Origin of the sequence: Citrobacter sp. Cu096 (assembly GCF_030332285.1) — a bacterium.
In the GTDB taxonomy this organism is placed as follows: domain Bacteria; phylum Pseudomonadota; class Gammaproteobacteria; order Enterobacterales; family Enterobacteriaceae; genus Citrobacter; species Citrobacter meridianamericanus.
Window position 1 is genome coordinate 1840541 of sequence record NZ_JAOWID010000030.1, and the last position, 56484, is coordinate 1897024.

A 56484-nucleotide genomic window follows, 5' to 3' on the forward strand; every position below is an offset into this window, starting at 1 on the left:
CGGTGAAGCCGAAACGGAAAGCATCCGTGCTGCGTCGCAAGATTTCCGCCAACGCACCATGGAAGTGCTGCGCCTGGCGTTCCTGTCATCCGGTGTCCTTGAATTCTTTACCTCGCTTTCTATTGCGCTTGTCGCGGTTTACTTTGGTTTTTCCTACCTTGGAGAACTTGATTTCGGCCACTACGGGACGGGCGTCACGCTGGCGGCAGGCTTCCTCGCGCTCATTCTGGCTCCGGAGTTTTTCCAGCCCTTGCGCGATCTGGGCACGTTTTATCACGCTAAAGCGCAAGCGGTGGGGGCTGCGGACAGCCTGAAAACCTTTATGGAAACCCCGTTGGCTCATCCTGAACGTGGCGATATTGAGCTGGCGACAAAAGACGCCGTGTCAATTGAAGCACGAGATCTGGTCATCACCTCGCCGGAAGGCAAAGTGCTGGCCGGTCCGCTCAATTTTGCGTTGGCGGCTGGTCAACGCGCGGTGCTGGTTGGACGCAGCGGCTCCGGCAAAAGTTCTCTGCTCAATGTCCTGTCCGGTTTCCTCTCTTATCAAGGTTCGCTGCGAATTAACGGCTTTGAACTGCGCGACCTGTCGCCTGACTCCTGGCGCAAACAACTGTCATGGGTCGGGCAAAACCCTCAGCTTCCTGCCTCCACGTTACGTGAAAACGTGCTACTGGCTCGCCCAGATGCCAGCGAAGAACAGCTGCAAGCTGCACTCGACAGCGCCTGGGTCAGCGAGTTTTTACCGCTGCTGCCGCAGGGTGTGGATACGCCAGTGGGCGATCAGGCGGCTCGACTTTCCGTTGGACAAGCACAGCGCGTTGCCGTGGCTCGCGCCTTACTCAATCCGTGTCATTTACTGCTGCTGGACGAACCCGCTGCCAGCCTTGATGCACACAGCGAACAACGCGTAATGCAAGCGTTGAACGCGGCATCGCGCCGCCAGACCACGCTGATGGTGACGCATCAGTTGGAAGATCTTGCCGACTGGAACGTTATCTGGGTGATGCAGGATGGGCAGATCGTTGAACAAGGTACCTGGACCGAACTGGGCGCAGCCAACGGGGCGTTTGCGACATTACTGGCTCATCGTCAGGAGGACATCTGAATGCGCGCTTTGCTACCTTATCTGACGCTGTATAAACGTCACAAATGGATGTTAACGTTAGGGATCGTTCTGGCCATCGTCACGCTGCTGGCAAGCATTGGCTTGCTGACGCTTTCAGGTTGGTTCCTGTCCGCTTCGGCAGTGGTTGGCGTCACCGGGATTTACAGCTTTAACTATATGCTCCCTGCCGCAGGCGTACGCGGTGCGGCGATCACCCGTACCGCGGGTCGTTATTTCGAGCGTCTGGTCAGCCACGATGCGACATTCCGCGTGTTGCAACATTTGCGTATTTATACCTTCAGCAAACTACTGCCGCTCTCCCCTGCTGGCCTGTCCCGTTATGGACAGGGTGAATTGCTCAACCGCGTGGTGGCTGACGTCGACACGCTCGATCATCTGTACTTACGCGTGATCTCCCCACTGGTGGGCGCTTTTGTCGTCATCATGGTGGTTACGCTGGGGTTAAGCGTTCTCGATTTCACGCTGGCTGTCACCCTCGGTGGCATTATGCTGCTGACCTTATTTATCCTGCCACCGCTCTTTTATCAGGCAGGCAAAAGCACCGGACAAAGTCTGACGCATCTGCGTGGGCAATATCGTCAGCAGTTAACATCCTGGCTACAGGGTCAGGCTGAATTGACCATTTTTGGTGCCAGTGAACGTTATCGCGCGCAAATGGAAGCGACTGAGTTGCAGTGGCACGAAGCCCAGCGACGTCAGTCTGAATTAACGGCATTATCACAAGCGGTGATGCTGTTAGTCGGTGCGCTGGCGGTGATTATGATGCTATGGATGGCCTCCGGTGGCGTGGGCGGCAATACCCAGCCCGGCGCGCTGATCGCACTCTTTGTCTTCTGTGCGCTTGCTGCGTTCGAAGCGTTAGCACCAGTAACCGGCGCGTTTCAGCATCTCGGCCAAGTTATTGCCTCTGCGCTGCGCATCACCGAACTGACTGAACAGCAGCCGGAAGTCGCCTTCCCGGATACCGGCTCGACGATTTCCGGGCAGGTGACTCTTACGCTACGCGACGTATCATTCAGCTACCCGGGACAGGCGCAAAAAGCGCTCGATACCCTTTCCCTGCAGGCCTCGCCCGGTGAACACATTGCGATTCTCGGTCGTACCGGCTGTGGTAAATCAACGCTGCTACAATTGCTGACCCGCGCATGGGATCCGCAGTGCGGCGAAATCCTGATTAATGAACAGCCGATTGCAGCCCTCAGTGAAACCACGCTGCGCCAGAGCATCAGCGTCGTGCCACAGCGCGTACACCTGTTCAGCGCGACGCTTCGCGACAATCTGCTGCTGGCAGCACCACACGCCAGCGACGACGCATTGTCCGCAGTATTGCGCCGCGTCGGGCTGGAAAAACTGCTTGAAGGTGATGGCCTTAACGCCTGGCTGGGCGAAGGCGGTCGTCAACTTTCAGGCGGCGAGCTCCGTCGTCTGGCTATCGCCCGCGCCTTATTGCACGATGCTCCGCTGATGCTGCTGGATGAACCCACCGAAGGGCTTGATGCCACCACAGAGAGCCAAATGCTTGAATTAATTAGCGATGTGATGCGCGATAAAACCGTCCTGATGGTTACACACCGACTGCGCGGGCTGTCGCGTTTTGATCAAATAATAGTAATGGACAACGGACAAATTATTGAGCAAGGTAATCACGCAGATCTGTTAGCCAGGCAGGGGCGTTATTACCAGTTTAAGCAACGTCTGTAAGCTATTATTGAACGATCAAACTCGCGTAGTGGAGTTTCGCTGTCATGCGCCTGGTGCAACTGTCCCGACATTCTATAGCCTTCCCGTCACCGGAAGGCGCTTTACGCGAGCCTAATGGCTTGTTGGCGCTTGGCGGTGACCTTTGCCCTGCCCGTCTGCTGATGGCCTACCAGCGCGGTATTTTCCCGTGGTTTTCGCCTGGCGACCCTATCCTTTGGTGGTCGCCCGATCCGCGCGCTGTTCTTTGGCCCGACAAATTTCACCTCAGCCGCAGCATGAAGCGCTTTCATAAAAATTCGCCTTATCGCGTGACGCTCAATTACGCGTTTGGGCAGGTGATTGAAGGCTGTGCGAATGACCGGGAAGAAGGTACCTGGATTACGCATGATGTGGTGGACGCATACCACCGCCTGCACGAACTGGGGCATGCGCACTCAATTGAAGTGTGGCGACAAAATGAATTAGTGGGCGGTATGTATGGCGTGGCACAAGGTACGTTGTTTTGTGGCGAATCGATGTTCAGCCGTCAGGAAAATGCGTCCAAAACCGCACTGCTCGTTTTTTGCGCTGAATTTGTAAATCAGGGCGGAAAATTAATCGACTGCCAGGTATTAAATAGCCACACCGCCTCGCTGGGCGCCGTCGAAACGCCGCGTCGGGAGTACCTTGAACACCTGAGCAGACTGCGCCAGCAGCGGCTACCGAGCCATTTCTGGGTTCCCAGGACGTTATTTTCGCCTCAGAAGTGAATGTTTTCGGCACATTTTTTGTCGGGGTGTTATAATTGTCGCGCAGAGTTGGTTTAGCCCATTACCCCGCCGCCGTTAAGGAACAGTTCGCGTCAGGCAACGCCTATCGTTTATCTCCTCGTTCCCTTACACGTTGCGCTTTAAGTGCGGCTTTGCCGTGTGTGGTTAGAGTAATGCGCCAAACCCGATTTGCTGTGTTTTAAACGCACAAATCTTTACTTATTAAAAGAACTTCGGCATTATCTTGCCGGTTCAAATTACGGTAGTGATACCCCAGAGGATTAGATGGCCAAAGAAGACAATATTGAAATGCAGGGTACCGTTCTCGATACGTTACCTAATACCATGTTCCGCGTAGAGTTAGAAAACGGTCACGTGGTTACTGCACACATCTCCGGTAAAATGCGTAAAAACTATATCCGCATCCTGACGGGCGACAAAGTGACTGTTGAGCTGACCCCGTACGACCTGAGCAAAGGCCGCATTGTCTTCCGTAGTCGCTGATTGTTTTTAACGCCTGAACGGCGTCCAGATAATAAAAGGTCGGTTTAACCGGCCTTTTTTGTGGGCTGAGGCCAGGTATTTAATCCTCAATCATCCGCGCATATTCTTCCGTTAAGAAATCGACTAATGCGCGCACTGACGGCAATAATCCCCTGCGTGATGGAAAGACTGCGTGAATAATTTCTCGCTTCGGTTCCCAGCAGTCGAGTAATGCCACCAGCTCGCCTGCAGCTAATTGATCTTTTACCATCAACTGAGGAAGTTGCACAACCCCTACACCGGCAACAGCAGCTTCACGTAGCGCAAGCATATCGGTGGTGATCATTCGTGGCGTGAAGTGTACCTCCGCACGTGCTTCCTGCGGGCCAAATAACTCCCAACGATGCACATGTTTACCGGAGGCCAGGCTCAGACCCGGCCAGCGAGTCAATTCAGCCGGAGAATGTAGCGCTCCCATTTTCTCGATTAGCTGCGGACTGGCATACAAACGATGCCCCCTGTCCGCCAGAACTCGCATCACCAGATCGCTATCTTCAAATGGTCGAGGCCTGACGCGAATCGCCACGTCCAGACCTTCTCCAACCACATCAACACGGCGGTTCGTGGCCTCCAGTTGCACTGATACGTCAGGATAACGCGCCATAAAGCGGGCAAGCATTGGTCCGATATGCACATGCAGCAACGTAACCGGGCACGTCAGCTTCACAATCCCACGAGGTTCAACCTGCAGCGCGGCAATGGCATCCTGTGCCGCCTGCGCTTCCACCAGCATCGCCTTACAGTGTTCGTAAAAGGTTTGCCCAACTTCAGTCACGTTAAACTGCCGGGTGGTTCGCTGAATCAGTCGTACCCCCAACCGCTCTTCCAGTTGCGCTATCCGTCGGCTCAGTTTTGATTTCGGTTCATCAAGCGCCCGACCCGCCGCCGCGAATCCCCCTTCCTCTACAACATGTACAAACCATGCAAAATCATTGAGATCCGGCTTTGTCATCTTATTGTCCTATTTATGAGACAGTGAGGACTATTTTAGCGACTACTCAGCTCGCTGTCATGAATATAAGCTTATTAACATCAAGACAACGCCACCGAGGAGACACATATGAAACAAGTCACAGGCGTCTACACCGCACCTCGCCCGCACTGGGTGGGCGATGGATTTCCGGTTCGCTCGATGTTCTCTTACCAGTCTCATGCAGAACAGTTAAGTCCGTTCCTGCTGCTGGATTACGCCGGTCCACATACATTCGCGCCAGGTAATGAAAAACGCGGCGTAGGCGAGCACCCTCACCGTGGTTTTGAGACGGTGACCATCGTTTACAGCGGCGAAGTTGAACACCGTGATTCAACCGGTCGCGGCGGCATTATCGGCCCCGGCGACGTGCAGTGGATGACCGCGGGTGCAGGGATATTGCACGAAGAGTTCCACTCACCTGAATTTACCCGCCAGGGTGGCGAACTGGAAATGGTGCAGCTGTGGGTCAATCTTCCGGCAAAAGACAAAATGGCCGTGCCCGGCTATCAGGGCATCAGTAGCGATGTTATTCCCACAGTCGCCCTGCCAGATGACGCAGGCAGCGTGCGCGTGATTGCAGGTAACTATCAAGAGACAAAAGGCCCGGCACATACCTTTTCACCACTGAATGTATGGGATATGCGCCTGCAACGTAATCATCAACTTACGTTTTCCCAACCGGAAGGATGGAGTACCGCTCTGGTGGTACTGAAAGGGAATATCACTGTGAACGGCACCACGCCTGCCGGCGAAGCGCAACTGGTGGTGTTCAGCCAGCAGGGGAACACGCTACACATTGAAGCCACCAGCGATGCCTGCGTGTTGCTGCTGTCTGGCGAACCGTTGAACGAGCCGATTGTGGGTTACGGTCCATTTGTAATGAACACGAAGCAAGAAATCGCCGAAGCCGTACGCGATTTTAACTCAGGCCGCTTTGGCCAAATCTGAATCGAAGGAGAAGAATATGTCCAGTCCTGCAAACTTTAATGGCTCACGTCCGGTCATCGATGTGAATGATTCCGTCATGCTGCTTATTGATCATCAAAGCGGGCTGTTCCAGACCGTCGGCGATATGCCCATGCCAGAACTGCGTGCGCGTGCCGCCGCGCTGGCTAAAATGGCAACGCTGGCGAAGATGCCGGTGATTACCACGGCATCTGTACCACAGGGGCCTAACGGTCCGTTGATCCCAGAGATCCACGCCAATGCGCCACATGCCCAATACGTAGCGCGTAAAGGTGAAATCAACGCCTGGGATAACGAAGACTTCGTGAAAGCCGTCAAAGCAACGGGTCGTAAGACGCTGATCATCGCCGGTACGATCACCAGCGTGTGCATGGCTTTCCCGGCCATCAGCGCGGTTGCGGAAGGCTACAAAGTTTTCGCAGTGATCGACGCTTCCGGTACTTACAGCAAAATGGCGCAGGAAATCACCCTGGCTCGTGTTGTTCAGACTGGCGTCGTCCCGATGGATACCGCCGCCGTCGCGTCTGAAATTCAGGGGACATGGAACCGTGAAGACGCCGCTGAATGGGCGGAAGTGTATACCAAGATCTTCCCGGCTTATCAGTTGCTGATCGAGAGTTACAGCAAAGCCCAGGAAGTTGTGACTAACGGCGAAAAACTGGACTCTAAGCGCTAATCTTATCCTCCGCGCCTACCCGGGCGGAGGAATATGTACATTGCGTAACCAAACGAGAGTGAACACGTAAATTCTGCTTGACCGTTTTAGCGCAACTCCCTATAGTAGCGCCCCGTTGCCCCCCAAGCGGTCAGGCAGCAATACAATATGGTGAGGTGTCCGAGTGGCTGAAGGAGCACGCCTGGAAAGTGTGTATACGGCAACGTATCCGGGGTTCGAATCCCCGCCTCACCGCCATATTTAAAGAAGAGCTCGTACGCAAGTACGGGCTTTTTTTTTCGCATAATGCACAGCATGGCGGGGATGAGAAGCCCGGACCGGGGTTCGACTACTGGCGCAGCCAGTTGGACAGACTGCGAACGCGGCGCCCCTCACCGCCACATTCATTTCAAAATTAATCACTTAAGACGTAAAATTGGTTTTGCCTGCGTATATTCTTTTTCTGATGTGTTCTTTTCCCAGTTTATTGAGAACTTATTTCAACGGTGAAAAAAGTCCGGCTTTCATCCACTTCTGCAGCAAATTTGACTCTTTCCGGACGGACACAATGAGGGATCTGTGATCGCCCTGAGAAAGAGAATATAGCTAAGATGACCGCTCCAGCACAAAGCGCCATACATTTGCCGGCCAGAGCCATCCCTGACCATGAGTAAAACCAAGCATAATAGCCAGCATGCACTGCTCTGGTGTTTCGATGCCTTCTGCCACCAGACAAGTGGCTGAATCACTCGATGGATGAAGCCTCGGGTGAGAGAACGTATAGTTATCTATTTGAGACAGAAACTGTTGTCGTGAGACTTTCATACCCGACAGGGGTAATTTCCTCCCGGACAGTGTTTTCATCCATGCCGGGCTGACATCGTCAGCATAAACTTCAGCACCTGCAAACAGTAAGTGATTCAGGTTTTGACGCAAATAATCCTGTTCCTCAGAGCAGAGGTCTGTCAAATGTTCAGGATCCTGGATCTCCACGACAATACCATTCAGATTATTGCGACAAATAATCTCACACAAAGATCTCCTGACAAGCACCCTGACAGGGAGATTCAAAAAACGTTTTTTGGTAGTCAAACCTGAACTCAGGCGTAGCTGAAGTAAAAATAACTCTGCCAGTGAACCTGCAGACTGTTGGCGAAAAAAAGTCTCACTACAGATACCAGCAGAAAGCTGACTAAGAAATTCGTATCCCGTAATTTGACCAGAATGGAAACTGATCAGGGGCTCCGCTTTCATTCCTTCCAGGAAACGTAATGCTAAATGTTCTTCTCCCGCAATCATGGCACTTTCTGGTAAACGAATTCCCGATAATAGTTCATTACTAGGATACAATAATTCACACATCACGTTTTCCTGTTTTATTTTTGATTCAATTCGTTCTATAGCAATTAAGCTACCTCCCCTGAATCAATTAACATTTGACACTAAAATAAAGCCAGCTAATTTAAAACTAGTTTATACAGAAAAAGACTCTGTATTCTCTGACGCGAAAAAGACAATACTTTTAGTATAGACATACACATCAGACACTCACAGCTCCACACAACAATGAAAAAGGGATCTACCTGCTCAAAGATAAAAACCATAACTAATCACATTGATATTTTAATGAAAATTATCAATATACTGATGCCACGGTCATTAAAAAATATCTTCGCTCCCCAGTGACCAGACACGTGAAAAGCGCTTACAGTTAGCAGCGGTATAATGCACGGTATGACGAATATTCCGGTGCCCTAAATAGTCCTGAATCAGTCGGGTATCCAGGCCTTGATTAGCCAGGGCATAACCACATGAGTGCCTGAGTACATGAGGATGCAATTTAATAGGTAAACCAGCCAGCTCGCCATAGTATCTGACCAGCGAGTATACCTGCTGACGAGATATTCTGCTTCTTCTGGACGAAATAAAAAGCCAGGGCAAATCCTTACCATTCAGTTTCGTTTTTCGTATATCTAGCCATCGTAATAACCATATTTTCTCTTCTTTCTGAACAGGATGTGTTGTTGAGAACCCATTCTTTATTCTCCGGATATAGATCTCGCTACTTTCCAGAGAGAGACTTGAAAGCTGTATGTTTGCAAGTTCACTCACCCTGAGCCCATGGATATACATCATAATCAGTATACATCTGTCCCTGACATAATCATTGTATTCAGGAATAACACTCATTACTGCATTCCATTCTTCCTGTGTGATATAGCGCCTTGTTTTCATTGAAAAATCCAGAAGTTATTTTCGGAGTCAATATGGTAATTAAACAATTCCACAATTAACACATAATTCCGCAATAATGAAATATACAACATTTTTATCTTTTTTATTGCCGTAATTTATATTTTTATTCTGGTATAAATTTTTATCAGCAAGGGGTATACAAATTTTCACCTATAGCACATACTCATTTTTCAGAAAGCAAAACGGAACCTTTACAACCAATCCAGAACGGAATTGCATGTTAATGGCGACTACCGCTTCTGGCGGCAAGCTATGTTCCTGGTATTCCTTTACATCGTCAGGTTCTCTGGAAATATGTTCATTATTAATAAAGAAGTGACTTTTAATGAAGAAGACGGGTATCTGGAAAACCCGTCACTTAATGTTTCCGTTTTGATGGCGGCACCAGCTCGCAGATTACTTTTGGTTCTCATCACTGAACGCGGAAGCCCCGTGGAGCGAGACTATCTTTTCAGGACCGTCTGGGATGAACATGGACTGCGTTCTTCTCACAGTAATTTAAACCAGTACATCAGCATCTTAAGAAAAACTCTTGTACAGGCAGGATTACCCGATGATGCGATCATTACTATCCCAAAAATCGGTTTTATGTTTAACCCTGTTATCGACGTCAAGACATATGTCAGTTTTGCCGGAAAAAAAAACAGCAGAATAAAAAATTTATTTAATGATTTTTTTAACAGTCACTTATATTATCCGATATACATTTTATTTGTTATATCTCTTGGCTTAGCAACTTACCTCATTTACTTCAGCGATACCATTACAGCGTCTGCACCACTGATTAAAATTTCCGGATATCCGCCTGAATGTAATGTATATATGTTATCCGGAAATCCTTCAATAAAGGCTCCACCTATTGAGTTCGTTGCAAAAAGCTGCAATAAGAATCAGGATGTATTCATTTTTAACCATGCTGGGAAAAAAGAGGACAAACTTATTGTTTCGTGTGAAAAAGAAAAACCTGACTATTTTACTCATTGTCATAACAGAGTGGACGTGGCCGGATGAAAAAAATCATAATCAGTCTTGTCATTCTTTTTATGCTGGCAGGTCTAACCTGGTGGTTTATTCGTCATCAGTCTGGTACGGATCTACAGTGCCAGTCAACATTTGAAAAAAACACAGCATCAGGGAATCATGCTGCAGGTACCATTTCCGTACATTTTTTCAGTGATTATACGGGGGTGGCTAATATCACGGGAAAGATAGTAACTGAAAAAAAGTATTATATTATAAACAGGGAGATTGAATTTACTTACGACGTTATAGATATCCAAAAAGGTATGTTCAAAGTTAAGTCACAAAACATGAAGATACTTTTACGGGATGACATGAATGAGTTTCATAATGACGATATAAATCTGAATGCCGCCTCCAAAAGCAGTGATTATATCATTATAAAAAAATAAATAAGAATACTTGGTTATTTAACTCCCCAACATCACCGGTTATGATCTGTGTGTCTGAATAAGGACAGGGGTTTTGATTTTCAACAGATATAATAAACTCTCTCCCAAAGCAGTACTGTATAATCTGCTTATAGCTTAGCACCTGCTCTGTTCTGCATATTTGAATATGCCCACTCACCATAACTGGCGGGAGATGAGATACTCAGGCCAGGCTTTTCTGAACGAGCTGAAAACTTAGATATTGGTATCCAAAACATATGAATTACATTAAATGACACTCGAGTATGGCTAACGTCTCTTACAAACTGTAACAACGTTAAAGTAATAATTCTGGAGTAAAATATTCAGCACAAAATTAATAATATATTTAAAACAATGGCGTGCAGCTTTAAAAATTTCGATTCAGGCGTCATTTTGAATCATTACAATTTCAAATTCTGGACATTAAGATGTATTATATATAATAGAAGTATATGACAAATAGTTAATACCAACTATCTTACTATCTTTTAGAAAAGATCTTCAAATATAGTAGCTGTCATTGTGATAATGACAGCAGTATAGTAAGAGTACTTAAATGATTGAAAATAGGTAGTTTCACGATGTGATACCATTTTCGTATTCTCATCTGCAACATCAACCGATACTTGTCTGCTTCATACGTTTTACTCGATATACCTAACATATCCAAAGCCTGTCTCTGTTCCATATTGCCAAGGCATAATTGGGCCACTATGAGCTGTCTCATACTGTAAGAGGGCAACTCGTTGAATGTTCTGTTAACTTCTCGCATCAGCAGATCAATTACCTTTGAAGGGCTTGTATTTCTTGAAACAAAATAAACAGTAGATAATAATGGCAGGCAAGTAACTTTTAACATGGAGAAAAAAACAATACGTTGGAATTTTAATTTGCATAGTTTCTTTAAGCTATCCGGTGTAAAACTCCCGGTAAGAAAGGTATCAATAACAAGAACATCTCGAGGCAACTCTGTATCAGCTAAACATTCAATGCTATTTATGAGATTAATTTCTTCATCACCGATCACAGCTTGTATTCCTAAAAAAAAATAGTTATCCTTCGTAATAACATGAATCATTTATACCTCCTGTTAACTATTCAGTAAATTATAAACCAACAATAATTGACACCTTAATGAAAATTGATAGCAACAAGCTTATATCAATATAACACCATCATTCAGTCACAACATTTCGCTAAGTAATCTTAGAGATAAAAATCATTAACTCACGCATATCATTCACTACTACTTTTATCTCCCCTCTTAAGCACTTCACACTCAATACTTATTACCAATCAATCTAAAAAGGACAGCGATGTTCAAAATGCTGTTCCACATTAATCATATGCACAAAACAAAAATTTAATTACAATCCCACCCCAACTCCTTGATTAATAAAAACCATTATAGAATGGTGTTAATAATTATAATTAATAATATTTTAAATCCATCATCTTTAGTTGAGATGATCAATTTCTTTAGTATCCATACCATCATTAAAATTTTATTCAAATGCAGACATACTTCAATACTAGTCAGTGGTTAATATTAGCGTAGAAGCAACCTGACAAACTTCACCTGGCAGCGTATTTTGCGTTGGCTTTATTACATACTCGAGTTGTATCTTTTCAGTGCTTGCCGATTTGGTTTTGTACCCATCAGAAAATCCAACCGATATCTCCTGCCCACCACTTTTAGCCTGAACTGATACTGGATTTTCACCACATTTATCTGAGTCATTCTGGACACTAAACCTGGCCGGAACGGCGGTACTTATACTGAAATCGCCAGTTACAACACAGGATGAAGGCAATATTGCAGAACAGTTTAAAGATGTCGGCCCCGTAATTGACAATGATGCCTGAACCGGGACCAAAGGAGGAGCAACTATTTCCCCTCCGCCTAACGCCCCCCCGCTCACCGTATTACTTGCGCATGTTATCCCGCAAGGTGAACGCGCCAGGGTATTCATATCTGTCAGTGTCATGATGACATCAACACTTTTCTCACCGGGATTATCATCAGTCTCTATTGTCATATTTTTAGCTACCGTCCATTCAAAAAAAGGAGTAAGCGTATATGTGTCACCTGTTTTCAAACCTGGTGGGAAATTAACCCTTGGCAAAAGATAATCGTTATAATTTGTGATATGGTAAATTGACGAAATTTCAGAAGTACAACTACTTTCTATTGCCGCGCCATCACTACCAACATCACAGATAGCAAATGCTGCATTGGTATTGTTCCATAACAACCCAACCTTATCAGGAAAACCAGATATCATGCGAACATCCCTTCCACTTCCAATATTCATTGTGATAGTTGGCGTTCTCTTAACATAAGATAATATTGCATTCACATCATTAGGATATATTTTCTGCTGGGCTTTCGCAGTTATTGTAGGTCCCACCAGCCGTCCAACAGGTGAAAGATAGGTATAAGTAGCCGCATATGTTTTGAATCCAATAATTGATATCAGGCTCAGAAATGCCAATATTTTATTATTCATATCACACTCAACACGATTATTTTAAAAAACATAAAATTAATTTTATATAACAAACACAATATATAGATTAGTCATAATTTTTCTATGGAACAATAACATTGAATCTTAACATGGCGCTGGTTAGGCCACGTGGGGTATCTATTTCTACTTCCGTATTTGGCGTGATAGTACAGTTGCGACTTCCTGTGCCTGAGCAAAAGCGACCACTCTCTTCAGAGGAACCACTCCCGTCCAGCATGACTTCTTTCCCATCATTATCTGTCAACCACAGTTTTACGGGGGTTCCGGAACTTCCTGCTGGCCCGGTCATATCAACGCGATTATTGCTCCCCGCGCTCAGACTTCCCTGAACAATTTCAGCATATAACGCAGTTATAGCTGCTGGCAGTGGACAATCCAGCCGGATAATGAATGGGGGATAACTCTGCGCACCGGGTAAAATCGCCCCCAGGTTTACACGATCAGGCATTGTCAATGTACACGGAGGTGCGGTGAATCTTGCCGTAACAGTAACCCGGTTACTGGTAGTGACAGCGTTCGCGGAATTAAAGACCGAGAGCAGGATGATACACATAAATATGTTAAACAGTTGGTTATTTAATATCATATTTCACCGCGCCGCCCCAATCGTTAAGGGCTATAACACTTACGTCTTTAAGATTTGTGTGCCCGGTATTCACTTCTGAGTACGGGGCCAGTTGTGCAAGTGCACGCTGCACATTCGCATTTAGCTCGATCTCTTTCCCCTGGCTTTTCAGTTTCGTGACCGCAAAATAGTAGGGTGTCGGGTTCTTTATCCAGACCCTTCCATCCCGATTCGACAAAACCAGCTGTTTTTCTGCATTTTTACGTCCTTCAGCCAGAGCTTTTGGGCGGTAAATCAGCTTAACCTGGGTATTCATTGCTATGGCGATCACGCTACCATCAGTTTCTTTGGGTTTTGGCGGAATCTCTTGAACATTAAGACGAAATAAAGATTCCTTATCTGACGGCAAAGTCGGGTTTACATTCATTAATCGTACTATCTGTTTACCTCTCGGCCCAATCCTAAAAAATGGTGGAGACGGTACTATAAAAACATCCGCTTTACTCTGCGATATATTTTCAATCCACACCTGAGCTCCATAGATATCATCTGAGCTGCTACTTACTTCAAAGGAAATATTTTTCTTCCCTTCTTCATAAATAAAACGAGTTCCATTAAGAGTAAAAGCAGCTATGGCAGAACCAGCAAAAAATAATGTCATAGACGTCGTCATGACTGCTAACTTAAAAAACTTCTTAATACTATTCACAACGAATCTCCTGAACTGTTCCTATATTTTCCTTCAACCCTACCGCACTAAATCGACATATTTTTCCAGTACTTTGACTTACTGTAATAGTTTTCGGGGCGGAGAGCAGATTCATCAGCAAAACACCATTACGCGTGACAAAACCAGCATCCAGCCCCTGCTCCGTGGTTGCGTTTCCACCAGTAATTTCATTACCCTGCATATCACGTAACCGAACGATATAACGCCGCACTTTCTGGAAATCAAATTCGCGGTAGATAATTGCTTTTTCTGTTGGAACAACATTATAGGAAGTATTGAGCAACTCAGCGCTTTCCGGTACGTTTTCCGGATTAATGCTTATCGTTGTAGGGTTATATCCTGTCAGGTAAAGCACAGTATTTCCGCTGCTGTTAGTTGGAAGTGAACCATTGAATGTCACTCCTGGTGTATCTCTAATTCTGACAACTGCTACAGTGTCTGAAGATTCTCTTGTGAGCAGTAGACCCGTTTGCCTCGTGGCAATGGCTGTACCAGAGAGATTTCCGGATAAAGTGGTTGCATCTCGGCTTTGTGAAACTGCTAAGTTAGTCTGAATTCGGTCAAAGGCATAACTAGCCGATGCACCAACTGTATTATTACTGTGTTCATCCATTCCAGCATTAACACTGTAACTAAGGCGTTCATCCAGAGCGGCCGATATGTTGGTATTAAAAGAGGTACCATTGTATCGGCTGTAGCCGACTGAATTACTGCTGTTATGACGAATACCTCCCAGCGTAAACGGGATGCTTACACCCAGGGCACCTGAATACTCATCTGTAGTTGACCATGCATTACGTGAATAGTTTCCGTTAATGTAGAGCGATACCCCGTCAAGTATTGTGGTGCTGACGGACAATGATGCTCCAATAGCATCGGTGTTACGATTCCAGTAAGATTGCTGCCAGAACGCGCTGTTAATATAAATGTTATCTATCCGATGGGACAGTCGGGCTTCATATCGCGCCTTCTCTTTGCCATCAAACCAAATGTAGTGTTCATTAAAGCCCAGGCCGTCCGGATCATAAATCTTTCGTCCCTTTCCGTCCTTAGGATTCCAGTTCACAAATTCGGTATATCCAGGGCTCTGATACCTGTACGTCAGTAACTGAATATCTGTCTGGTTAGTGAAACTTTTTGCATATTTTAATGTTGCGCTTATTCCCTGGCGTTGAGAGTTATTATCATACTCAGCCCGCGCCCCATTTACACTTAACGCGACAGCGCCGAGTTCTCCCATTGATTGCGTAAGCCCAACTCCGGCGGCCTGATAACTGTTATGCAACAGAGTAGCGATATTAAGCGTGGTCGTTGGTAACCCCCAGTCGAAACTGGCCAGGCCAAAAGTGCCATTTCCTGAGGAGAAAGCATCCCCTAAACGATTAGAGTCGTTACGCTGTCCAACAGCAAAATTGTAATTATATTCTCCAGGACGTAGAAGCGAAGGCAGGGTTGCTACAGGATATTCAGTTACAGTTTTACGACCACTATTATCCTCTACTGTTACAACCATATTTCCGTTACTGGTAGAATTGATGTCATCGAGACGATATGGACCTGGAGGTATCACGCGAGAATAAATTGTATACCCGCCCTGAGTCACTGTAATTCTTGATGTGGTAGAGGCTACTCCGGAGATAACTGGGGCATAGCCGCGGGTGAGCCATGAGCGCATGTTGCTATTAGAACGCAATGATATTCCATAAAAACTAAAGTCGCTGAATAACTCAGTTCTTGTCTGTGAACGCCCGAGCAGTAAATCCCCTTTAACCTGGCTAATAGCGGTAGAAAGGGTAAGATTATTCGTAGTGAATTCATTTCCCCACAAATTGCGTTTAGCATTCATGTCGCTGGATAAAATCCAGCGGCCAATATTGAGGCTCGAATTGAAACTACCATAAGCATTGAGAGAATCATTGCTGTAGTTATTATTCTTATTTTGAACGTTTTGATTAAAGTTACCACTGTACTTCAGACGCAGACCATTTATGCCATAGTCCCAGCGCGTAGCATCATTTTTTTCTGTCATCCACGCCTGAGGGATACTGAAATCCAGAGATTGAGCTCCAAGGTCAAAATTGACTTTTGAGGCCATTTTCTTTCCAATTGAATAACAGCCGCGAATGGAATCAAATGTATCCTGGTAAGCTTCCGGTTTGAAAAAGATACCCGCACTGTGGAGCCATTCCGGGCTGAAGCAGGGTTGTCCAGCCTGCTCATCTTCCGCGCTAATCTCAAATGGCATTCGTCCGGTGCGGGATCCGTTGAGAGAAACGTCGACGTAGTATTGACCTGCAGGGTATTTTACACCGTCTTTCAGAACAGAGGGCACATCTGTGATTCCCTGTAGAAATGCCATATTCAGTTCGGTGGCAGATGCAAAGGAAGAACAAATGCTTAGTGCCAGAAGAGACAGCGCAGGTTGTTTTCTTGCTATGTTATATTTTGTACTCACACAGACCTGCCTTCAGAGCAAAAGAGAAGAACAAGAATAAAATTGCTTTAATAGAGGAAGACCCTGCCTCGTACTTATACCGCTTAGTACGGGCAGGGATTGAAATGACTTAGTTGTAAGAAACTACGTAAGCAAGAGCAGAGCGGTAATCGCCTGCCTGGGTACCACCTATCAGTTGCGCAGTAAATTGCGCGCCTTTGGCAGGGTCATTCAAATCAGTCAATGTTACATCTGATGTCGTGCGGGTTTTATCGATATCATGAGCACCTCCAACTGCATTTACTGCACGCAATTTTACGATGGCATCGGTTGCTGTTCCGCTTTGAGGCACCAGTCCAGAGGCTTCCAGAGGTCCAGAAAATGCAAAAGAGGCATTACTCATAGCAACTGGATTACAGGTAGTGCCCGCCTTCGGTTTCAGAGAAAAATTCACTACCGGACTTTGGTTAGAACCAGAACCAGCCGCTTTTGTAGAAGTTGTAACATTACCCAATTGAACAACGCTACTTACTGCACCAGTATCTGCAAGCGGCACAATGTCGCAAGTTGTGTCAACAACAGCTCCAATAAACTGGACATCACCACTATTTGGTGCTGCAAACGCTGATCCCGATAATACCGCCAGAGTCAGTGTGGAGACCTTCAGTAATTTTTTCATTTCATATTCCTTATTAGGATGCTGATATTAAGCATGCTTTTTGATATTACTTGCGATGTATTTTTCGATGGAAGAAACCATCAGCAACTCTATTATTAATTAACAGGATTACTGATGGACTCTTACTTGAATAAATACAAAGCTACCGCACAAATTTTACAAACCGTAAAATTTTAATTTTCAATCATTTTGCTTATCCCCTTCCTTTCAAACCCTCACAGCGATGTTTTTTTGACCTAAAATAGGAACAGTTGGGACCATTTTGACTCATTGGCATATATCACTTAAAATTAGACAAAAAAAAGGATATAACACTTTACACAGACGCAATAACAGATAAAATCAGAATTTACACCTGATTTTAAATGATAGTATTTTGCGTTTTTATTTAGAGTGTTAAATAATATTCCACAAGGAAGTGGTATCTGTTGGGCGAGATAAAACTGTGACTAAATAAATAAAATATTTAAAATCAATTAATTGAGGTTTTTTTTAGAAAAAAACTGGCTGAGGGATTGCCTTGCAAATAGTCTTGCTATTAAGATGTGCACAAATTGGTCCCAATTGACCAGTTTTAATTCGCTTTCCAATATCATCTCTACTGATTCTTTCGCGTTCCCACAACCCATTGAATCGCGCTGCATTGCTGGCCGTATAGCGTACAGTGTGACGAATATTCCGATGCCCCAGATAATCCTGAATCAGACGCGTATCCGTGCCCCGTTCCGCCAGTTCATACCCGCAGGCATGACGCAACATATGCGGCGTGGTGCAGGTAACGGCACCTGCCAACTCTCCAGCAGCGCGAATGATACGGTAGGCCTGTTGCCTCGAAAGCATCGTTCCCTTTCGTGAAATAAAAACAGTATCCGTACTGGCAGCATGCCTCCAGGTGCTGCGTACCCGTGTCCATGTGCGGATCGCATCCAGTTCATCATCTATCAGCGGGTGTACCGTAGAAAATCCGTTCTTCAGACGGTTAACGCTCATTCGTCCGGCCTCGAGATCCATATCTCTGTATCGCAGACCTAATAACTCACTAATACGCATACCATGACGAAATGCCATGAGAATAAGGCAGTAGTCCCGGGCTCCGTTATTGCCGTTGCGGACGGCCTCCATCATGCCCGTAACCTCCCGGGCGGTTAGAAAACGACGTCGTGTCATAGGAATGACTCCTTCTGGTTTTTAAGAGGTGAAACCTTCGATCGTGCATCCTGTACCGGCACATACCGGTCAGGTCATCACAATCGACATGACCGTGCAGGAACCGCCGTATTTCAGGCTCGGGGTGGCGTCATGCGCTCTTATCCCGTACCACCACAACTTAGACCTTCAGCCAGGTGGTCAGGCCCGCACAATAACTATGATGGCGGAAAGTGATGCCCCGGACAACCTGGCGAGCATGACTACCGGCCCGGAACTGGCGTTTTCTAAGCGGTACAGCACCAGACTGGGACCACATCAAAAACCCACTCCACCGACCAGATGACAATAACGTTAATTGTTGATACAGATCAGTTTTGCACTATCGACTAATATGGCATAACTGACTGCGCTAACTATGAGGTTTTTAAAGACCTTTATGTTTTATTTTCTTTCTGGTGGGAGTCGCCTGCGACTCCCTTTTTTTAGCCATCATGACAGAATTACGCCTGAGCGTATTATGTAATGATAGCTATAGCGCATTATAACTTCCCCCTGGGACAGGATACTGCTTTTTTATAATGCGAAATATTAAAATCACCTTAAAATAAAACCCTAAACATGGATATTTAAAATAAAAACACAAAATACCCCCCCTAAAAATTGTTAGCAAAATAAACATTACATTCATTTCCATTAATTAAAAAGAAAACCAGGCAATAATGAGATATACCGATAATTCTGTCACATTAAAATTTTTCTTTAACCCAAAAGACACAGTCACTCATCCAATAGCATGGATAAGTAGTGGGGATAAATTCAGAGATACGCAGTGCATTCGTGCGTATATTGGCGCTCAGTTACTCGCCAGAAAAAAGTCCCGGGAGGCCGCTTTTAGGTAACATTTCAGTATTTAACCCTGCGTATATAGAAACACATAGTTGTCAGTGAATGCCTCTGTGAACTATTTTGAGGGAGCGATGCCTTACAGCAAAGTACTATCCCGGATAGTCCTAAAAAATAACGTCAGAAAGCATTATTTTTATCACCCAACCGCTATCAGGAGTTACCTCTTGGATATCACTCATAATTATCTCATTCGGTTGCTGGCAAGATTACAAACTTCCCTACGCTCGCACGTAACTAAATTCACTACAGCGATAGCCAGTGAATTAAAAGCTTGACCTTCCCCCTGATACGAATCAATGATGAGTTATCACGTCCAGTATGTATTTTTCTTCCATTACAGCCTCGCGCAACGCGACTGCAATATCATGCCCTTCACGCACGGAAAGCCAGCCATCCACAGCGCGATAACATGCACATTAGCAATGCTTTCCGGATGTCAGACCTTACCACTGGCTGACTACACCATTGCACTGCCGATCACGATCAAAATCACGGGCCTGTTTGCAGGATGCGGCATTCCGGCAACTCGGCCTGTTAAGCGAAGCGCCATCAGGCATGGTCGTTATTGTCGGCTGAGCAGCGTTAAAACCTCATAATGCGCGGTGTGTGGGAACATATCGAAAAGCTGGACGCGCTCAATGCGATACCCTGGTAACTCACGAATATCCTTCGCCATGGTTTGCGCATTACAGCTGGAATAAATGATAAAACGCGGTGCCATGTGAGAAAGAAAATCACACAGCGGTTTGCCAATTCCCCGACGCGGCGGATTCACCAGCACCAGGTCCGGTACTTCGCCCTGGGCGGTGGCAAACTGAGTCGAATCCAGGGCCTGAAAATGCAGATTTTGTAACCCAAGCTCCTGCGCAGACTGTTTCGCACAGGCAATCGCCTCTGGCGCGATTTCAATCCCCGTCAGTTTCATCTGCGGCGTGGCGCAGTGCAGACCAAAGCCCCCAACACCGCAAAACAGATCCCACATGTGATTAACCGGAAGCTGACGCACCCAGTCGCGCGCCGTGGCATACAACTGCCCCGCCACTACCGGGTTGGTCTGGAAGAAGCTCTGCGGGCGAATCCACAACGGTACATCGTTAAAACGCTCCGCCAGCGCCTGTTGTTCCGTCAGGTAGATTTCACTATCCCCTTCCATAATTGCCATATGCACAGGCTGTATATTGGCAGTGATCACTTTTAACTGCGGAAGCTGTGCCTGCAGCCATGGTAGCGCCGCGCGCAGTTGTGCCAGTTTCGCGTCGGAACGCAGGACAAAACGCAGCATCATGCCGCCATCGAACCGGCTTTCTGTTAACAGCAGATACTTCAGCTCCCCGCGTTTTCGCGCCACGTTATAGGGCGTTAATCCCGCACGGGCAATAAACGGTTTGAGTGTGGCAAACACGGGCGCAAAAGACTCAGGATAAAGCGGACAGTCGCACAAATCCTCAGGTATACCGTCACGATGCAGCATTCCCAACAGCGGTTTCTCTACGCTGCCGCTAACCACCATTTTTGCTTTATTTCGAAAAGCGCTTTCCGGGCCGCTGACTGGCGCGCACCATTCACCGACCGGATTATCGGCCAGCAGATTTTGCAGATCGGCTGTTTTGGCGAAGAGTTGATCGGCGACTGGCTGTGTTATCCACTGACAGGAGCGACAGCGTTCGGCGTCATAAAGTGCGCACTGCATACAAAAACCTACAAATTAACCGGGGGCCAAAATTATACACGTTATTGCAAGCGGAAGAACCGCCTGCTGGATGCAGGAACAAAAAGCAGCAGCAACACCAACATATCGGGCAGTTTTTGCATCACCAGGGTATGCAGGATTTCACGTTTAGACTCTCCCGCAATACTGAACAGTTCCGGATATCCGTAGCCCAACGAGGCTGCCCACAGATAGACACTGGCGATAATCTGGGTCAGCAGATAAATCCAGCGTGCCCAGTTCCGACCTTTTACCAACGAAAATGCGCAGTAAATTTCGATAAACAGCATCACCAGGCTAGCCAGAAACACCAGCGTTAAATTCCAGGTCTGTACGCTACGATGAATAAACTCACTGGTTCCACGCAACCCGAGCGTATTAAAAATCATCAACAGATCGAGACAGCGGATCATAATAATAGCCAGCGCCGCCACCTGCACCAAAGCAGGGACGTTTAAGCGGGCATGTGATATGGATGATTTCTTAAAAAATCCCAACGCGTCGTCTTCCATGAAAACGGCGCAGCCACCACAGCTGCGCCGAATAGACAGGTTGGCAGATTTTAGTTTTTTCAGCCACGTCTTGCACGTTGGATATCGCGAATCCGTTGTTTTTCTGTTCGCGCCATCAGATACCACGCGATAAATCCGATAATTCCTACCACGCCAAGTATCAGCGTCGCCAGTGCGTTGATCTCCGGATTAACCCCCATACGTACGCTGGAAAACACCAGCATGGGTAATGTTGTAGCACCGGGACCAGAGACAAAGCTGGCAATAACCAGGTCATCGAGCGACAGCGTAAAGGCCAGTAACCACCCGGAGATCACTGCTGGCATAATCATCGGTAGCGTGATGACGAAAAAGACCTTCAGCGGCGTGGCGCCAAGATCCATCGCCGCTTCCTCAATGGAATGATCCAGTTCGCGCAAACGTGAAGAGATAACGACCGCCACGTACGCTGTACAGAAAGTGACGTGCGCCAACCAGATGGTCAACATACCGCGATCCGCTGGCCAGCCGATGGCGTGCGCCAAAGCCACAAACAGCAGCAACAGCGACAAACCGGTAATGACATCCGGCATAACCAGCGGCGCGGTGATCATAAAGGCGAAGCCATTGGAACCGCGAAAACGACCAAAGCGCACCATCACTACGGCAGCTATGGTGCCGAGGATTGCTGCCATCGTCGCAGCACCAGCAGCAATCGTTAAGCTCATCCCGACGGCGCTTATCATCGCGCTATCGTGGAAAAGTTCACCATACCAACGCGTTGACCATCCCGCCCACACCGTCACCAGCTTGGAGCTGTTAAACGAATAGATAACCAACATCAACATCGGCGCGTACAGAAAGGTAAAACCCAGCACCAGAATAAAGATACGCCACGGTGAGCGAACGACAGGTAAGTTATTCATCCGTGTTCCCCTACGCTTTTTTGCTGATATTTGTGGAACCACATGATCGGCACAATCAGTAACAGCAGCATAATAATGGCGACAGCAGAAGCCACCGGCCAGTCGCGGTTATTGAAAAACTCCTGCCAAAGTACACGACCAATCATGATGCTGTCCGGGCCACCCAACAGTTCAGGGATCACGAACTCCCCAACTGCTGGAATAAACACCAGCATTGATCCGGCAATAATCCCGCCCTTAGTCAACGGCACGATCACGCTAAAGAAGGTTTTCAACGGCCGGGCACCTAAATCCAGCGCCGCTTCCACCAGTGAATAATCGATCCGCGTCAACGCGGTATAAATTGGCAGCACCATAAAAGGCAAATAGGCGTAAACAATTCCGATATAGACCGCCAGATTGGTGTGCAGAATCGTCAATGGTTGATCGATAACCCCCAGCCACAGCAGGAAGTTGTTCAGTACGCCGTTATTTTTCAGGATCCCCATCCAGGCGTACACTCGAATCAAAAACGAGGTCCAGGACGGTAGGATCACCAGCAGCAACAGGATATTACGCGTTGAGGGTTTGCTGTGCGCCACCGCCCATGCCAGCGGATATCCCAGCAGCAGGCAAAATAGCGTCGAAATCCCCGCCACCTGCAAAGATTGCAGGTACGCATCAAAATAGAGCGGATCGTCCGTCAGTTGTAGGAAATTACCTAAGTTGAGCGTGATGGATAGCTGATCGTCAGCCCATGAAACGAGGTCGGTATACGGCGGAATAGCACGTGCCATTTCAGCCAAACTGATTTTGAAGACGATCAAAAACGGCAGCAGAAACAGCAGCAATAGCCACACATACGGCAGCGCGATCACCAGCTTGCGCCCGTGCTTCATTTGCAGCCGCGACATAAACAGCGTGAATCGCCCCGCTTTATCCACGCGAGCCGGAGGTTCAAGTGTACTCATCTTCGCTCCTTAAACCGTCAACACCACACAGCTGTCCGCATCCCAACATAAACGGACTTCGTCACCCCAGGTGGGTAAGCCTTTACGATAACGATGTTCATTTTGTAGCTGGGCGCTCAGCATCTGGCCGCTTTTCAAACGCACGTGGTACACCGACAAATCGCCCAGATAGGCAATGTGCGCCACTTCACCTACCGCAAAGTTGTATCCTTCTGGCGGAGTGGCTTCGCAGAGCATGATTTTTTCCGGACGCAGCGCAACATACACCGGAACGTTATCGACAACAGAAGCATCGGCGTCCACTTTCAGCGGATGCATCAGGCCTGGAGACTCAATAATCAAACCATCTTCCTGACGTTCTTTCAGCAACCCCTCAAAGACGTTCACCGAACCGATAAATTCTGCGCTGTAACGCGTGGTCGGGTGCTCGTAGATCTCTTCCGGCTCGCCGATCTGCACAAATTTTCCACGGTTCATGATCGCAATGCGCCCTGCCATGGTCATGGCTTCTTCCTGATCGTGCGTCACCATCACGCAGGTCACGCCGACGCGCTCAAGGATATCCACCACTTCCAGTTGCATGCGGTCACGGAGCTTTTTATCCAGCGCTCCCATCGGTTCATCCAACAGCAGCAGTTTCGGGCGTTTCGCCAGGCTACGCGCCAACGCCACACGCTGGCGCTGACCGCCAGAAAGCTGATGCGGCTTACGTTTGGCAAACTCTTGCATATGCACCAGGCCCAACATCTCATTCACCCGACTGGCGATTTCAGCCTTTGGCAGTTTGTCCTGCTTGAGGCCAAAGGCAATGTTCTGTTCTACCGTCATGTGCGGAAACAAGGCATAAGACTGAAACATCATATTAATCGGGCGCAGATAAGGCGGAACATGCGCTAAATCGACGCCATCAAGCATAATTTGCCCGGTTGTCGGCAGCTCAAATCCCGCCAGCATCCGCAGCAGGGTCGATTTACCACAGCCGGACGCACCGAGCAGCGCAAATATTTCACCTTTATAGATAGTAAGATTGACGTCATCGACGGCATGCTGACCGTCAAATGACTTGGTCAGGTTGCGAATTTCGAGCAGCGGGGTCAGCGCCTTGCGGATTTTCGCCTGTGGGCGTGGGGTTGCATCATTCACTCTGGTGCTCTCCGGCATAAAACAAATAAACGGTGCAAATAACGCACCACGGTGGTGCGTATTGCCGGGTTTTGTGTGTCCGGGATCGGCACTGCCCGGCAGGCGTAAATCCTGCCAGGTCACGTCCCGTACATCGGGTTATTTCCCGCTTTTTACCTTCGTCCAGGCGCGAGTACGGACACGATCGATCTTCGGATCCTGAACTTTCAACGTGAACAGCTTGTCGCGGACATCCGCAGGCGGGTAAATACCAGGATTGTCGCGAACTTCCTGGCTAACCAGTGCTGTCGCTTCTTTGTTGGCATTGGCATAGAACACGTGGTCGGAAATATGCGCAATCACATCAGGACGCAACAGGTAGTTAAGGAACTGATAGGCTTCGTCTTTGTTTTTCGCATCGGCTGGCATCGCGAACACGTCAAAGAAGGCCATCGCACCTTCCTTCGGAATTGAGAAAGAAATATTGACGCCATTTTTCGCTTCTTTCGCACGGTTTGCCGCCTGCCATACGTCACCCGCCCAGCCAATCGCCACACAGGTATCACCGTTTGCCAGGTCGTTAATGTACTGTGAAGAGTGGAAGTAGCGAATATTCGGACGCAGTTTCAACAGCAGCTCTGTTGCTGGTCCGGTGTAATCATCCGCTTTAGTACTGTTTGGATCTTTGCCCAAATAATTCAGCACGGTGGCAAACACTTCCTCGGGGGCATCGAGGAAGGAGACACCGCAGCTTTTGAGTTTTTCCAGGTTTTCTGGTTTGAGGATCAAATCCCAGCTATTGACCGGCGCATCCGGCCCCAACACCTCTTTGACTTTATCGACGTTATAACCAATGCCGGTGGTTGCCCACATATACGGCATCGCGAACTTGTTGTCCGGATCGTGTTTGCCCACCAGCTTCAGCAGTTCTGGATCGAGGTTTTTCCAGCCCGGCAATTTGCTCTTATCCAGCGGCTGGAAGACGCCTGCGGTCAGTTGACGCTCAAGGAAACTGGCGGATGGAACGACAAGATCAAAGCCGGTGCTGCCAGCCATGAGCTTACCTTCCAGTACTTCATTAGAATCAAATACGTCATAGATAACTTTAATTCCGGTCTCTTTTTCGAAATTAGCCACCGTATCCGGGGCAATATAATCAGACCAGTTATAAATATGCAGCGTTTTTTGTTCAGCAGCGAGCGTGCCGGCAGAGATGGCCATCAGAGCACCCGCAACCAGGCCTGATAACCATTTTTTATTTAAGGCGGTCATAATCTCTTTCCTTCTGAAAGTTCGTTAACAAACGAACAAAAATGTCACACTCTAATGATATGCAAGAAACGTGCATATTCTTTCATGCGGCACCTATGAAAAGAGAGGCCTCTCCTCACGCCGCCATTGCGCGCTGGTATCTGCCCATGCATTCAACATACATTGCGCCCGCAGGTCAGGTCACAAGGGGCTGTTTGAATGAGGGGGTTGATACGCTTTGCAAGAATAACTTTAGCCAGGATTTGTGGATATAGCCCAGATTAAAAAACGTCTTTTATCAATTTTTTATGCAGGAATTGTCTATGACGTAAAGCGGAAGGCGTCGAACACAGGTGAATAATTCTTTAACGAAAGGTTAAATACAGAATAAAAAATGGCAATACGCAACCGCTCTGGCAGCGGCTGCGCAATATATGTCCTGATGCAGGAAGAATTAATGGAGGAAATGAACTTCAGCGCTGCTGTTTTGCCCATCTTCTTCAGCGTTAAATAACAGTTGATGCGCGCCAGCTTCGAGGATCACCATCGATATTTGTTCTTCGCTCTGGCGAATAAAATATTCAAACTGCTCAAACGTCACGCCCGGCATAACGGATAAAGACTGGCAAACCACCAGCTTTGGCAGATTATCATCCTGCATATCCAGAAAGGCTTTCACCGTTAGTGAACTGGCGTTAATCGCGGACAGATCGGCGGCCAGGGGCAGCAGAGCAGAAGGTCTGACTTCTGCCATCGCGGAAAACAGAATGACGTTATCAACCAAATCAACTTTTGCATCAAAGATGCCGTCAAAATTCTGCATGTGCGGTAAATGCAGTGCCTGACAGGTATCGCATTCAAAAAAACTCATGCCCAGGTCGTCGAGCCATTGACGCAACGTATCCAGAGTGGGAACGACCAGTGATGTCATAATAATGTGCGACCTCAATTGATGAAAAAAATACCGGCACAGCTTACGCAAAAAGCGCGTGTCATACTACGACAGCAATCGATATTGTGCTTAGCCGCCGATTTTAAGGCAAAATTCAGGAGTAGCGTGACGCTCGATCCACTGGATCATCTTGCAGGCAATGTCTATTCCGGTAGTTTTCTCCACTCCTTCCAGTCCAGGAGACGCGTTGACTTCCATGACCAGCGGCCCACGTTCAGCGCGCAGAATATCAACGCCTGCAACGTCCAGACCCATAGTCTGCGCGGCTTTGAGCGCAATTTCTCTTTCACGAGGCGTGATATTCGCAATCGTGGCGACCCCGCCACGATGGAGATTAGACCGAAAATCGCCCTCTTTCGCCCGGCGTTCAATGGCGGCCACCACCTCGTCACCCACCACAAAACAGCGAATATCTCGTCCTTTCGCTTCTTTGATATATTCCTGAACCAGGATATGGGCATTCAACCCACGAAAAGCATCCACTACGCTTTCTGCGGCCTGCCGAGTTTCCGCCAGGACCACGCCAATCCCCTGCGTGCCTTCAACGAGTTTCACCACCAGCGGCGCACCACCAACCATGTCAATCATGTCGCTGGTATCATCCGGAGAGTGAGCTATTCCGGTGATGGGCAAATCAATCCCCTGACGCGCCAGCAACTGCAGCGAACGCAGCTTATCGCGCGCCCGCGTAATCGCTACCGACTCATTCAGTGGATAGCTACCTAACATCTCAAACTGGCGCAACGCCGCCGTACCATAAAAGGTAATCGCCGAACCAATCCTTGGGATCACCGCGTCGAAATGGGGAAGCTGACGGCCCTTGTAATGAATTGAGGACGCCGCCGGGCTAATGTTCATATAACAAGAAAGGGGATCGATAATTTCTACCAGATGACCGCGCTGCATCGCCGCTTCGCGCAGGCGCTTACAAGAATAGAGCGTTCCGTCCCGGGACAAAATGGCAATTTTCACCCTGTACCTCTCTGAATGACCTGGTTGAAGCTGGCATATCATACACTGGGTTAAAATCTTTAGCGCGTGGCCCATCCCTGTTTATGCAAATATTCCAGGATAAAGGGGCGACTTTCTTTGATAATGGTACGGCGAATATGATCGCTCCAGGTATCGCGACGCGCATTGCTAGCACGAGTCAGATAGTACTGCGCAAGCTGCTCATCATATTGCGACAAAACCTCGCTGTTGAGTGGCTGATACTGGTTTTCGTGCACCACCAGCGACGCCGGCAGACGCGGCTTGATATCCGGGTTATCCGCAGGCCAGCCCAGGCACAAGCCAAACAACGGCAGAACGTGTTGCGGAAGCTTCAGCAGTTCGGTAACTGGTTCAATATTGTTACGCAAACCGCCAATAAACACACCGCCAAGTCCCAACGATTCTGCCGCTGTTAGCGCATTTTGCGCCATCATCGCAGTATCAACCACACCCAGCAGCAGTTGTTCCGCAAGCCCAAGTTGCGCGTCAGGACAAATCTGCAGATGCCGATTAAAATCAGCGCAAAACACCCAGAACTCCGCAGCCCGCGCCACATGTTTTTGTCCGCCGGATAAGGTAGCCAGTGATTCGCGCAGGGCTTTGTCCGTGATGCGAACGATGGTCGTGCACTGCAAAAAACTTGAGCTTGACGTCCCCTGAGCGGCGGCAATGATCGCCTCTCGCTGTGCATCCGAAATAGCATCATCGGTGAAATGGCGAATGGAACGGTGGCTGCGTAATAAATCAATGGTTGGCGTCATCTCTTTTATCTCTGTCTGAACGGGAAGAATCGCCGGGGGCTTGTGACATCAGCTGCGGCGCCAGCATCTTAGCAATACGCCACGTTAATCCCACCGCGGCGGGAAGCATCAGCAGCACGCCCAGAAATATCATTACCACACAGGCTAACGGGCTGTTAAGCGGTGCGGGTAAGGAGAGGTAATCGTTAAGCGATAGCAGCGCCAGCGATAACAAAACCATCCCTATTATTTCCAGCATCAATACGCTTTTGGGTAATACACCAATTGTGCGCATAAGCGGCCTCCCGGCGAAATGGCTTTCATTATAAAACGTTCCACCTTGTCGTGTTTAACAGTTATAGCTTGAGGATATCAAAGCAACAGGCTGAACCTGCTTTCCATCCGTCACAAATCGCGGCATCATAACAAGTATTGCCATCCGGCCTGATAAGTTCGAGGAGAGAGAGATGTTTGCCGTTATTTTTGGTCGTCCGGGGTGCCCGTATTGCGTGCGCGCAAAAGAATTAGCAGAAAAATTAAGCAATGAGCATGACGATTTTAACTTCCGCTACATTGATATCCATGCCGAAGGTATTACGAAGGCCGATCTGGAAAAGACGGTAGGTAAGCCAGTTGAAACCGTACCGCAGATTTTTGTTGATCAAAAACACATCGGCGGCTGCACGGATTTTGAAGCGTGGGCAAAAGAGAACATGAATCTGTTCGCCTGATAGCTGTTTCTACGCCCTCCGCTGGAGGGCGTTATTAGTTCTTTTTCCGTCGTTGATGCTGAGTGAACAAGCTGCTGATAAACAAAAAACATAATGCGCCAAGCGCGCACCAAAACACTGCACTAAACAACCACGCCAGCTCTTGCCACAATGAACGCGTCGGCATAAAAACGAACCGCATCAGTAACAGACAGCACGGCGCCGCCAACATTGCACCAAGAAGGGGTTTGAGCACCTCCCGACGATGGGAGAAAAAGCTTGCTGCAGCACCAGGCAGGATGAAAAATAATAATCCGACCTCAGGATGCCCTGCCGCTCTGAATGCCCCTTTCACGTTCAGCGTTAACGAAAGACACACTACAATAAAGAGCACAAAGCAACAGACCGCACCCGCCCAACTTTGCTTATGTTTCAATCGTTCCTCCTGACACATTCTCTATCGAACACTCTTTTCGCCTACAGGCGTCCAGTCAGATAAAGTAACCTGGCATTCCATGCCAAAAACACACTCACACGATTCTTATAGCCGTTGATACGTAATGAGATTAAACTAGCCGCATATATTGTTACGCTGCATTATTCGGGGCTGTGTATGACGCTGTCGCCCCCTTAATTTCTGGCAAAAACATTAGCGTAAATTGCCATTTCTTTCAATAGCTTACTAGTAAACAAGAAGTTAGCCTCCGTGAATATAAACGTCGCAGATTTGTTAAATGGGAATTACATCCTGTTATTATTTGTGGTCCTGGCTCTGGGCTTATGTCTGGGTAAATTGCGCCTGGGTTCAGTCCAACTCGGTAATTCCATTGGCGTTTTAGTGGTGTCCCTATTATTAGGCCAGCAGCACTTTAGTATTAACACCGATGCATTAAATCTCGGCTTTATGCTGTTTATTTTTTGTGTCGGCGTCGAAGCCGGCCCCAACTTTTTTTCGATTTTTTTTCGCGATGGGAAAAATTATCTAATGCTTGCTCTGGTGATGGTCGGCAGCGCAATGCTGATCGCCCTGGGGCTGGGTAAGCTATTTGGCTGGGACATCGGCCTGACGGCAGGTATGCTGGCCGGCTCAATGACCTCAACGCCAGTGCTGGTCGGCGCAGGTGACACCTTGCGCCACTCGGGGATGACAGGAACACAACTGTCGACCGCTCTCGACAACCTAAGTCTCGGTTATGCGCTCACCTATTTGATTGGTCTGGTCAGCCTGATTGTCGGCGCCCGCTACCTGCCAAAACTTCAGCATCAGGATCTACAAACCAGCGCCCAACAAATCGCACGCGAACGCGGTCTGGACACCGACGCCACGCGTAAGGTTTATCTGCCGGTCATTCGCGCCTATCGCGTAGGCCCGGAGCTGGTGGCATGGGCCGATGGTAAAAATCTGCGCGAACTGGGTATTTATCGTCAGACCGGTTGTTACATTGAACGTATCCGTCGCAACGGCATCCTGGCGAATCCGGATGGTGATGCAGTGCTGCAAATGGGCGATGAGATAGCCCTGGTGGGTTATCCGGACGCACATGCCCGCCTCGATCCCAGCTTCCGTAACGGTAAAGAGGTGTTCGATCGCGATCTGCTCGATATGCGCATCGTCACTGAAGAAATTGTAGTGAAAAACCATAATGCCGTTGGTCGTCGCCTGGCACAGTTGAAATTGACCGATCACGGTTGTTTCCTCAACCGCGTGATCCGTAGCCAGATTGAAATGCCGATTGATGACAACGTCGTGCTCAATAAAGGTGACGTATTGCAGGTCAGCGGAGATGCTCGCCGCGTGAAAACCATTGCCGATCGTATCGGCTTCATTTCGATTCACAGTCAGGTGACCGATCTGCTGGCCTTCTGCGCTTTCTTTATCATCGGTCTGATGATCGGGATGATCACCTTCCAGTTCAGTAATTTCAGCTTCGGCATCGGGAATGCGGCTGGACTGCTGTTCGCGGGGATCATGCTGGGCTTCCTGCGTGCCAACCACCCAACGTTTGGCTACATCCCACAGGGTGCGCTGAACATGGTGAAAGAGTTTGGCCTGATGGTCTTTATGGCAGGTGTCGGTTTAAGCGCGGGCAGCGGCATTGGCAATGGCCTTGGTGTCGTCGGTGGCCAAATGTTGATTGCCGGTCTGGTTGTCAGCCTGGTGCCGGTTGTCATCTGTTTCTTGTTCGGTGCTTACGTATTACGTATGAACCGCGCTCTGTTGTTTGGCGCCATGATGGGGGCACGAACCTGCGCTCCGGCAATGGAAATCATCAGCGATACGGCACGCAGCAATATCCCCGCATTAGGTTATGCCGGGACCTACGCAATCGCCAACGTGCTGCTGACATTAGCGGGGACGCTGATCGTCATTGTCTGGCCCGGCCTTGGTTAGCGCTGAAATTTACCCTTAAACGAAAAATTTTTGCAGTTAAGCAGAACTTTTCTTCAAGGCGTCAGTCATAACTATTGCCACTGCTTTTCTTTGATGTCCCCAATTTGTGGAGCCCATCAACCCCGCCGTTTTGGTTCAAGGTTGATGGGTTTTTTGTTGCCTGAAATTCATCCCTATTCTAATCAAACACTTAGAGAACCACTTATTCATATGTGGCGACAAAGTGGCGACAGCGCTTTTGTTATGGCGACACTAGACGTAAAAAACCCGCCAGCAGCGGGTCAGAATCAGTAAGCAAATTGTTCCTGCATACCTTTTGGATGAGGCGGTGCTGCGCTGATTTTTTGAGGACGGCATACTGAGCGCACAAAAGTCTCATGCGTCACGAAAGTATGCCCACATTCGATGTTAGTGCACTGGTTGTAGCGCTCTTTGGTTTCATTGGAAACCTGGAAGCTGCTTCGGGTATGTGCCGCCTGCCCGCACATAGGACAATTCATCATAATAATCAGCCCTCACTATTAACCAGTTCGCAATAATGATACATCATTGTTCGCAATTTGGAACTAATCATTCAATGTCGAACTCATCTATTTTCACTTCAAGCTCCATGCTGGTCGTAAATCCATTATCCGGGCTGACAGAATGCGTCAGGGTGGTAATGGTCCATTCTGCATCATCGATCGGCTGCTTAAACCCCGTCACCTTCACCGGCATTTCCGTATAGAGGTCAGCCCGCCCCTCAGCGAGCTGCAGGGAAAATGAAGCAACCCCACGCTGCAGGCGTTCCCACTGCATTTTTGCTGCGCGCTCTGCATTGCTCCGGTTGGCGTAGGTACGATTAAGAACCAGCACGTTTTCATCCGTTCCCACCAGATAATCTCCCTGTTTTGCTTCCGGCGCTTTGGGTGCGGTGGTTTTCTTTCGACGGCGCTTAACACTGGTTGTCTCTTTTTTCCTGGGGTCACGCGTATGCAACCAGCTGGCAATAACACCGGTATAGGCACCACGATCAGCAAGGGTGAACCGATGACCGTCACCGGCTTTGCGCGTGATGGTGATAACCGGCAGCGGCTTGCCGCTTGCCGTTCTTCCCTGTCCATGCCGGATAAACAGCAGATTCCCGTCTTTAACGGAAGCAATCGCCCCATACTGTCTCGCCAGTTTCATCAGAAAACTTGCATCGCTTTCATTAGTCTGGTCCAGATGATCCAGTGCCTTATCCGTCAGGTCTTTACCCAGCGCCACTTTGAGGTTATGCCGTGCGGCGATTTCCTTTACCACCTCCCCCACCGTTGTCTGATGCCATGATTTTTCGCGCCGTGTATTGAGGGTTTCACGGAAATCTGCACTACGCGCCCGGATGGTCAGCCGGTCAGGGGCACCGCTGTGTTCAATTTCATCCACAGTAAAAGCCCCTTTAGGGAAAAGCGGCTGGCCTTTCCAGCCCAGCGCCAGCTGAATCACGGCCCCGCGTCGCGGCAGGACGATCAGCCCGTCGGCGTCGTCCAGCTCCAGATCAAGCTGGTCCGCTTCAAAGCCCCGGTTATCCGTCAGCGTCAGACTCATCAGGCGGGTATCCAGCACGGTCGTCACGTCCTTACCTTCAATGACGATACTGAATGCCGGGCTTTTGCTATTCAGATTCAGGAGATCAGAATTAACGTTCACTGCAGCAATCCTCCAACCGTGTTTTTAATCCCCCCAATCGCAGAGGTAGCAGAGTCCTGCAGGTTGCTGAGCTGGTCACTCAGACTCCCGAACATGTCAGACAGCGATTCATCAACCCGTTTGAGGGTGATCGTAAACTCAATGCGCCTGGGCATACCGCTGGCAAAAAACTCCGTCTTTGTCTGGCTCAGACTCTCAATAACAAACATGCCGTAAATGGTTCCGCTGCCTTCAATCAAAGGCCAGGCTTTACCCTGCTCTGCCATCAACTCCAGCGCCAGCAATGACAGCCTGCCTCCGGTCACTTCCGGCAACAGAACCCCGGACAGTGTCAGTGAATCGTTATCCGGGCCAAGAAACTGCGTTGACGGACGGCGGTTCACCCGGCTGTTGGCGGCATGTCGCCAGCTGCGCTGATACTGCAGTTCCTGATAAGGGACGGTGCGCAGCATAAATACATATAAACCCAGCACCATCATCATGATTCATACCCCCCCTGATCGCTGAAATTGCTGCGCGCTTTTGCCCTGGCCCTGCGTTCCCGCTCGTCAAGCTGCCGAGCCACTTCACGGGCAATATCCTGCGCACTCTGTCCCGGCTGCGCGACAATATGAATGGGCGCATTTATCTCATAGCGAATAACTGACGGCGGGCTGTCCACCTTAACAGGCTGCGTCTGGTATGCCCTCGCAGGCAGACTGAACGGATGAAGCGGAGCCGCTTCTGCAGGTGTCGCAGCTACCCCCATCACGCCAGCAACGACAGAGGCAAGCGCAGCAGTACGCTGCCTGCTGGTGACATTTGCCGGTCCGTTCACAATTTCAGGGCCATTTTCTCCAACAATGCCAAACTGCCCGCGTGGAATGATCCCGCCCGTGTCGTACATCCCCGCGTAAGCCGGGAACCCGCCTGGCGGCAGCACCACTTTGCCGTCACTGTTCACCGTGGCGGATTGCTGCTGCGTGACCTGTGCAGGCAATTTCGCCTTTGCCGCCTCCTTACTGACAATACCGAGCTTTTCCAGTAGCCATGACACACCGGATTTAAGAGACTCCAGCGGATACATCACCATAGTCAGACCTTCCGCCAGCGCCTCACCAAACCGGCGCCCCATTGCAGCTGCGCTGTTCAGTTCTTCGGAAGTGGATTTAACCGGGGTCAGCAAATCACTGAACCAGCCCCACAAGGCCTGCACCCTGTCACCAATCCACTGGAACATGGGCCTGAGCGGCTCAAAGGCGGCGCTGATGGGCGCTGCAGCGGCTTTGAACCCTTCCACCACGCCCCCCAGAAATGCACTGATGGGCTGCCAGTATTTCCACACAACCAGCGCCACACCAGCCAGCGCAGCCACAACCAGCCCTATCGGACTGAGCAGCGTACCCAGCATACCGGAAAGACCAAACAGCGCGCCGCGAAGTAATGCCAGCGGACCAGAAACAAGAAAACGCAATCCGCCACCGACAGCTGTCAGCCCACCCCGCAACGCCGCCAGCGGGTTCATCACCATACCGATAACATTACGGATACCTGACATACCGACACGGAACACGGCAAGCGGAGCACCTGCCACCGTTTTCAGTGCATTACCCGCGATTCCGGCTGAGCGACGCAGGGAATTAAGCGGGGCACTCAGCAACCCGACACTGCCACCGGATGACGCCATACCCCGACGCAACAGGGAAAGTGGCGCACCTGCCAGCCATGACAGGGCACCGCCAGTACGTGTTACCGCTGCAGCAACGGAAGGTAATGTTTTTACACCCAGCACAGACAGGCCAAACCGAATCACCGCAATCGGCCCCAGCACAGCAGCCACTGCCACGGCAAGTGTACCCAGCCCGACAGTGACAGCCGCCGTAGCCGCCGCCACTTTCATCAGCGTGCCAGCCAGCACGGGGTTCTGCTCCACCCAGCTACGCAGCGCCCCGGTCACGCCCTTAACCATGCCCATAATATCCATCAGCGGCTGACGCAACGTTTCCCCCAGACTGCTGAAAGCGTTCTGCGCGCCAGTCTTAACCAGCAACCACTGCGCAGACAATGAATCCTTGTTAATGTCGGATTCTTTCTGCATGGAACCATTAGCACCACTGCCTGATGTGAGTTTCAGCTGGCGCTGCAGCTCCGGCAGGTTGTTAGCCAGCTTTGCCGCATCATCACCAAACTCTTTGCCAAAAATCATTGTCATGGCTGACAGGCGTTTATCCTGCGGCAGATTGTTGACCTTCTCCAGAACCCGCTGGATGGTGCCCATGGCATCGGTGGTCATCTGCTTTTCAATCTCCGCCGGATTGAGTTTCAGCAGGTCCATACCTTCAAAGAAGCGTTTACTTTGCATGGTGGCAATAGACAGTTCACGCACCATGGCATTAGAGGCGCTGGCGGCGATTTCCGGGGCAGCCCCCAAAGAAAGGAATGTTGAACCCAGCGCTGCGGCCTTTCGGAAGTCAAGGCGGTCAGCCACGCCCCCCATACGCTGCAGGACGTTGATAATGTCCCCGCCCTTTGACATGGCGTTATCGTCCAGGTAGTTCAGCGCATCGCCCAGTTGTTCAATATTGCGCGTCGGAACTTTATAGAGCTGCGCGATTTTCCCCAGCCCTTCCGCCAGCTCATCGGCGGGCAGCTCAAAGGCCGTTGCAGCTTTTGCTGCCGTGGATGCAAAGGCCAGCAGGTCACGTTTCTGGTCTTCGTAAGGATCGTCCTGGCTGGTCACGCCCATGCGCGCGCCGCCTTCAACCAGCGCGGCATAGTCTATAGCACCATTCTCCATCGGCAGCTGCTCACTGGCAGCCTTAATGGCATCCTGCATGTCATAAAACTGTTTTGTACGGTTGCCGTTATCGTCACGAAGCCCGTTTACCTGCTTTGCCACGCCTTTCATGGCATCTTCCATACTGGCATAGCTCTTAACTGCAGCCATAACCGGCGCGCCCATTGCCAGCCCCGCTGCCGTGGTGGTGGCCCCGGCTCCTGCAATGCGATCCCTTACCTCAAGACTCCTGGAGTATGCCGCACGGGCGGCGTGCATTTTTCGCTGTTGCTCCCCGACACGTCGTAACCTTGCTTCCTGTTCAGAAAGCTGCCTGTTATAACGCATTGTTTCACGGGTAATGCGGGCCGTTGCGCTGGCACCATCACTGGCTGAAATACCGGCACGATAAAGCTCTGCGCGCACCAGCGCAGTCTGCTGCTGCAGCTTTTTCTGGCGTTCTTCCAGACGCTGAACAGCCAGCTGTTGACGGCCCAGAGCAACAACCTGCCGTTGGGAAGGCGGCCCCATCGCACCCAGCTCATGACTGAGTAAATTTGCACGCTGGCGGGCATAGTTCAGCCGGTCGCCCAGTTTCTGATTTTCTGCCTGTAGCTTTCGGAAGCTGTCCAGACTGCTCCCGGCCTGATCAAGCTGCTTTATTGCATCGCGGGATTTTTTGACAGCAGCAGCCAGCTCCCTTGAGCTGGCCTGCGCGGATCGAAATGGGCGGGTGAGTTTGTCAACCGCATTCAGGATCACCTGCAGACGCAGGTTATTGTCACTCATCGCTGGCCCCGCTTCTCTGAATCGCTTTGTGCCGCCACTCCAGCACCTCAGTCAGCGGCATAACGTCAGTGATGGACGGCGACCAGTGAAAGATGGTGGCGATATCCGCCACCAGGTCATCAATCGTCAGGCTGTCGGTAAACCGGCAAGCACCGACTTCTTCAACAAAAAAGTCACCACCTCGACCGACAGCGCGGTGAGATCGGCGGGGTCCAGTTCAGCCATTTCCTGTGCGGTCAGCGTCGGGGTGGAAATACGCGGGATCACTGTCATCATGGCCCCCACGTCCATATCCATAATGGCCTGCAGGCGGGTGCCGCGCAGCGCACCGGACTGCGGCTTACGCAGCACAATTTCGGTGATTTGGGTTTTACCGCGCATAACTGGCGTATCCAGTTGTACGGTTTTTTCAGTCTGCTTGTCGCTCATGTTCGTTTCCTGTTAATCAGATACTGGCGCGGATCACCGCGCCGTTAAGTTAAATCAGAGGCCAAGGGCGTTACGGTGTGCTTCCATCAGGTCCACGCCGTCAACGATTTCAATCATGTTGACCAGATCAACCTCATAGAGCACTTCGCCGTTAATGGTCAGCTTCGCGTAGCTGTTGGTGCTGCTGACTTTGGTGGTGCTGCTCTCGCCGGTTTTCCACTCGCCGGAATCCACTTCTTTATGACGCCCGCGCACAACCAGCTCAATGGCCTGCACTTCGCCGGTATCGTCACGCTGAATAGAGCCAGTGAAACGCAGCTGGATGCCGTCAACGGTTGCCTTGCCCATCTGCTTGAATAACAACAGTTCAGTGCCGCCGATTGAAAATTCCGTGTCCAGTGCGCCGTCATCCAGCCCCATATCCACATCCACCGCGCCCGGCATACCGCCGCCGCGATACTTCTCAAACTTGCGGGTGAATTTCGGCAGGGTCAGGGACTCAACGATCCCCTGCCAGTTGTTCCCGTCGTTGAACAGGTTCAGGTGTTTTAACTTGCGTGGTAATGCCATGTATCCCCCTTATGCACTGACACGGCTGGCAAAATCGACCAGGTAGCGATCGGTGATGCGCTGGCGCAGCATCAGATTTTCAAGCGGCGGCACAGGCGTGTAGTCGTAGTCGATGGTGAGTTTCCCGGCTTTCAGGGAGTCTTTATCGTTCACTGACTCATCCAGCCAGCAGTCCGCCCCGATGAGGTATCCCTGATTCACCAGGCTGCGTAATTTGGCGCGGATACCTTCGATAATGTCGCGGGCCAGTGACGGATTCAGTGGCTTATCCACCGCCCACATATGCCCCTCTGCAATCGTGTCAGCCAGCACCTGCGCCGTGCGGGTGTAGTTCTCAAACGCAAACAAAGGATCGTCACTGAGGCAGCGAGAACCCCAGAAGCGGAACCCGTCTTTACAGATCAGCGTGGTGACGTCGTTCTGGTTCAGCAGTCCCGCATCCGTTGCCGGGTCCTGCAGATCCCAGAACACATCAGCGGAAATACCGGTGACTCCATTCACACCCACGTTGGACAGGGTTTTGTGCCATCCGGTCTGTTCGTCGATTTTGGCGCGCAGACCGAGCGCACGTGCGGAGGCGTAAGCCGTCGCATCGGCTTTCAGCACGGTGTCAAAGTTGATGAAATCAGGCCAGATCAGCATGCCTTCTCGCTGGCTGAAATTGTCCCGGTAAGCAATGGCTTCCTCCAGCGTCTTGCAGCCATAGGCAGACAAGTAGGCAAACCCGCGCAGGCTCTGAGCAATACTCATCAGCTCAGTAGCTACCGCCTGTGTGTCATGCCCCGGCACACCGAGAATGCGCGGCTTAACTTTCAGCTGCGACTGCGCAGAAAGCAGCGCTTTCATCCCCGTTTTTTTACCGTCGGACGTGACGCCACCGATAATATTGGAGGTGGTTTCCGCTTCGGTTTCGCCCTGCGCCACGCGCACAACAACCGTCACGGGTTTTGACTGGTCGGCAATCGCATCCAGCGAACGGGCCAGCGTGCCGGACTCACCTGCTTTACCGCTGGCCTCCAGCACATCCGTCAGTAGAACCGGCTTATTGAGAGGAAACACGGACGCATCAGCATCATCGCCGGTGCAGACCATGCCCACGATAGCGGTGCTCACCGTGGTGATAGATCGGGTGCCCTCGTTGACTTCAACAACGCGCACCCCGTGGTGGTAATCCTGAGCCATAGCGGCGAACCTCCTGATTGGAATAGGCTTCGCCCTATGTTGTATTGATTACGTCACGCAGACAGCTGCGCGGCGTTGTCCTGTTAATCACACAATGTCGCAGGATATTTGCGGTATAACGTCGAGATACTCACATCAAAAATTAAAGCAACATGCCGTCTTCGTTTTTCAGTCCAGATAAAAGATGCAGCTTACCTTGCCCTTATTCAGTATTCTTTCAATCAACAAGCCAAAAACGCTTAAAACAGAATTATAATATTTATAAATAAGACATTATCACTTTGTTTTTCCTTAATATATAAACAAGTATAAAACATGTGATAAAAATAAAAATTTGCCATAATAAATTTGATAAAAATGGATGATTCAATTTCATCAAATCATTATAAAATGGCAACGTAACATATATACAAAAATCTGAAAGCAAATATATGCCAAATGTACACACAGAAACTGTAGATAGCAACGAAGCATGATTATTAATCATTTCAAACCGCGACACATATTTAACAAAATAAAAAACACATAATGTCTCGATAACTATATTTGGCAGATATATATTACTCCAATAAAGATACAAGTCTGGATTTTGTGGGTTTTCGCCGTACTTAAAATAAGTTATTAAAACTGAAAAAATAACGGCCACCAAAAATATAAGCACACTCAAAGATGCTCCACGGCGATCACACTTAATATATTTATCAATATAGTAGCCAGAAAATAAATAACCTACAGGGTAACAAAATAAAGTTAAGTCAAAAGCATTAAAAAATGATATGCCTGTTATATTTTTAATTATATCAATAGATGACGGAAGAAGAAGACATAGAGCAATGAATATTGCCATATCTACTTTATTGAACGTACTGGATAGCCTTTGTAAATAAGGCATTACTAACAACAAGGCTAAATAGAGATATAAATACCATAATGCATTCGTTGCAGGAGCCTGAATTAGATCTTTGATAATTTTAAGAAAACCCATCAAAGTATCAGGAACCTCATTCTTGTAAAAATAATAAAAAAGAGAAAAGATGATAAAAACCACCAAAATTCTTTTTATTCTTAAATAAGATTTTGAATATGAACTAACGTTTCCCAACATCAGCACACCTGTAGCCATAATAAAAACAGGAACTGCGACTTTTGAAACGAAAAAATATACCAATGAACTAAACCATGTTATCGATGGTTGTAAAGACACAAAAACTGAACTATTAGTATGATTAACAATAACTAAAAATACTGCTAAAATCTTTAATAAGTCAATGTATATGACGCGTTGTCCGTAGTTATAATCCATATAAACTCTTGCCTACAATGACAAAAACGCCATTATAGGCATGCTTTATAGAAAACACAATTACCATTATTAAGATATTGTTAACCAACCTTCCATGGTGAGTTAACTGCGCAACAATCAAATATTTATAAACATTCATTACTTAACAAGTAATCTCATTAGCCATTACCTACTCAACAAGAAAGTAGTTTATTCGCAGTTATACCTGCGGGGGAATAGGCCATACAAGAGCTGTTAAAGTGGATACATCTAAAGACTCTAACGCCCCAAGATAATCAAGCCATGTATTGTACTGTTGTTTTTCTGAATCATTGATGCGCCCCATAGCAGCGTCCCTGGGCCATTGTTTTTGAGTGATAAATTCATTAGCATCATGAATCAAAAGATGTCTTTTTAGTTTAGTAGCTGTAATAGCTGCCTCTTTTACCGTTATGACTGTAAAGCTACCCATTCAACATAACCTCCCGAACTAGAATTTCGCTCTCTTGTGCATTTTTACCGTAGAAACTGATCATATCAACGATTAACTCGCCTAATTCTTTCCTTGCGCTCAAAACAGGGTTTGGATTTAACACTGAAACAAAGTCAACCGCAATATCACCATCATTCAGCATACTGAAGTCGAATGAGTCAATAATGCCATCAACCTCAATTGTTAATACATCCTCCTTTACTGAAACACTCATGATGCAATCAGAACGTTGAGGCGTAAAAATTACTTTCATCAGAACCACCTTCCTATAGCTATATAACCCAGATACGCCGCTGCACTTTGCGTATTGCTAATCAGGGCAATTGAAACACCCGTCATTGAACAATCACGAATGGATGGCCAAGAGGATGCAGATCCGGCAATATGAGGGGTAGAAAGATATGCAGATGGGGCAACTGTTGGTTTCCCCCCTACAAATGTTGCCGGAAAAGTGAATTTCTCTGCACTTGAAAAATAAAGACTCGTTGCGCCGCCACTTGGTGTATCAGTTGTGACGGCTGTAGGTTGTGTGAACCAGCATTTTAATGTTCCATCAGCAAATTTTGTATACTCACCATTTGAATTAGATCCACGCTCAATTACTGCCCCTGCAGGTTCACCACCAGATTGATACACAGCTCCAACCATTTCAGTTTTCTGAAGTGCTCCAATTATCCTTGAGTCGTCGCCAGAAGCCACAGTACCGGCAGTAGTACCCGTGTTTTTCGAAGCGGCATCACCCAAGACTACCCATTTAAGCCATACGTTAGCGTCACCGCTATATGCACGAAACGCAAACTTAAGCGGGTTATAGCCAATCGCTATCTGAATGTCATACGATCTTTCTATACTGTCTACCGTTAATACGGTGGCGTTGAACCCTGGAGAGTTCTGCGCATTATGGTATGCGAATCCCGTACTATTTTTCGGTGGATTATTTAAATCCGAAATAATTTTCCCCGTATGAATGATGGCTTGCGGAGCATCACCTAATCCAAGATATTCGAGAAGCGCTGAAATATTTTTCCCGCTGAGATTCGTCAGCGTAGCATCGAGGGGCTGTTTCCCCGCCAGCGCGTTCATCACTGTTGTCGCAAAGTTAGGATCATTCCCCAGCGCAGCTGCCAGTTCATTCAGTGTGTCCAGCGCCTCCGGCGATGAACCAACCAGCCCGGCAATAGCTGCCTTCACAAATGCTGTAGTGGCAATCTGCGTATTGTTCACAGTCTGCGCCGCAGTCGGAGCCGTTGGCGTTCCGGTCAGGGCCGGGCTTGCCAGTGGTGCTTTCAGTGCCAGCGCATTGTTAATGGTGGTACTGAAATTCGGGTCATTATTGATAGCTGCCGCAATTTCTTTCAGCGTATCCAGCGTTGCCGGTGCGCCACCTATCAGGGCAAGAATAGCGGCCTGTACAAAGGCTGTACTGGCAATCAGGGTGCTGTTGTTTCCTGCCGGTGGCGTTGGCGTTTTAGGCATGCCTGTCAGAGTCGGACTGTCTTTTGGTGCATACTGCGAATGAGGATCAACAGCAGCAAGATGCTTTGCCATCAGGTCATCCACATACACCTTAAGTTCCAGCACCTTGTCATCCACATATTTGCGGGTTGCCAGAACCACAGCGGGGTCAATTTTCAGGGTGATGTTATCGGTGCTGCTGGTAATCAGTACCATTCGCACGGTCTGCGTGCGTCCGCTGCCCTCCGCCAGCTTCGGCTTGTAGCTCTCCGGGCAGTTTCCCACAGCAATCAGCGCACCTGTTTCATCAAACAGGCCGACTTCACGGATCCACCACCCACCCTCATTTTCCGGGATCACCTGCTCAGCAATAATCTGGCTGCTGTTCTGTGGGTCGATATACAGCATATTCAGCGCTGCGCGGCGTTCCTCAGCCACTAACGCGGTCTGTTGCGCGTTGGGTGTGGGCAGCACACCGCCACCACTGCCCACCGCCATATGGGTAACTTTCAACGGGACACCGAGCGCGGCGGCGCTTGCCAGTTTCGCCGCGCCGATATCCGTCAGCAGGGTATAAAATTTTGCGCTCATGGGTTCACTCTCATCGTGTCAATAACATGGACCGCGCCGCCCTCATAAGCGGTGCCGCCGGAAATAATGGTTTCGTTGATATACGGGTAGATCGTGATTTCTTCGCCGGTATAAGTGGCTGCACCCACAAAATACGGGCCGCCTGTCTGCAGGTTGATGGACATGCCAACCAGATGACGGCTGCACGGTTTGGCATCACCGATCAGACGCTCCAGCTCCAGATAGGTTTCTTCTGTTATGCCCTGGTCCTGCACGCCAATATCCAGACGGAACGTCCCCGGTGTTTCGCCGGTCTGCCACCACTCAATGATGCGGATCAGGAAGCCAAACGGCTCCACCACACGCCGCACGGCGCTGGTTGTTCCCTTGTGCTGATGGATATAAAACGCGTCCTGCACAACGCGGCGCTTGACGCTTTCTGTCCAGCCCTCATCCCAGCGGTCAACAGAAAACGCCCATGCCAGATAAGGCAGGAATCTGATCGGGCAGGTTGCCGGGTTCCACAAATCCCGCAGTGATACCTGCAGATCGGAAATCCCGCTGCAGGTCTGCGCCAGTCGGCGCTCAAGCGGCGACGAACCCGGCGGCAACAGGCTATTCATCTGTGCCCCCGTTGGCGACGCTCCACTCTGTACAGGATGCCGCCTGCGTCTTATCCAGCACCACATCACCCAGCGGGGACGTCAGCTCCACACGCTGGACGCCCTCCACATGCAACGCGGCATAAATGGCGCTGCGACGGATATCACGTCCCAGCCGCGTCTGACTGGCGATGTATTTCTGCAGACTGGCTTTTGCTTCTGCCATCACCGGCTCAGCCTCCGGCCCCGGATACAGGAAGATCGTCGCGTCCACGCTGTACGGAATAATTTCAGCGCTGCGCACCGTCAGGCGGTCTGCCACCGGGCGAACCTTTTCACTGTTAAGCGCCTGCTCAACCACTGCCAGCAGGTCAGCCCCTGCCGTACCATCACCCTCGCTGCTCAGTACTGTAAGCACCACCTCAGCCGGTGCAGGACTGGTTGCGCTGGCATCCGCCACGCGCCCGTCGGCACTTCTGGCGTGGAACTCATAGGCTCCCGTCGGCCCTGCAACGGACAGCCCCTCAAATGCTGCAGGAATGCGCTGGCGTAATGCTTCATCACTTTCCATCACTGCGGCGACTGGCGGCACCGCGTCATTATCGGCAGGGACTACCGTCAGGCGCTTCACGTTGCAGTTACCTGCCAGTTGTTCAAGGTCATTTCCCATGGAATAGGCCACCATGACCGCCTGCGCAGCCTCATTAATACGCTGGCGCAGCAGGATTTCTCGGTAAGTATTTTCCTGCAGCAGTTTGGTGACGGGTTCGGACTCCAGCGCTAACGTGCGCATAACGGCCTCCTGTGCATCAGCCGGATGGAGGGCCACAAAGGCGGCCTTGCGTTCTGCCAGCAATGCCTCAAAGTCCGGCACATCCACAATCTGCGGTGGCGGTAGTCGGGAAAGGTCAATGACTGCCATTGTCTGCTCCTGTTGATACGGAAAGTGAAACCGGTGCGCCGTTATTGCCGTGTCCGGTAAGTTCAACCACCATAGAGCCGTCAAAACTGCCGTGGATGGTGATGGAGTCCAGCGTAAGGCGCGGCTCCCAGCGGTTCAGCGCCACATAGACCGAAGACATAATCTGCAGGCGCAGCGCCGGGTTCTGCGGCTGGTCAATCAGGGCAGACAGCAGGGAGCCATATTCCCGACGGGCAAGACGGCTACCCTGCGGAGTCAGCAGAATATCCCGCACCGACTGGCGCAGATGTTCTGTATCTGCAATGGCCTGCCCGTCATTCCTGCTCATACCGATATACAACGTCATACCGGACCTCCCGTGTTGTCGCCGCCTTTCAGAACACCAGTATGCTCATGGTCATCAACCACGATCCCGTTAGAACTCATTGCGCCGCCGCCCTGGGTGACGCTGCCATTGATAACCATGTCACTGTTAATACGCGTTCTGTCAGCTTCCACCACAAACTCACGGGTTTTGTAGGTGACGCTGTCTGCTGCCTCGATCACCATAGATTTGATGCCCCTGACATACCATCGTCCGGTGGCGGGTTCATATTCAAACCAGCCACCATCTTCATATTCGGTCACGTCAGCGCTTTCAGAATCTGACGGCGGCGGGAACTCATTGGAGTAAATAGCGGGAAGCGCAAAAGCCGTTTCCATATTTCCGCCCAGGCTGAACAGCACCACCTGCTCCCCTGGTGACGGACACCACCAGGTGCGAGACTTTCCAGCCCGATATGTCAGCCAGCTAATCCAGTTGGTTTCAAGCTCGCCCGTTTTCACCCGGCACAGCCAGCCGTCCCGGTCCACTTCGGTCACGGTGCCGGTGCGGATCAGGTTGGTGATAAGGCGCATGATTTCGGTCAGTTGTGCATTCATTCCGTGAGAGTGCATCAACAAAACAAATCAAAAAACCTATCGTCTTTGTATGGAGTCTCTTACAATGAAGCATCAATACTATTTGTTATTTTATTAAATTTAAAAGCACTAACAACTTGAGTTATTTAAATATGATTTTATATAAATATGTGGATTCGAAAACAGCGGAAATAATACTGAACACTTCGACCTTGAAATTTTCAAAGGCATCGTCCCTAAATGATCCCTTCGAGCTAACGAGCTTGCATTACGATTCTGAATCCGAAGATGCAGAACAAGCTATGAGGTTTGTTGCAGCCTCTATGTCCTACGGTATTCTTTCACTTACCCGTAACCCTTTAAACCCTCTGATGTGGGCACATTATGCTAGGGGCGAAAAATTAGAAGGAACAAGAGGTATTTCTCTCGACATAGGAAACGGCTCCCATGCAGGATTTGTTTTTGGAATTGATGCAGACGCAGCAGGGTTAAATGAAAATGGTTCTAATGTCATTCCTGCGAAGTTTGGAAGCGTCATTTATGCTTCAACAAAACCAAAATCGCCCTTCATAAACTCTACTAATTCATTTTTCTATGAAGGCCTTCAACACATATATAACCCAGATATACTTGAGGCACTACAAAGAACATTCCTGTATAAACCAGCTTACTGGTCTTATGAGGAAGAAGTTAGAGTTGTAAGAAATGTACATAGACGTAAAACAGAAATCCAAGAGATAGAAAAATCAAGTATTAAGGAATTGTATTTAGGGTTTAGAAACTCATTTAATAAAAATTATTTAATTCAAAAGCGTGATGAAATAAACGCTATACTGCCTCTTTGTAAGATTTATGTATGTGGCTTCGATCAGTCAGAGTGGACCTTTAACAAATTGCCTATTGATGAGGCTATCCGTCAATGCCTTGTTTGAAGCTATGACTCCGATAACCAGTGCAATAGCGTTTCGCGGGTAATGGTTTCCACCTCATCATTCACGCCCAGCAGGCGGCGCTCAGCATAGCGGACCTCCGGGCCTTTACGGCTGACGCGGTCACGCAGGCCGTAGTGGTGAACACGGGCAATACGCTGCACCTTGCCCTCAAACTGCACGCTGGCAGAGTCAGCACTGGCTGCAGTTTTCAGGTATTTTGTTGTGCGAATCTTTGCAAACATCTGGCGTTTGATGCGTCCCTTCTTGCTGCGGGCTGTCACCCGGCGCGGCTCATAGCCGCTGCCATCAGGATTACGCTGCAGCCTGATGTTTTGCTGCTGCGTCCGGCGCAGCTGTTGCGCCAGCTGTCGCATCATACGTTTGCGGGCTGCCGGTTCCAGATTCGCAAGCAGCGCCGTCAGCCAGTCATCCACCCTCTGCAGTTCATCCACGTTTCACCGTCCACATTTCTTCGGGTTCGTCCGGCTCCGGCACTGCTTCAACGCTTGACACGCTACCGTTAGTGCTGACCAGTACGCGCTCCGTCAGTTGCAGGTTCAGGCTGATATCGCACACATCGTTGCGCAGAATATCCACTTCAAAGGTGAACAGTTTTTCGCGCAGCTCCGGGTTATTGATAGCATCCGGCTGGTTGTCACTTAGCCACAGCAGCACAGGAGCCATCAGTAGATTCTGGTCGCCGCTGAAATCCTCGATCACCACGTTCAGGGTGTAGCGGTATTCCCATGACATGGAGCTGGCACCGGTTGCCACCAGTGAGCCGTTATCAACGAAAAGGTGCAGCTTGTCCGGGTTGTCACGGACATAAGCAACCGTTTTATTCAGGGCGCTGCGTAAGGACTGCGGTTTGTTCACTGTCTCGCTCCTGACACGCAATAATCGTGTCCACTTTGTCAGCACAGACCGCCCAGGCGGCCTCGGTTTCATCCAGCACCGCGTTCAGATCGCCGTTACTGCGCGGCGCTGACCTTTCCAGACGGCACTGCGTCACTCTGGGACAGCCACTCACGGTAAGCTGCACCTCCGGCGAGGGCCGGACGCTCCCGCAGCCGGATAATGTCAGCAGGCAAAGGAGTATCAGCCCAGCGGCGCAAATCCTCATTTTCACGTTTCAGTTCCTCTATCCGGTGCTGGCGGCTGCGCAGCAGTGCGGTGGTCTGTTCCGCTGCCGCATAAAGCCGCGCCTGTTCCCGGCTGTTGGTTTCGGTCAGAATGGACAGGCCGATCAACTGACTGTTTTTCTTTGCCAGTTCCTGCGTTTTGCTTTTCAGCGCCGTGCCCTGCGTCTCAATGGTGTGACTGGCATTGTTAAGCCGCCACGACTGCCAGCCCAGCGCAACAAGAACCAGCGCCAGCCCTAACACCAGTGCGCGATTCATTCCCGCAATGCCTTTAATTCATCCTTGATTGCTAAGCCAATGGCAACGGTAGATAAATAAACCAGCCCCGTCAGTTTCCACCCGGCAAGCAACATCACAAAGGCAACAGCCAGGCGCAGATACCAGGGGAGAGTAATTGCGTCCATCACACTTAATACCCTGCCCAGCAGGAATCTGACCTTTAGCCGGTCATTACCTGTCAGAGTGCAGGAATAAAGCCCGGTAAAGCAGACCAGAGAAAACGAGGCAAACTCAAACCACATGATCAGCGCCAGCGGGAAAAGCGCATGGGAGGCAGGGAAAGTCACATCAACCATCACAAGAAGCGCCAGAACCGAAAGCGGCAGCCAGTAACTTTTTAACCATTTCATTTCAGGACGCTCCTTTTAAGCACCAGGCCAGTTCCCGCGCGCGGCGGTACTCCAGACCTTTATTTTTCACACCGTTAACGTAAATCCAGCGCGGTAGCTGGTTGCATGCCTGCCACCACTGCTGGCGATTGATATATGACACCATGGTTGACCTGCAGATCGCGCCGGTCCCCACATTGAAACCAATACTCACCAGCGCATCGTAGACATGTTGCGGAGGCTTAACCGTCAGGCAGGCGTCCAGCCTTTTTTCAGTCAGCAACACATTGTTTATTAACCCCTGCGCCGCCTGCCGTTCCGTGATAGCTTTCCCCGGCACCACCCCGGATGTATTTCCTATCCCGTCAGTCCAGACACCTGCGCTGCACTGATACGGCTGCAGACGACATCCCTCGTAATCGGCAATCAGTTTCAGCCCTTCAACGGAGGTTTTGAGCGACTGGAAACCGGGCAGCGTGGCGGCGACAGCCAGCACAGCCCCGACAAGGCAGCGCTTAACGATTGAAGGATTCATATTCCCCCCGTGAAATTTTGCCGCCACGTAACAATTTGAAAGACTGGTGTTTGTAGTACCAGTTGATAGCCAGCATCAGCACACCAATCAGTACGCCGCCAACCGTTGACGCATCCTTGAGCGACAGATCGCCCAGCCATGCCAGCAGCACTGCGATGCAGTAAGTGATAAAGGCGCTGATTCGTTCAAGCGTCATAATTCAGTCCCATAGCTGGACGGTCTGCGCCGTGGTTGACGCCGTAATGTCCGGCAGCTCCACCTGCAGCCCGTGCGGTAAAAATGGGCCGTACTCAGCCAGCCCCGGATTTGCCTGCAGAACCTGCTCAGTGACACCCTGCGTGCGCCCGTAATGACGCCAGCAAAGCGCGTCCACCGTGTCATACTGATGCGCACGCACTTTCATCAGATAAGCTCCACCGTACAGTGCGGTGCATCCTGCACCCGGCTGATAGCCCATCGGGCATCACGCCACAGATCGCCGCTGGCCTCCGCCAGCTCCTCCCCTCGCTTCACGCCTGACGCCGTGGCGTCATAGTCCTGATAACGCTCATTGAGCACGGCGCGCGCCCAGCAAAAAACGGCGTTGTGGTAGTGCCGGATACGCTCACTTTTGCCGTCCAGCATTTCTGCGGGAACCTCAGCAAGTGTCCGCCAGCCCATCATCTGCTGACGGTTGCGGAAGTCGAACAGCTCAGCGTTAACCTCAGAAATTGCCGTCAGCACGACCTGCTTTAAACGCGGCTGCGTCACCGTGCCGTCAGTGCGCATCACACAGCGAAATTCCGACAGGTCCACATCAGGCCAGAACGGCGTATTTTTGATGACCTCCGCCTGTTCCGGTGCCTGTTCGGGCGCAACAAACTTCATGCGGCTTTCTCCTGAATAAGTGGGCGGTGGACGGAATTTTGATGTGGCAGTGCCTTTCGCCATCCCGTGCCGCCCGTGCGCGGGGCACGTTCGTTAGCGGCTGTCATTGCGCAGTCTGCGCTCCAACTGCTGCTTTTCTTTTTTCACACCGCAGCGGGGATCAAGCTGCAGCGCATGGGTAAGGTGATTCAGGGCAGACGCCGGGTTGCTTTCGCTCAGTACAGCGCCGATGGCTTTATGCAGACGCGCCCGCGACTGGTCCGGCATATCCAGATCGGTGGTCAGGTCCAGCGTCTGCAGAAGCAGATCGGCATCAAAACCGGCAGCGGCAAGCAGAGCGCTTTGCGCCGCGTCTGCCATTTCTTCAGCCAGCACGGTCTGCACGTTACGGTTGCCCAGCGGCATCACCCAGCCATGGCGCAGCGCATGGCGCCCGATTTCGAGCGCACCGGCATAATCACCGGCGTCGATACGCCACAGCATCACGTACATCAGCACGTCATCCTGCTGCGCACCTCCGGCAGCCAGCACGCCCTCCGCCCAGGCGGAATATTTCGGCAGCAGTTCCACCTTGATTTCCGCCTTTTTCACCGTGGACTGGACGCCCTTGAGGCGGCGGCGGTCTTCTGCCAGCTGCAGCAGCATCAGGTCATAGCCCGACGCATGGCGAACACTGCCGCCCTCACGGGCGGCCTGTTCGGCCTGAATGCGCAGGCGGTGCTGCCGTGCGGGACTCAGGCTCATGCGTTACTCTCCGTTTCCTGTTTCTGCTGCAGGCGGGGTGAAATCACCGATTTCGATATTTTCCACCAGTGCCGCGCAGCGGTAGTCCTCGACCACATACGCCTCGTTGACGGATTCAAAGTTTTCAATCCGGTCGCGTTTCGGGTTGTCGATAACTGAACGGCGGCGGGTGTCTTCCTGCCAGTAGATGGACAGGTTATCCAGACGGGTGATCAGCAGGGCATTTGCCGGGAAGAAAGGCGCGCGCACAGCCTGCAGGCCGCCCATGCGTTTCTGGCTGATGATCAGATCGGCGGCGATTTTCTCGCTGTTGTCCTGCTCTTTGTTGACCAGCGGGAAATACTTGTCAGACAGCAGTTCACGTCCGCAGACAACAACCAGTTCGTCATCATCCTGATACTCCACATCGATCAGCTCGTTGACGGTATCCATCACCACCGCGTCAAGATTTACATACTTACCACCCGGACCTACTTTTACCGGTTCTGCAGTAGTGGTGCCGTCTTCTGCGGTTTTGCTGCCCATGACGTGATCCGGCGCGTCTTCGCGGATTTTCTGCAGCCAGCCTTTATTGACGTCCTGCAGCAGCGGGTTTTCAGCACGGTTGGAGGTTTTGGCGCGCTTCACGCCGTTAAAACCGATCATGATGCGGTCCAGCGCCTGACGCTTGACGATGGCGTTGCGAATACGCACCTGGAAGTCCTGGAATTTCGCCCACAGGTCCAGTTTTGCGTAGGTCAGCACCGTATCAAAGTTGGTCTGCTCGCATTTGTATTCCACGTCTTCCATCAGCGTCGGATCGGTAGGCTCACGCTCTTTGGTGGTGGTATCGGTGGTTCCGGCAATGGTGCTGCCCACGCCCAGCCCCAGCAACTGCCCTGACTGCTCAGTGACCGGCGTGATGTTAATCAGCGTCAGGAAAGCAGCGGACTGCTGGATCTGGTCTTCCAGCGTCTGCTGCACGGACGGCTCCACGGTAAACTTGCTGGACAGTTCTTCAACTTCCACACCGTTCAGGCGCGCCAGTTGCTGCAGGTAAGCGTTAAAGGCAAAGCGGGTTTTCTTTTTCATCGGGTTTTATGCTCCATCAGCAATTGGTCAGGGTGCCTGCCGGTGTGTCACCGCCCGGCGCGCGCTGGCGGTAATCTTTGCGGCTGTCTTCACGGCTCAGCTGCTGCTGTAACTCGGCAAAGGCGGTCTGCTGCTCCTGCAGGGAGGACTCCAGCTCAGAAAGGCGCTGGTCCTGATCGGACAGGGATTTATCAGTGCGCTCGCTCAGGATCTGCTGCTCAGTAGCGACCAGCTCCACGGCTTTATGCACATCAGAGAATCGCGCATCGTCGGTCTGCTCTTTTTTGGTGAACAGCGCGGTGACGCGGGCAAAGAGGGATGGCTTTTCGTCCTGGGCTTCTTCAAGTTCGATCAGCGTTTCAACCGCTTCCGAAAACAGGTTTTCAGGGTTCTGCTTACGGTTTGCCAGCGGGTTATGTGCGGCGCTGGCGCTGAAAGCCAGCATTTCGGTGCCAAGGCTCGCAGGATCGTCTGTCGCACCCAGCCCCACAAGGTAGGCTTTGCCGGTGTCGGCAAACTTAGTGCTGACCTCCATGGAGGTGAAAAGCTTCTGGCCTTTTTTCACCAGTTCCACCAGGGCGTCAGTGGGTTCGATATCGGCATAAAGTGCCATCTTGCCCGCCAGCGGGCCGTCCTGGATTTCTTCTGCAACCAGCCCCGTCACCCTGCCGTAGCGGTTAAAGGTGCTGTCCGGCAGATAAGACTTGATGTGCTCAAGGTTAATCAGCGCGGTATAGACCGTCGGGTTGTAGCTGGCAGCCATCTGTACCAGCCATTCACGCTGGATCTCGCGCCCGTCAGTGGTGGCACCTTCCACCCCGATACGGAAACGCTTTGCTTTCACTGTCATGAGCCATGCTCCGTTAGAAATAACTTACTGGAGCCTTATGTTTGCGGTGATGGGGGGAGTGAGACAACGCGCTGTATTTGTACGGTAAACCACACAAAACGCAGCCGGGGAAAGCCGCCATACAAGGCCGTATGTTTGGGCCATGAACACGACACTGACCCCCGCAGACCTCGATCCCCGTCGGCAGGCCATGCTGCTGTACTTTCAGGGATACCGCGTAGCCCGCATTGCTGAAATGCTGGGCGAAAAAGTTGCAACCGTTCACAGCTGGAAAAAACGCGACAAGTGGGGCGACTATGGGCCGCTGGATCAGATGCAGCTCACCACCGCCGCACGTTACTGCCAGCTCATCATGAAGGAGCAGAAAGAAGGGAAAGACTTCAAGGAAATTGACCTGCTGGCGCGCCAGTCAGAGCGCCACGCCCGGATCGGTAAATTTAACGATGGCGGGAACGAAGCTGACTTAAACCCGAACGTCGCTAACCGTAACAAAGGTCCACGCCGCCAGCCCGAAAAGAATGTCTTCACTGATGAACAGACCGAAAAGCTGGAAGAAATCTTCCGCAACGGCATGTTTGAATATCAGCGCCACTGGTGGCAGGCAGGCGTAAAACACCGCATTCGCAACCTGCTTAAATCACGTCAGATTGGGGCAACATACTTTTTTGCCCGCGAAGCGCTGATTGATGCCATCACCACCGGGCGCAACCAGATCTTCCTCTCAGCCAGTAAGGCGCAGGCGCACGTCTTTAAGCAGTACATCATCGACTTTGCAAAAGAGGTGGATGTTGAGCTGAAAGGCGACCCGATGACGCTCAGCAACGGCGCGTGCCTGTACTTCCTCGGCACCAACGCCCGCACGGCGCAGAGCTACCACGGCAATCTGTACCTGGATGAATATTTCTGGATACCGAAATTCCAGGAGCTGCGCAAGGTTGCCTCCGGTATGGCCATTCACAAGAAATGGCGACAAACCTACTTCTCCACGCCGTCCAGCCTGACCCACAGTGCCTATCCGTTCTGGTCCGGCGCGCTGTTTAACCGGGGCCGTGCCAAAGCGGACAAGGTGGATATTGACCTGACCCACAGCAACCTTGCGCACGGCCTGCTCTGCCCTGACGGACAATACCGCCAGATCGTCACCGTGGAGGATGCGGTGCGCGGCGGCTGTAACCTGTTTGACCTCGACCAGCTGCGCATGGAGTACAGCCCGGACGAATACCAGAACCTGCTGATGTGCGAATTTATTGACGATCTGGCGTCAGTATTCCCGCTCAGCGAGCTGCAGGCGTGCATGGTGGACAGTTGGGAAGTCTGGACCGATTTTCAGGCGCTGGCGCTGCGCCCGTTTGGCTGGCGCGAAGTCTGGATCGGATACGACCCGGCTAAAGGCACGCAGAACGGTGACAGTGCCGGGTGCGTGGTGGTGGCACCGCCAACCGTGCCGGGCGGCAAGTTCCGCATTCTGGAGCGACACCAGTGGCGCGGGATGGACTTCCGCGCCCAGGCTGACGCCATTAAAAAACTGACGCAGCAGTACAACGTGACCTATATCGGCATCGACTCGACCGGCGTCGGTCACGGTGTCTACGAAAACGTGAAAGCGTTCTTTCCTGCCGTGCGGGAGTTTGTCTACAACCCCAACGTCAAAAACGCCCTGGTGCTCAAGGCCTACGACATCATCAGCCACCGCCGTCTGGAGTTTGACGCCGGACACACCGACATTGCGCAGTCCTTTATGGCTATCCGCCGGGCCACCACCGCCAGCGGCAACCGCCCTACCTACGAAGCCAGCCGCAGCGAAGAAGCCAGTCACGCAGATTTGGCCTGGGCAACGATGCACGCACTGTTTAACGAACCGCTACAGGGCGAATCCGCCAATACCAGCAACATTGTGGAGATTTTTTGATGAGTGAACACGACGCCCTGACCAGCACCGCAACAATGCAGGAAGCCGAACAGCAGAAGAATACAACTCACGCCGAAGCGTTCAGCTTTGGCGATCCGATCCCGGTACTGGACCGCCGAGAACTGCTGGACTATGTGGAATGCGTACAGATGGACAGATGGTATGAACCTCCGGTGAGTTTTGACGGACTGGCACGGACCTATCGCGCCGCCGTGCATCACAGCTCACCGATTGCTGTTAAGCGTGACATTCTCAGCAGTACCTACATCCCGCACCGCCTACTCAGCCAACAGGCTTTTGCCCGTTTCGTACAGGATTATCTGGTATTCGGTAACGCCTATCTGGAAAAGCGCACCAACCGGCTTGGCGGCATTCTCTCACTGGAGCCTGCACTGGCGAAGTACACACGCCGCGGCGTGGATCTCGACACCTACTGGTTTGTGCAGTATGGCCTGACCACGCAGCCCTATGAATTTACACAAGGCAACATCTTTCATCTGCTGGAGCCGGATATTAACCAGGAGATTTACGGGCTACCCGGCTATCTCTCCGCCATTCCATCAACCCTGCTCAACGAATCCGCCACGCTGTTCCGCCGGAAGTATTACATCAACGGCAGTCATGCTGGTTTTATCATGTATATGACCGATGCAGCACAGAATCAAGAGGACGTGAACAATATCCGCCAGGCAATGAAAAGCGCCAAAGGACCGGGCAACTTCCGCAACCTGTTTATGTATTCGCCCAACGGTAAAAAGGACGGCATCCAGATCATCCCGTTGTCGGAAGTTGCGGCGAAAGATGAATTTCTGAACATCAAGAACGTCAGCCGCGATGACATGATGGCAGCGCACCGCGTACCACCGCAGATGATGGGGATTATGCCGAGCAATGTCGGGGGGTTTGGTGACGTGGAGAAGGCAAGCAAAGTATTTGTTAGAAATGAGCTAATACCATTACAAAAAAAAATACTGGAACTGAACACTTGGTTAGATGATGATGTAATTAATTTCAACGAGTATATACTTTGATGAAATAGGGGGCTAACGCCCCCTTTTTTTAATCATTTTCTGTTTTGTTTGAAGTTTCATTTACAGGCTGAGTCACTTCCTTATTCAATTGGCGCGTTTGTTCTACTTTACCTTTTCTAGAAAGGCCAGCCCCTTCTAAAACTGAGTCAATTTTATCACCACTATTTGCCAAGAAATTCTTAAAATTTTCCGATGATAACATTTCCATTATAGGCGATGAATGGGTAGCTTCTTCAACAAATCTTAATGGCGGTTCTTCCAGTCGAGTGAGTGCATTACCAAATAACCTTTGGGTAAAATCGCTATCAAGTTGGACAGCTTCTCTTCTATATCCCTCGTAAGCTTTGGATACTGAGGCCTTGAATTCATAATCCTCAGCCAATCTGAATCGCTGACCAATTTGTTTAGTTGCTAACCAAGCAAACCATAATGGTGCCCCAACACTTAAAATGGAGAGTAAAAGTTGAATAGTTAACTTTATACCTGATGAGTCAGGATTTGACAAATATGCTTCGAGAGCGTGTAAACGCGTATAACCAACAGCAGCACCTGCAACCAACGCCCCTATTAGTCCACCCACCCACCAGCGTATGCTCCGGTTTAATTTTTCTGCTTTATCTTGAAATGCCCCAGCCAAACCTTTTGAAGTAGTAGTTCTAAACGCTTCTTCACATTTATTAATATAACCTTGAGCTTCTTCACTTAGAGAGTGTAAATAATCTTTTGCATCTTTGGTTGCATTCTCTTTTAACGCCAAAATTTCCTGTCTGGCCTCATCTACAATTTTGGAACTCTCTTCAGTTTCTTTAAGCATGCCATTAATATTTCTACAATGCTCAACTGCGCTATTATAAACATTTTTAACTTCATCATTCGTTTCACGAAGCATTTTTACTGTTGTCGGTAGATTTTCAGCTGCATCATATGCTTCATTTATAGTTTTAATTTTTTCTTCTATATTACCAGTTTTAGCCTCAATTGCAGACATACCTGAATTATATAATTCTAATCTGCGTAATATTTGCTTTGGCAATAAATTTCTATCTTTCAACCTTTCAAATGAAAAAAGGTCATTAATCCTATAAGATATATATAACATTGAAATAATATAAGATGGTATAGCTGTCTGTTGAACTGCTGCGTTACCATTGTTTATATGATTAATATTTTGCTGCGCATGGTCCAGAGTGTAAATGAGAGCATCAATTACTGCAATATCATCTGAAGATGGTGCAAATTCCTGCATCTGATTAATTCTATCAGATAACATTTTTGGTAGTTCTATAAGATCCTCTTTATGCAAAAAAGGAAATGTGTACGGCCCAAGGTTTATAAAATCCTCTACAGGGAATACAAGACCATTAAGTGTTGTATGTAAATTATCTAGTTTCTCTTTTAATTCAGTTAGTTTTTCGTTCATTCAAAAAATCCTTTATGACGCTATAGAACTTCCAGAGTAATCCGATAAAGATATCATAAGACAAGATTTTGGTATAAACACTCATTGCGCGCGCTCGTATCCCCGCCACGCCTGCCCGCTT

Annotated in this window: 63 protein-coding genes, 1 tRNA gene and 1 pseudogene (2 of these 65 only partly in view); 14 read left to right on the forward strand and 51 right to left on the reverse strand. The window is 49.8% G+C overall.

Annotation, left to right across the window (positions count from 1 at the left end; translation table 11 throughout):
* The 4 genes from cydD to infA all read left to right on the forward strand — a co-directional run.
* A protein-coding gene (cydD, locus tag OGX99_RS23225; RefSeq protein ID WP_286545211.1) for a heme ABC transporter permease/ATP-binding protein CydD crosses the window boundary here: on the forward strand, positions 1-1108 show its 3' portion. 659 nt of this gene lie to the left of the window's left edge; 1108 of the gene's 1767 nt are visible here — the last part of the coding sequence; its start codon lies beyond the left edge, outside the window; it ends in the stop codon at positions 1106-1108.
* Entirely contained in the window at positions 1109-2830 is a 1722-nt protein-coding gene (gene cydC, locus OGX99_RS23230; RefSeq protein ID WP_286545214.1) for a heme ABC transporter ATP-binding protein/permease CydC, read from the forward strand.
* A gap of 44 nt (positions 2831-2874) precedes the next feature.
* A complete protein-coding gene (gene aat, locus OGX99_RS23235; protein WP_151218815.1) occupies positions 2875-3579 on the forward strand; it encodes a leucyl/phenylalanyl-tRNA--protein transferase in 705 nt (234 codons plus the stop codon).
* A 285-nt stretch (positions 3580-3864) separates the two neighbouring features.
* On the forward strand, positions 3865-4083 hold the full coding sequence (gene infA / locus OGX99_RS23245; RefSeq protein ID WP_002211347.1) for a translation initiation factor IF-1: 219 nt from the start codon (positions 3865-3867) through the stop codon (positions 4081-4083).
* Between the two features lie 79 nt (positions 4084-4162).
* Here infA and OGX99_RS23250 read toward each other — a convergent pair whose 3' ends face one another.
* Positions 4163-5074, reverse strand: coding sequence for a LysR family transcriptional regulator (locus OGX99_RS23250; protein WP_286545216.1), 912 nt, complete (start codon positions 5072-5074; stop codon positions 4163-4165).
* 108 nt (positions 5075-5182) lie between these two features.
* On the opposite strand from OGX99_RS23250, the gene OGX99_RS23255 reads away from it, so the two are divergent.
* The 3 genes from OGX99_RS23255 (at position 5183) to OGX99_RS23265 (ending at position 6974) form a co-directional block, all read left to right on the forward strand.
* Complete coding sequence (locus tag OGX99_RS23255) at positions 5183-6043, forward strand: pirin family protein (RefSeq protein ID WP_286545218.1); 861 nt, start codon at positions 5183-5185, stop codon at positions 6041-6043.
* Between the two features lie 16 nt (positions 6044-6059).
* Positions 6060-6737: an isochorismatase family protein gene (locus OGX99_RS23260; RefSeq protein ID WP_151218812.1), complete on the forward strand. Its 678-nt coding sequence runs from the start codon at positions 6060-6062 to the stop codon at positions 6735-6737.
* A 149-nt stretch (positions 6738-6886) separates the two neighbouring features.
* Positions 6887-6974 (forward strand) — tRNA-Ser (locus OGX99_RS23265).
* Between the two features lie 348 nt (positions 6975-7322).
* Here OGX99_RS23265 and OGX99_RS23270 read toward each other — a convergent pair.
* A complete protein-coding gene (locus tag OGX99_RS23270) occupies positions 7323-8078 on the reverse strand; it encodes an EAL domain-containing protein (protein WP_187260367.1) in 756 nt (251 codons plus the stop codon).
* Between the two features lie 297 nt (positions 8079-8375).
* A complete protein-coding gene (locus tag OGX99_RS23275) occupies positions 8376-8951 on the reverse strand; it encodes a tyrosine-type recombinase/integrase (RefSeq protein ID WP_187260368.1) in 576 nt (191 codons plus the stop codon).
* 315 nt (positions 8952-9266) lie between these two features.
* Between OGX99_RS23275 and OGX99_RS23280 the strand changes: the two genes are divergently transcribed.
* The gene (locus tag OGX99_RS23280) at positions 9267-9983 is read left to right on the forward strand and encodes a winged helix-turn-helix domain-containing protein (protein ID WP_286545221.1); all 717 of its coding nucleotides are present in this window, start codon (positions 9267-9269) and stop codon (positions 9981-9983) included.
* Positions 9980-10384, forward strand: coding sequence for a hypothetical protein (locus OGX99_RS23285; protein ID WP_286545223.1), 405 nt, complete (start codon positions 9980-9982; stop codon positions 10382-10384). Before OGX99_RS23280 ends, OGX99_RS23285 begins: the two co-directional genes overlap by 4 nt.
* A gap of 538 nt (positions 10385-10922) precedes the next feature.
* Here the strand turns inward: OGX99_RS23285 and OGX99_RS23290 are convergent.
* The 17 genes from OGX99_RS23290 to OGX99_RS23370 all read right to left on the reverse strand — a co-directional run bounded on the left by OGX99_RS23290 (position 10923) and on the right by OGX99_RS23370 (position 28827).
* Positions 10923-11483 carry a hypothetical protein gene (locus tag OGX99_RS23290; RefSeq protein ID WP_252838056.1) on the reverse strand — a complete coding sequence of 187 codons (561 nt, stop codon included), beginning with the start codon at positions 11481-11483 and terminating at the stop codon, positions 10923-10925.
* Between the two features lie 454 nt (positions 11484-11937).
* On the reverse strand, positions 11938-12915 hold the full coding sequence (locus OGX99_RS23295; protein WP_252838055.1) for a hypothetical protein: 978 nt from the start codon (positions 12913-12915) through the stop codon (positions 11938-11940).
* A gap of 593 nt (positions 12916-13508) precedes the next feature.
* A complete protein-coding gene (locus OGX99_RS23300) occupies positions 13509-14201 on the reverse strand; it encodes a fimbrial chaperone (RefSeq protein ID WP_420869096.1) in 693 nt (230 codons plus the stop codon).
* Between the two features lies 1 nt (position 14202).
* Positions 14203-16686 (reverse strand): PefC/AfrB family outer membrane usher protein, encoded by a 2484-nt coding sequence (gene pefC / locus OGX99_RS23305; RefSeq protein ID WP_286545226.1) that lies wholly within the window; start codon positions 16684-16686, stop codon positions 14203-14205.
* Positions 16687-16795: 109 nt separating this feature from the next.
* The gene (locus tag OGX99_RS23310; RefSeq protein ID WP_187260375.1) at positions 16796-17344 is read right to left on the reverse strand and encodes a fimbrial protein; all 549 of its coding nucleotides are present in this window, start codon (positions 17342-17344) and stop codon (positions 16796-16798) included.
* A 492-nt stretch (positions 17345-17836) separates the two neighbouring features.
* Positions 17837-18511, reverse strand: coding sequence for a tyrosine-type DNA invertase (locus OGX99_RS23315; protein ID WP_187260376.1), 675 nt, complete (start codon positions 18509-18511; stop codon positions 17837-17839).
* Positions 18512-18671: 160 nt separating this feature from the next.
* Positions 18672-18809, reverse strand: coding sequence for a hypothetical protein (locus tag OGX99_RS23320; RefSeq protein WP_286545230.1), 138 nt, complete (start codon positions 18807-18809; stop codon positions 18672-18674).
* A gap of 1152 nt (positions 18810-19961) precedes the next feature.
* Positions 19962-21089 carry a 23S rRNA (uracil(747)-C(5))-methyltransferase RlmC gene (gene rlmC / locus OGX99_RS23325; protein WP_151219653.1) on the reverse strand — a complete coding sequence of 376 codons (1128 nt, stop codon included), beginning with the start codon at positions 21087-21089 and terminating at the stop codon, positions 19962-19964.
* 41 nt (positions 21090-21130) lie between these two features.
* Entirely contained in the window at positions 21131-21619 is a 489-nt protein-coding gene (locus tag OGX99_RS23330; protein WP_187252730.1) for a YbjO family protein, read from the reverse strand.
* 59 nt (positions 21620-21678) lie between these two features.
* Positions 21679-22524 carry a putrescine ABC transporter permease PotI gene (gene potI, locus OGX99_RS23335; RefSeq protein WP_003831669.1) on the reverse strand — a complete coding sequence of 282 codons (846 nt, stop codon included), beginning with the start codon at positions 22522-22524 and terminating at the stop codon, positions 21679-21681.
* Positions 22521-23474 (reverse strand): putrescine ABC transporter permease PotH, encoded by a 954-nt coding sequence (potH, locus tag OGX99_RS23340; protein ID WP_151219651.1) that lies wholly within the window; start codon positions 23472-23474, stop codon positions 22521-22523. The genes potI and potH overlap by 4 nt, the downstream gene beginning before the upstream one ends.
* Positions 23475-23483: 9 nt before the next feature.
* On the reverse strand, positions 23484-24617 hold the full coding sequence (gene potG / locus OGX99_RS23345) for a putrescine ABC transporter ATP-binding subunit PotG (RefSeq protein ID WP_151219694.1): 1134 nt from the start codon (positions 24615-24617) through the stop codon (positions 23484-23486).
* 138 nt (positions 24618-24755) lie between these two features.
* Positions 24756-25868 carry a spermidine/putrescine ABC transporter substrate-binding protein PotF gene (gene potF / locus OGX99_RS23350; protein WP_210904878.1) on the reverse strand — a complete coding sequence of 371 codons (1113 nt, stop codon included), beginning with the start codon at positions 25866-25868 and terminating at the stop codon, positions 24756-24758.
* 433 nt (positions 25869-26301) lie between these two features.
* Positions 26302-26778 carry a type III secretion system chaperone family protein gene (locus OGX99_RS23355; protein WP_151219649.1) on the reverse strand — a complete coding sequence of 159 codons (477 nt, stop codon included), beginning with the start codon at positions 26776-26778 and terminating at the stop codon, positions 26302-26304.
* A gap of 90 nt (positions 26779-26868) precedes the next feature.
* Positions 26869-27771 (reverse strand): 30S ribosomal protein S6--L-glutamate ligase, encoded by a 903-nt coding sequence (gene rimK, locus OGX99_RS23360; RefSeq protein WP_151219648.1) that lies wholly within the window; start codon positions 27769-27771, stop codon positions 26869-26871.
* A 59-nt stretch (positions 27772-27830) separates the two neighbouring features.
* On the reverse strand, positions 27831-28553 hold the full coding sequence (gene nfsA / locus OGX99_RS23365) for a nitroreductase NfsA (protein ID WP_151219647.1): 723 nt from the start codon (positions 28551-28553) through the stop codon (positions 27831-27833).
* Positions 28537-28827, reverse strand: coding sequence for a YbjC family protein (locus OGX99_RS23370; RefSeq protein ID WP_151219646.1), 291 nt, complete (start codon positions 28825-28827; stop codon positions 28537-28539). The genes nfsA and OGX99_RS23370 overlap by 17 nt, the downstream gene beginning before the upstream one ends.
* Positions 28828-28999: 172 nt before the next feature.
* Here OGX99_RS23370 and OGX99_RS23375 point away from each other — a divergent pair, with 172 nt between their 5' ends.
* The gene (locus OGX99_RS23375) at positions 29000-29263 is read left to right on the forward strand and encodes a GrxA family glutaredoxin (RefSeq protein ID WP_016152408.1); all 264 of its coding nucleotides are present in this window, start codon (positions 29000-29002) and stop codon (positions 29261-29263) included.
* Between the two features lie 34 nt (positions 29264-29297).
* On the opposite strand, the gene OGX99_RS23380 is transcribed toward OGX99_RS23375, so the two are convergent.
* Positions 29298-29678, reverse strand: a complete 381-nt coding sequence (locus OGX99_RS23380) for an inner membrane protein YbjM (protein WP_151219645.1) — start codon at positions 29676-29678, stop codon at positions 29298-29300.
* A 270-nt stretch (positions 29679-29948) separates the two neighbouring features.
* Between OGX99_RS23380 and OGX99_RS23385 the strand changes: the two genes are divergently transcribed.
* On the forward strand, positions 29949-31634 hold the full coding sequence (locus tag OGX99_RS23385) for an aspartate:alanine antiporter (RefSeq protein WP_187252731.1): 1686 nt from the start codon (positions 29949-29951) through the stop codon (positions 31632-31634).
* A gap of 287 nt (positions 31635-31921) precedes the next feature.
* Here OGX99_RS23385 and OGX99_RS23390 read toward each other — a convergent pair whose 3' ends face one another.
* The 16 genes and pseudogenes from OGX99_RS23390 to OGX99_RS23465 form a co-directional block, all read right to left on the reverse strand.
* Positions 31922-32137: an ogr/Delta-like zinc finger family protein gene (locus OGX99_RS23390; protein ID WP_058842448.1), complete on the reverse strand. Its 216-nt coding sequence runs from the start codon at positions 32135-32137 to the stop codon at positions 31922-31924.
* A gap of 67 nt (positions 32138-32204) precedes the next feature.
* On the reverse strand, positions 32205-33305 hold the full coding sequence (locus OGX99_RS23395) for a phage late control D family protein (RefSeq protein WP_286545234.1): 1101 nt from the start codon (positions 33303-33305) through the stop codon (positions 32205-32207).
* Positions 33302-33787: a phage tail protein gene (locus OGX99_RS23400; protein ID WP_191227532.1), complete on the reverse strand. Its 486-nt coding sequence runs from the start codon at positions 33785-33787 to the stop codon at positions 33302-33304. Before OGX99_RS23400 ends, OGX99_RS23395 begins: the two co-directional genes overlap by 4 nt.
* The gene (locus OGX99_RS23405; RefSeq protein ID WP_286545242.1) at positions 33784-36849 is read right to left on the reverse strand and encodes a phage tail tape measure protein; all 3066 of its coding nucleotides are present in this window, start codon (positions 36847-36849) and stop codon (positions 33784-33786) included. The genes OGX99_RS23400 and OGX99_RS23405 overlap by 4 nt, the downstream gene beginning before the upstream one ends.
* Entirely contained in the window at positions 36842-36961 is a 120-nt protein-coding gene (locus OGX99_RS23410; protein ID WP_001397628.1) for a GpE family phage tail protein, read from the reverse strand. Before OGX99_RS23410 ends, OGX99_RS23405 begins: the two co-directional genes overlap by 8 nt.
* Positions 36962-36975: 14 nt before the next feature.
* On the reverse strand, positions 36976-37278 hold the full coding sequence (locus tag OGX99_RS23415) for a phage tail assembly protein (protein WP_058842452.1): 303 nt from the start codon (positions 37276-37278) through the stop codon (positions 36976-36978).
* A 54-nt stretch (positions 37279-37332) separates the two neighbouring features.
* Positions 37333-37848, reverse strand: coding sequence for a phage major tail tube protein (locus tag OGX99_RS23420; protein ID WP_016150797.1), 516 nt, complete (start codon positions 37846-37848; stop codon positions 37333-37335).
* Between the two features lie 9 nt (positions 37849-37857).
* Positions 37858-39030 (reverse strand): phage tail sheath protein, encoded by a 1173-nt coding sequence (locus OGX99_RS23425; protein ID WP_046669936.1) that lies wholly within the window; start codon positions 39028-39030, stop codon positions 37858-37860.
* A gap of 259 nt (positions 39031-39289) precedes the next feature.
* On the reverse strand, positions 39290-40333 hold the full coding sequence (locus OGX99_RS23430) for an acyltransferase (RefSeq protein WP_286545245.1): 1044 nt from the start codon (positions 40331-40333) through the stop codon (positions 39290-39292).
* Positions 40334-40532: 199 nt separating this feature from the next.
* Complete coding sequence (locus OGX99_RS23435; RefSeq protein WP_151225055.1) at positions 40533-40784, reverse strand: tail fiber assembly protein; 252 nt, start codon at positions 40782-40784, stop codon at positions 40533-40535.
* Positions 40777-41058 carry a hypothetical protein gene (locus OGX99_RS23440; RefSeq protein WP_286545248.1) on the reverse strand — a complete coding sequence of 94 codons (282 nt, stop codon included), beginning with the start codon at positions 41056-41058 and terminating at the stop codon, positions 40777-40779. The genes OGX99_RS23435 and OGX99_RS23440 overlap by 8 nt, the downstream gene beginning before the upstream one ends.
* A 701-nt stretch (positions 41059-41759) precedes the next feature.
* Positions 41760-42851 (reverse strand): annotated as a pseudogene (locus OGX99_RS23445) (phage tail protein); the annotation flags it as partial.
* A complete protein-coding gene (locus tag OGX99_RS23450) occupies positions 42848-43453 on the reverse strand; it encodes a phage tail protein I (protein ID WP_019077479.1) in 606 nt (201 codons plus the stop codon). The gene OGX99_RS23450 and the pseudogene OGX99_RS23445, both read right to left, overlap by 4 nt.
* Positions 43446-44354: a baseplate assembly protein gene (locus OGX99_RS23455; protein ID WP_286545250.1), complete on the reverse strand. Its 909-nt coding sequence runs from the start codon at positions 44352-44354 to the stop codon at positions 43446-43448. The genes OGX99_RS23450 and OGX99_RS23455 overlap by 8 nt, the downstream gene beginning before the upstream one ends.
* Positions 44341-44700, reverse strand: a complete 360-nt coding sequence (locus tag OGX99_RS23460) for a GPW/gp25 family protein (RefSeq protein ID WP_286545252.1) — start codon at positions 44698-44700, stop codon at positions 44341-44343. Before OGX99_RS23460 ends, OGX99_RS23455 begins: the two co-directional genes overlap by 14 nt.
* Positions 44697-45275, reverse strand: coding sequence for a phage baseplate assembly protein V (locus OGX99_RS23465; protein WP_001397643.1), 579 nt, complete (start codon positions 45273-45275; stop codon positions 44697-44699). Before OGX99_RS23465 ends, OGX99_RS23460 begins: the two co-directional genes overlap by 4 nt.
* Before the next feature lie 131 nt (positions 45276-45406).
* Between OGX99_RS23465 and OGX99_RS23470 the strand changes: the two genes are divergently transcribed.
* On the forward strand, positions 45407-46186 hold the full coding sequence (locus tag OGX99_RS23470; protein ID WP_001397644.1) for a DUF2971 domain-containing protein: 780 nt from the start codon (positions 45407-45409) through the stop codon (positions 46184-46186).
* 2 nt (positions 46187-46188) lie between these two features.
* On the opposite strand, the gene OGX99_RS23475 is transcribed toward OGX99_RS23470, so the two are convergent.
* From OGX99_RS23475 to OGX99_RS23530, 12 genes are all read right to left on the reverse strand, one after another.
* Positions 46189-46638, reverse strand: coding sequence for a phage virion morphogenesis protein (locus tag OGX99_RS23475; protein WP_286545256.1), 450 nt, complete (start codon positions 46636-46638; stop codon positions 46189-46191).
* Entirely contained in the window at positions 46631-47062 is a 432-nt protein-coding gene (locus tag OGX99_RS23480; RefSeq protein ID WP_001397646.1) for a phage tail protein, read from the reverse strand. The genes OGX99_RS23475 and OGX99_RS23480 overlap by 8 nt, the downstream gene beginning before the upstream one ends.
* Positions 47025-47273: an Rz1-like lysis system protein LysC gene (lysC, locus tag OGX99_RS23485; RefSeq protein WP_223151184.1), complete on the reverse strand. Its 249-nt coding sequence runs from the start codon at positions 47271-47273 to the stop codon at positions 47025-47027. Before lysC ends, OGX99_RS23480 begins: the two co-directional genes overlap by 38 nt.
* Positions 47158-47586 (reverse strand): Rz-like lysis system protein LysB, encoded by a 429-nt coding sequence (lysB, locus tag OGX99_RS23490; RefSeq protein ID WP_286545259.1) that lies wholly within the window; start codon positions 47584-47586, stop codon positions 47158-47160. The genes lysC and lysB overlap by 116 nt, the downstream gene beginning before the upstream one ends.
* Entirely contained in the window at positions 47583-47957 is a 375-nt protein-coding gene (locus tag OGX99_RS23495; RefSeq protein WP_286545261.1) for a DNZ54_00345 family protein, read from the reverse strand. Before OGX99_RS23495 ends, lysB begins: the two co-directional genes overlap by 4 nt.
* A gap of 1 nt (position 47958) precedes the next feature.
* Positions 47959-48471: a lysozyme gene (locus OGX99_RS23500; RefSeq protein ID WP_286545263.1), complete on the reverse strand. Its 513-nt coding sequence runs from the start codon at positions 48469-48471 to the stop codon at positions 47959-47961.
* On the reverse strand, positions 48452-48667 hold the full coding sequence (locus OGX99_RS23505) for an HP1 family phage holin (RefSeq protein ID WP_000171565.1): 216 nt from the start codon (positions 48665-48667) through the stop codon (positions 48452-48454). The genes OGX99_RS23500 and OGX99_RS23505 overlap by 20 nt, the downstream gene beginning before the upstream one ends.
* A gap of 3 nt (positions 48668-48670) precedes the next feature.
* Positions 48671-48874 carry a tail protein X gene (locus OGX99_RS23510; RefSeq protein WP_000868184.1) on the reverse strand — a complete coding sequence of 68 codons (204 nt, stop codon included), beginning with the start codon at positions 48872-48874 and terminating at the stop codon, positions 48671-48673.
* On the reverse strand, positions 48874-49338 hold the full coding sequence (locus tag OGX99_RS23515) for a head completion/stabilization protein (RefSeq protein WP_286545268.1): 465 nt from the start codon (positions 49336-49338) through the stop codon (positions 48874-48876). The genes OGX99_RS23510 and OGX99_RS23515 overlap by 1 nt, the downstream gene beginning before the upstream one ends.
* 93 nt (positions 49339-49431) lie before the next feature.
* Positions 49432-50082, reverse strand: coding sequence for a phage terminase small subunit (gpM, locus tag OGX99_RS23520; RefSeq protein ID WP_024552863.1), 651 nt, complete (start codon positions 50080-50082; stop codon positions 49432-49434).
* Between the two features lie 3 nt (positions 50083-50085).
* A complete protein-coding gene (locus OGX99_RS23525) occupies positions 50086-51153 on the reverse strand; it encodes a phage major capsid protein, P2 family (protein ID WP_000730754.1) in 1068 nt (355 codons plus the stop codon).
* A 16-nt stretch (positions 51154-51169) separates the two neighbouring features.
* A complete protein-coding gene (locus OGX99_RS23530) occupies positions 51170-52003 on the reverse strand; it encodes a GPO family capsid scaffolding protein (protein ID WP_286545270.1) in 834 nt (277 codons plus the stop codon).
* Between the two features lie 142 nt (positions 52004-52145).
* Between OGX99_RS23530 and OGX99_RS23535 the strand changes: the two genes are divergently transcribed.
* On the forward strand, positions 52146-53912 hold the full coding sequence (locus OGX99_RS23535) for a terminase ATPase subunit family protein (RefSeq protein ID WP_286545272.1): 1767 nt from the start codon (positions 52146-52148) through the stop codon (positions 53910-53912).
* The gene (locus OGX99_RS23540; RefSeq protein WP_286545274.1) at positions 53912-54943 is read left to right on the forward strand and encodes a phage portal protein; all 1032 of its coding nucleotides are present in this window, start codon (positions 53912-53914) and stop codon (positions 54941-54943) included. The genes OGX99_RS23535 and OGX99_RS23540 overlap by 1 nt, the downstream gene beginning before the upstream one ends.
* Before the next feature lie 28 nt (positions 54944-54971).
* Here the strand turns inward: OGX99_RS23540 and OGX99_RS23545 are convergent, their stop codons facing one another.
* Both OGX99_RS23545 and OGX99_RS23550 read right to left on the reverse strand, forming a co-directional pair.
* Positions 54972-56363, reverse strand: a complete 1392-nt coding sequence (locus OGX99_RS23545) for a hypothetical protein (RefSeq protein ID WP_286545276.1) — start codon at positions 56361-56363, stop codon at positions 54972-54974.
* Positions 56344-56484: the 3' portion of a hypothetical protein gene (locus tag OGX99_RS23550; protein ID WP_286545278.1), read on the reverse strand. The gene runs 99 nt beyond the window's last position; only the last 141 of its 240 coding nucleotides appear in the window; the start codon falls outside the window, past its right edge; it ends in the stop codon at positions 56344-56346. Before OGX99_RS23550 ends, OGX99_RS23545 begins: the two co-directional genes overlap by 20 nt.

Excerpts from the sequence above, each read along its gene's own strand:
- cydC (WP_286545214.1), top strand. The coding sequence starts at position 1,109 with ATGCGCGCTTTGCTACCTTATCTGACGCTGTATAAACGTCACAAATGG.
- aat (WP_151218815.1), top strand. The coding sequence starts at position 2,875 with ATGCGCCTGGTGCAACTGTCCCGACATTCTATAGCCTTCCCGTCACCG.
- infA (WP_002211347.1), top strand. The coding sequence starts at position 3,865 with ATGGCCAAAGAAGACAATATTGAAATGCAGGGTACCGTTCTCGATACG.
- OGX99_RS23250 (WP_286545216.1), bottom strand. The coding sequence starts at position 5,074 with ATGACAAAGCCGGATCTCAATGATTTTGCATGGTTTGTACATGTTGTA.
- OGX99_RS23255 (WP_286545218.1), top strand. The coding sequence starts at position 5,183 with ATGAAACAAGTCACAGGCGTCTACACCGCACCTCGCCCGCACTGGGTG.
- OGX99_RS23260 (WP_151218812.1), top strand. The coding sequence starts at position 6,060 with ATGTCCAGTCCTGCAAACTTTAATGGCTCACGTCCGGTCATCGATGTG.
- OGX99_RS23270 (WP_187260367.1), bottom strand. The coding sequence starts at position 8,078 with ATGTGTGAATTATTGTATCCTAGTAATGAACTATTATCGGGAATTCGT.
- OGX99_RS23275 (WP_187260368.1), bottom strand. The coding sequence starts at position 8,951 with ATGAAAACAAGGCGCTATATCACACAGGAAGAATGGAATGCAGTAATG.
- OGX99_RS23280 (WP_286545221.1), top strand. The coding sequence starts at position 9,267 with ATGTTCATTATTAATAAAGAAGTGACTTTTAATGAAGAAGACGGGTAT.
- OGX99_RS23285 (WP_286545223.1), top strand. The coding sequence starts at position 9,980 with ATGAAAAAAATCATAATCAGTCTTGTCATTCTTTTTATGCTGGCAGGT.
- OGX99_RS23290 (WP_252838056.1), bottom strand. The coding sequence starts at position 11,483 with ATGATTCATGTTATTACGAAGGATAACTATTTTTTTTTAGGAATACAA.
- OGX99_RS23295 (WP_252838055.1), bottom strand. The coding sequence starts at position 12,915 with ATGAATAATAAAATATTGGCATTTCTGAGCCTGATATCAATTATTGGA.
- OGX99_RS23310 (WP_187260375.1), bottom strand. The coding sequence starts at position 17,344 with ATGAAAAAATTACTGAAGGTCTCCACACTGACTCTGGCGGTATTATCG.
- OGX99_RS23315 (WP_187260376.1), bottom strand. The coding sequence starts at position 18,511 with ATGACACGACGTCGTTTTCTAACCGCCCGGGAGGTTACGGGCATGATG.
- OGX99_RS23320 (WP_286545230.1), bottom strand. The coding sequence starts at position 18,809 with ATGTGGTCCCAGTCTGGTGCTGTACCGCTTAGAAAACGCCAGTTCCGG.
- rlmC (WP_151219653.1), bottom strand. The coding sequence starts at position 21,089 with ATGCAGTGCGCACTTTATGACGCCGAACGCTGTCGCTCCTGTCAGTGG.
- OGX99_RS23330 (WP_187252730.1), bottom strand. The coding sequence starts at position 21,619 with ATGGAAGACGACGCGTTGGGATTTTTTAAGAAATCATCCATATCACAT.
- potI (WP_003831669.1), bottom strand. The coding sequence starts at position 22,524 with ATGAATAACTTACCTGTCGTTCGCTCACCGTGGCGTATCTTTATTCTG.
- potH (WP_151219651.1), bottom strand. The coding sequence starts at position 23,474 with ATGAGTACACTTGAACCTCCGGCTCGCGTGGATAAAGCGGGGCGATTC.
- potF (WP_210904878.1), bottom strand. The coding sequence starts at position 25,868 with ATGACCGCCTTAAATAAAAAATGGTTATCAGGCCTGGTTGCGGGTGCT.
- OGX99_RS23355 (WP_151219649.1), bottom strand. The coding sequence starts at position 26,778 with ATGACATCACTGGTCGTTCCCACTCTGGATACGTTGCGTCAATGGCTC.
- nfsA (WP_151219647.1), bottom strand. The coding sequence starts at position 28,553 with ATGACGCCAACCATTGATTTATTACGCAGCCACCGTTCCATTCGCCAT.
- OGX99_RS23370 (WP_151219646.1), bottom strand. The coding sequence starts at position 28,827 with ATGCGCACAATTGGTGTATTACCCAAAAGCGTATTGATGCTGGAAATA.
- OGX99_RS23375 (WP_016152408.1), top strand. The coding sequence starts at position 29,000 with ATGTTTGCCGTTATTTTTGGTCGTCCGGGGTGCCCGTATTGCGTGCGC.
- OGX99_RS23390 (WP_058842448.1), bottom strand. The coding sequence starts at position 32,137 with ATGATGAATTGTCCTATGTGCGGGCAGGCGGCACATACCCGAAGCAGC.
- OGX99_RS23400 (WP_191227532.1), bottom strand. The coding sequence starts at position 33,787 with ATGATGATGGTGCTGGGTTTATATGTATTTATGCTGCGCACCGTCCCT.
- OGX99_RS23405 (WP_286545242.1), bottom strand. The coding sequence starts at position 36,849 with ATGAGTGACAATAACCTGCGTCTGCAGGTGATCCTGAATGCGGTTGAC.
- OGX99_RS23415 (WP_058842452.1), bottom strand. The coding sequence starts at position 37,278 with ATGAGCGACAAGCAGACTGAAAAAACCGTACAACTGGATACGCCAGTT.
- OGX99_RS23420 (WP_016150797.1), bottom strand. The coding sequence starts at position 37,848 with ATGGCATTACCACGCAAGTTAAAACACCTGAACCTGTTCAACGACGGG.
- OGX99_RS23425 (WP_046669936.1), bottom strand. The coding sequence starts at position 39,030 with ATGGCTCAGGATTACCACCACGGGGTGCGCGTTGTTGAAGTCAACGAG.
- OGX99_RS23430 (WP_286545245.1), bottom strand. The coding sequence starts at position 40,333 with ATGGATTATAACTACGGACAACGCGTCATATACATTGACTTATTAAAG.
- OGX99_RS23435 (WP_151225055.1), bottom strand. The coding sequence starts at position 40,784 with ATGGGTAGCTTTACAGTCATAACGGTAAAAGAGGCAGCTATTACAGCT.
- OGX99_RS23440 (WP_286545248.1), bottom strand. The coding sequence starts at position 41,058 with ATGAAAGTAATTTTTACGCCTCAACGTTCTGATTGCATCATGAGTGTT.
- OGX99_RS23450 (WP_019077479.1), bottom strand. The coding sequence starts at position 43,453 with ATGAATAGCCTGTTGCCGCCGGGTTCGTCGCCGCTTGAGCGCCGACTG.
- OGX99_RS23455 (WP_286545250.1), bottom strand. The coding sequence starts at position 44,354 with ATGGCAGTCATTGACCTTTCCCGACTACCGCCACCGCAGATTGTGGAT.
- OGX99_RS23460 (WP_286545252.1), bottom strand. The coding sequence starts at position 44,700 with ATGACGTTGTATATCGGTATGAGCAGGAATGACGGGCAGGCCATTGCA.
- OGX99_RS23465 (WP_001397643.1), bottom strand. The coding sequence starts at position 45,275 with ATGAATGCACAACTGACCGAAATCATGCGCCTTATCACCAACCTGATC.
- OGX99_RS23470 (WP_001397644.1), top strand. The coding sequence starts at position 45,407 with ATGATTTTATATAAATATGTGGATTCGAAAACAGCGGAAATAATACTG.
- lysB (WP_286545259.1), bottom strand. The coding sequence starts at position 47,586 with ATGAATCGCGCACTGGTGTTAGGGCTGGCGCTGGTTCTTGTTGCGCTG.
- OGX99_RS23495 (WP_286545261.1), bottom strand. The coding sequence starts at position 47,957 with ATGAAATGGTTAAAAAGTTACTGGCTGCCGCTTTCGGTTCTGGCGCTT.
- OGX99_RS23500 (WP_286545263.1), bottom strand. The coding sequence starts at position 48,471 with ATGAATCCTTCAATCGTTAAGCGCTGCCTTGTCGGGGCTGTGCTGGCT.
- OGX99_RS23505 (WP_000171565.1), bottom strand. The coding sequence starts at position 48,667 with ATGACGCTTGAACGAATCAGCGCCTTTATCACTTACTGCATCGCAGTG.
- OGX99_RS23510 (WP_000868184.1), bottom strand. The coding sequence starts at position 48,874 with ATGAAAGTGCGTGCGCATCAGTATGACACGGTGGACGCGCTTTGCTGG.
- OGX99_RS23515 (WP_286545268.1), bottom strand. The coding sequence starts at position 49,338 with ATGAAGTTTGTTGCGCCCGAACAGGCACCGGAACAGGCGGAGGTCATC.
- gpM (WP_024552863.1), bottom strand. The coding sequence starts at position 50,082 with ATGAGCCTGAGTCCCGCACGGCAGCACCGCCTGCGCATTCAGGCCGAA.
- OGX99_RS23525 (WP_000730754.1), bottom strand. The coding sequence starts at position 51,153 with ATGAAAAAGAAAACCCGCTTTGCCTTTAACGCTTACCTGCAGCAACTG.
- OGX99_RS23530 (WP_286545270.1), bottom strand. The coding sequence starts at position 52,003 with ATGACAGTGAAAGCAAAGCGTTTCCGTATCGGGGTGGAAGGTGCCACC.
- OGX99_RS23535 (WP_286545272.1), top strand. The coding sequence starts at position 52,146 with ATGAACACGACACTGACCCCCGCAGACCTCGATCCCCGTCGGCAGGCC.
- OGX99_RS23540 (WP_286545274.1), top strand. The coding sequence starts at position 53,912 with ATGAGTGAACACGACGCCCTGACCAGCACCGCAACAATGCAGGAAGCC.
- OGX99_RS23545 (WP_286545276.1), bottom strand. The coding sequence starts at position 56,363 with ATGAACGAAAAACTAACTGAATTAAAAGAGAAACTAGATAATTTACAT.